The 55,543-nt window shown below is 65.6% G+C and carries 53 protein-coding genes, 2 tRNA genes, 1 other RNA gene and 1 riboswitch (2 of these 57 only partly in view); of the genes, 27 read left to right on the forward strand and 29 right to left on the reverse strand.

All coding sequences use genetic code 11. The annotated features are described in order from the left end of the window. Both F615_RS0102560 and F615_RS17630 read left to right on the forward strand, forming a co-directional pair. Positions 1 to 633, forward strand: the 3' portion of a protein-coding gene (locus tag F615_RS0102560) for an ANTAR domain-containing protein (RefSeq protein ID WP_169452407.1). Its footprint begins 594 nt before the window's first position; 633 of the gene's 1,227 nt are visible here — the last part of the coding sequence; its start codon lies off the left edge, out of view; it ends in the stop codon at positions 631 to 633. A gap of 204 nt (positions 634 to 837) precedes the next feature. Further along, complete coding sequence (locus F615_RS17630) at positions 838 to 1,854, forward strand: sensor domain-containing diguanylate cyclase (RefSeq protein WP_169452408.1); 1,017 nt, start codon at positions 838 to 840, stop codon at positions 1,852 to 1,854. A 40-nt stretch (positions 1,855 to 1,894) separates the two neighbouring features. On the opposite strand, the gene F615_RS0102570 is transcribed toward F615_RS17630, so the two are convergent. From F615_RS0102570 to F615_RS0102585, 5 genes are all read right to left on the reverse strand, one after another. Next, a complete protein-coding gene (locus F615_RS0102570; RefSeq protein WP_033370896.1) occupies positions 1,895 to 2,677 on the reverse strand; it encodes a sulfite exporter TauE/SafE family protein in 783 nt (260 codons plus the stop codon). A gap of 29 nt (positions 2,678 to 2,706) precedes the next feature. Beyond that, complete coding sequence (locus F615_RS0102575; protein WP_019559611.1) at positions 2,707 to 3,186, reverse strand: EVE domain-containing protein; 480 nt, start codon at positions 3,184 to 3,186, stop codon at positions 2,707 to 2,709. A 21-nt stretch (positions 3,187 to 3,207) separates the two neighbouring features. Next, a non-coding RNA gene (gene ssrS, locus F615_RS20760) (6S RNA) lies at positions 3,208 to 3,387 on the reverse strand. Positions 3,388 to 3,442: 55 nt separating this feature from the next. Continuing rightward, positions 3,443 to 3,784 carry a cell division protein ZapA gene (locus tag F615_RS0102580; RefSeq protein WP_019559612.1) on the reverse strand — a complete coding sequence of 114 codons (342 nt, stop codon included), beginning with the start codon at positions 3,782 to 3,784 and terminating at the stop codon, positions 3,443 to 3,445. Continuing rightward, the gene (locus F615_RS0102585; RefSeq protein WP_019559613.1) at positions 3,781 to 4,008 is read right to left on the reverse strand and encodes a hypothetical protein; all 228 of its coding nucleotides are present in this window, start codon (positions 4,006 to 4,008) and stop codon (positions 3,781 to 3,783) included. The genes F615_RS0102580 and F615_RS0102585 overlap by 4 nt, the downstream gene beginning before the upstream one ends. Before the next feature lie 125 nt (positions 4,009 to 4,133). On the opposite strand from F615_RS0102585, the gene cobU reads away from it, so the two are divergent. The 4 genes from cobU to F615_RS17635 are packed head-to-tail and all read left to right on the forward strand — an operon-like array spanning position 4,134 to position 7,103. Continuing rightward, entirely contained in the window at positions 4,134 to 4,706 is a 573-nt protein-coding gene (gene cobU / locus F615_RS0102590; protein ID WP_019559614.1) for a bifunctional adenosylcobinamide kinase/adenosylcobinamide-phosphate guanylyltransferase, read from the forward strand. Continuing rightward, positions 4,703 to 5,743, forward strand: coding sequence for a nicotinate-nucleotide--dimethylbenzimidazole phosphoribosyltransferase (gene cobT, locus F615_RS0102595; protein WP_019559615.1), 1,041 nt, complete (start codon positions 4,703 to 4,705; stop codon positions 5,741 to 5,743). Before cobU ends, cobT begins: the two co-directional genes overlap by 4 nt. Further along, positions 5,740 to 6,534 (forward strand): adenosylcobinamide-GDP ribazoletransferase, encoded by a 795-nt coding sequence (locus tag F615_RS0102600; protein WP_019559616.1) that lies wholly within the window; start codon positions 5,740 to 5,742, stop codon positions 6,532 to 6,534. The genes cobT and F615_RS0102600 overlap by 4 nt, the downstream gene beginning before the upstream one ends. Further along, positions 6,525 to 7,103, forward strand: a complete 579-nt coding sequence (locus F615_RS17635; RefSeq protein ID WP_019559617.1) for a histidine phosphatase family protein — start codon at positions 6,525 to 6,527, stop codon at positions 7,101 to 7,103. The genes F615_RS0102600 and F615_RS17635 overlap by 10 nt, the downstream gene beginning before the upstream one ends. Here F615_RS17635 and nth read toward each other — a convergent pair. The 4 genes from nth to F615_RS0102625 form a co-directional block, all read right to left on the reverse strand. Next, a complete protein-coding gene (nth, locus tag F615_RS0102610) occupies positions 7,064 to 7,705 on the reverse strand; it encodes an endonuclease III (protein WP_019559618.1) in 642 nt (213 codons plus the stop codon). The genes F615_RS17635 and nth overlap by 40 nt on opposite strands. A gap of 27 nt (positions 7,706 to 7,732) precedes the next feature. Further along, a complete protein-coding gene (gene rsxB, locus F615_RS0102615; protein WP_019559619.1) occupies positions 7,733 to 8,386 on the reverse strand; it encodes an electron transport complex subunit RsxB in 654 nt (217 codons plus the stop codon). Further along, a complete protein-coding gene (locus tag F615_RS17640) occupies positions 8,383 to 9,681 on the reverse strand; it encodes a polyhydroxyalkanoate depolymerase (protein ID WP_019559620.1) in 1,299 nt (432 codons plus the stop codon). The genes rsxB and F615_RS17640 overlap by 4 nt, the downstream gene beginning before the upstream one ends. A 228-nt stretch (positions 9,682 to 9,909) precedes the next feature. Continuing rightward, positions 9,910 to 11,109 (reverse strand): amino acid aminotransferase, encoded by a 1,200-nt coding sequence (locus F615_RS0102625; RefSeq protein ID WP_019559621.1) that lies wholly within the window; start codon positions 11,107 to 11,109, stop codon positions 9,910 to 9,912. A gap of 108 nt (positions 11,110 to 11,217) precedes the next feature. Between F615_RS0102625 and uvrB the strand changes: the two genes are divergently transcribed. The 13 genes from uvrB (at position 11,218) to F615_RS0102690 (ending at position 22,408) form a co-directional block, all read left to right on the forward strand. After that, entirely contained in the window at positions 11,218 to 13,329 is a 2,112-nt protein-coding gene (uvrB, locus tag F615_RS0102630) for an excinuclease ABC subunit UvrB (protein WP_019559622.1), read from the forward strand. Between the two features lie 14 nt (positions 13,330 to 13,343). After that, complete coding sequence (locus F615_RS0102635; RefSeq protein WP_019559623.1) at positions 13,344 to 13,853, forward strand: low molecular weight protein-tyrosine-phosphatase; 510 nt, start codon at positions 13,344 to 13,346, stop codon at positions 13,851 to 13,853. A gap of 127 nt (positions 13,854 to 13,980) precedes the next feature. Then, positions 13,981 to 14,514 carry a Fe-S cluster assembly transcriptional regulator IscR gene (gene iscR, locus F615_RS0102640; protein WP_019559624.1) on the forward strand — a complete coding sequence of 178 codons (534 nt, stop codon included), beginning with the start codon at positions 13,981 to 13,983 and terminating at the stop codon, positions 14,512 to 14,514. A 54-nt stretch (positions 14,515 to 14,568) separates the two neighbouring features. Continuing rightward, positions 14,569 to 15,789 (forward strand): IscS subfamily cysteine desulfurase, encoded by a 1,221-nt coding sequence (locus F615_RS0102645; protein ID WP_019559625.1) that lies wholly within the window; start codon positions 14,569 to 14,571, stop codon positions 15,787 to 15,789. 36 nt (positions 15,790 to 15,825) lie between these two features. Continuing rightward, positions 15,826 to 16,233, forward strand: a complete 408-nt coding sequence (gene iscU / locus F615_RS0102650) for a Fe-S cluster assembly scaffold IscU (protein WP_019559626.1) — start codon at positions 15,826 to 15,828, stop codon at positions 16,231 to 16,233. 4 nt (positions 16,234 to 16,237) lie between these two features. Then, positions 16,238 to 16,561 (forward strand): iron-sulfur cluster assembly protein IscA, encoded by a 324-nt coding sequence (iscA, locus tag F615_RS0102655; RefSeq protein ID WP_019559627.1) that lies wholly within the window; start codon positions 16,238 to 16,240, stop codon positions 16,559 to 16,561. A gap of 75 nt (positions 16,562 to 16,636) precedes the next feature. Next, the gene (gene hscB / locus F615_RS0102660; RefSeq protein WP_019559628.1) at positions 16,637 to 17,155 is read left to right on the forward strand and encodes a Fe-S protein assembly co-chaperone HscB; all 519 of its coding nucleotides are present in this window, start codon (positions 16,637 to 16,639) and stop codon (positions 17,153 to 17,155) included. Positions 17,156 to 17,219: 64 nt separating this feature from the next. After that, a complete protein-coding gene (gene hscA, locus F615_RS0102665) occupies positions 17,220 to 19,076 on the forward strand; it encodes a Fe-S protein assembly chaperone HscA (RefSeq protein ID WP_019559629.1) in 1,857 nt (618 codons plus the stop codon). A gap of 18 nt (positions 19,077 to 19,094) precedes the next feature. After that, positions 19,095 to 19,433: an ISC system 2Fe-2S type ferredoxin gene (gene fdx / locus F615_RS0102670; protein ID WP_019559630.1), complete on the forward strand. Its 339-nt coding sequence runs from the start codon at positions 19,095 to 19,097 to the stop codon at positions 19,431 to 19,433. A gap of 32 nt (positions 19,434 to 19,465) precedes the next feature. After that, positions 19,466 to 20,173 (forward strand): DNA polymerase III subunit epsilon, encoded by a 708-nt coding sequence (dnaQ, locus tag F615_RS0102675; protein ID WP_019559631.1) that lies wholly within the window; start codon positions 19,466 to 19,468, stop codon positions 20,171 to 20,173. 51 nt (positions 20,174 to 20,224) lie between these two features. Beyond that, positions 20,225 to 20,299: transfer RNA gene (locus F615_RS0102680), tRNA-Val, on the forward strand. Between the two features lie 124 nt (positions 20,300 to 20,423). Then, entirely contained in the window at positions 20,424 to 21,257 is an 834-nt protein-coding gene (locus tag F615_RS0102685; RefSeq protein ID WP_026329966.1) for an N-formylglutamate amidohydrolase, read from the forward strand. A 2-nt stretch (positions 21,258 to 21,259) separates the two neighbouring features. After that, positions 21,260 to 22,408, forward strand: a complete 1,149-nt coding sequence (locus F615_RS0102690; protein WP_051090175.1) for an NAD(P)/FAD-dependent oxidoreductase — start codon at positions 21,260 to 21,262, stop codon at positions 22,406 to 22,408. Here F615_RS0102690 and F615_RS0102695 read toward each other — a convergent pair. Then, positions 22,395 to 23,432 (reverse strand): quinone-dependent dihydroorotate dehydrogenase, encoded by a 1,038-nt coding sequence (locus F615_RS0102695; protein WP_019559634.1) that lies wholly within the window; start codon positions 23,430 to 23,432, stop codon positions 22,395 to 22,397. The genes F615_RS0102690 and F615_RS0102695 overlap by 14 nt on opposite strands. 67 nt (positions 23,433 to 23,499) lie before the next feature. Here F615_RS0102695 and rpiA point away from each other — a divergent pair, with 67 nt between their 5' ends. Next, positions 23,500 to 24,159: a ribose-5-phosphate isomerase RpiA gene (gene rpiA / locus F615_RS0102700; protein ID WP_019559635.1), complete on the forward strand. Its 660-nt coding sequence runs from the start codon at positions 23,500 to 23,502 to the stop codon at positions 24,157 to 24,159. Positions 24,160 to 24,218: 59 nt separating this feature from the next. Here the strand turns inward: rpiA and F615_RS0102705 are convergent, their stop codons facing one another. The 5 genes from F615_RS0102705 to F615_RS0102725 form a co-directional block, all read right to left on the reverse strand. Further along, positions 24,219 to 24,857 (reverse strand): glutaredoxin family protein, encoded by a 639-nt coding sequence (locus tag F615_RS0102705; protein WP_019559636.1) that lies wholly within the window; start codon positions 24,855 to 24,857, stop codon positions 24,219 to 24,221. 36 nt (positions 24,858 to 24,893) lie between these two features. Next, positions 24,894 to 26,909: a M3 family metallopeptidase gene (locus tag F615_RS0102710; RefSeq protein WP_019559637.1), complete on the reverse strand. Its 2,016-nt coding sequence runs from the start codon at positions 26,907 to 26,909 to the stop codon at positions 24,894 to 24,896. Then, complete coding sequence (gene folD, locus F615_RS0102715) at positions 26,906 to 27,763, reverse strand: bifunctional methylenetetrahydrofolate dehydrogenase/methenyltetrahydrofolate cyclohydrolase FolD (RefSeq protein WP_019559638.1); 858 nt, start codon at positions 27,761 to 27,763, stop codon at positions 26,906 to 26,908. The genes F615_RS0102710 and folD overlap by 4 nt, the downstream gene beginning before the upstream one ends. 72 nt (positions 27,764 to 27,835) lie before the next feature. Then, positions 27,836 to 28,459, reverse strand: coding sequence for a response regulator transcription factor (locus F615_RS0102720; protein WP_019559639.1), 624 nt, complete (start codon positions 28,457 to 28,459; stop codon positions 27,836 to 27,838). Positions 28,460 to 28,467: 8 nt separating this feature from the next. Then, entirely contained in the window at positions 28,468 to 31,005 is a 2,538-nt protein-coding gene (locus F615_RS0102725) for a PAS domain S-box protein (RefSeq protein ID WP_019559640.1), read from the reverse strand. A gap of 420 nt (positions 31,006 to 31,425) precedes the next feature. On the opposite strand from F615_RS0102725, the gene aceE reads away from it, so the two are divergent. Genes aceE through lpdA form a run of 3 tightly spaced genes read left to right on the forward strand, consistent with a single transcriptional unit; the run spans position 31,426 to position 37,643 of the window. Then, positions 31,426 to 34,143, forward strand: coding sequence for a pyruvate dehydrogenase (acetyl-transferring), homodimeric type (aceE, locus tag F615_RS0102730; protein ID WP_019559641.1), 2,718 nt, complete (start codon positions 31,426 to 31,428; stop codon positions 34,141 to 34,143). 23 nt (positions 34,144 to 34,166) lie between these two features. After that, entirely contained in the window at positions 34,167 to 35,846 is a 1,680-nt protein-coding gene (gene aceF, locus F615_RS0102735) for a dihydrolipoyllysine-residue acetyltransferase (RefSeq protein WP_019559642.1), read from the forward strand. A 12-nt stretch (positions 35,847 to 35,858) separates the two neighbouring features. After that, positions 35,859 to 37,643, forward strand: a complete 1,785-nt coding sequence (gene lpdA / locus F615_RS0102740) for a dihydrolipoyl dehydrogenase (protein ID WP_019559643.1) — start codon at positions 35,859 to 35,861, stop codon at positions 37,641 to 37,643. Positions 37,644 to 37,671: 28 nt separating this feature from the next. Here lpdA and F615_RS19845 read toward each other — a convergent pair whose 3' ends face one another. Further along, complete coding sequence (locus F615_RS19845) at positions 37,672 to 37,824, reverse strand: hypothetical protein (protein WP_019559644.1); 153 nt, start codon at positions 37,822 to 37,824, stop codon at positions 37,672 to 37,674. 477 nt (positions 37,825 to 38,301) lie between these two features. Then, entirely contained in the window at positions 38,302 to 40,464 is a 2,163-nt protein-coding gene (locus tag F615_RS0102750; protein ID WP_019559645.1) for a sodium-translocating pyrophosphatase, read from the reverse strand. A gap of 224 nt (positions 40,465 to 40,688) precedes the next feature. Here F615_RS0102750 and ppa point away from each other — a divergent pair, with 224 nt between their 5' ends. Then, positions 40,689 to 41,228, forward strand: coding sequence for an inorganic diphosphatase (gene ppa, locus F615_RS0102755; RefSeq protein WP_019559646.1), 540 nt, complete (start codon positions 40,689 to 40,691; stop codon positions 41,226 to 41,228). A gap of 173 nt (positions 41,229 to 41,401) precedes the next feature. Here the strand turns inward: ppa and F615_RS0102760 are convergent. The 11 genes from F615_RS0102760 to F615_RS0102810 all read right to left on the reverse strand — a co-directional run bounded on the left by F615_RS0102760 (position 41,402) and on the right by F615_RS0102810 (position 52,213). Continuing rightward, a tRNA-Asn gene (locus F615_RS0102760) sits at positions 41,402 to 41,477 on the reverse strand. Positions 41,478 to 41,514: 37 nt separating this feature from the next. After that, positions 41,515 to 43,683, reverse strand: coding sequence for a TonB-dependent siderophore receptor (locus tag F615_RS0102765; RefSeq protein ID WP_019559647.1), 2,169 nt, complete (start codon positions 43,681 to 43,683; stop codon positions 41,515 to 41,517). Between the two features lie 65 nt (positions 43,684 to 43,748). Continuing rightward, positions 43,749 to 43,849: riboswitch (TPP riboswitch) on the reverse strand. 53 nt (positions 43,850 to 43,902) lie between these two features. After that, positions 43,903 to 44,979 carry an NAD(P)/FAD-dependent oxidoreductase gene (locus tag F615_RS0102770; protein ID WP_019559648.1) on the reverse strand — a complete coding sequence of 359 codons (1,077 nt, stop codon included), beginning with the start codon at positions 44,977 to 44,979 and terminating at the stop codon, positions 43,903 to 43,905. Positions 44,980 to 44,988: 9 nt separating this feature from the next. Then, complete coding sequence (fdxA, locus tag F615_RS0102775) at positions 44,989 to 45,312, reverse strand: ferredoxin FdxA (RefSeq protein ID WP_019559649.1); 324 nt, start codon at positions 45,310 to 45,312, stop codon at positions 44,989 to 44,991. Positions 45,313 to 45,398: 86 nt separating this feature from the next. Beyond that, positions 45,399 to 46,187 carry a uroporphyrinogen-III C-methyltransferase gene (gene cobA, locus F615_RS0102780; RefSeq protein WP_019559650.1) on the reverse strand — a complete coding sequence of 263 codons (789 nt, stop codon included), beginning with the start codon at positions 46,185 to 46,187 and terminating at the stop codon, positions 45,399 to 45,401. Between the two features lie 14 nt (positions 46,188 to 46,201). After that, the gene (locus F615_RS0102785) at positions 46,202 to 47,494 is read right to left on the reverse strand and encodes a sulfate adenylyltransferase subunit 1 (protein ID WP_019559651.1); all 1,293 of its coding nucleotides are present in this window, start codon (positions 47,492 to 47,494) and stop codon (positions 46,202 to 46,204) included. After that, on the reverse strand, positions 47,494 to 48,453 hold the full coding sequence (cysD, locus tag F615_RS0102790; RefSeq protein WP_019559652.1) for a sulfate adenylyltransferase subunit CysD: 960 nt from the start codon (positions 48,451 to 48,453) through the stop codon (positions 47,494 to 47,496). The genes F615_RS0102785 and cysD overlap by 1 nt, the downstream gene beginning before the upstream one ends. Then, on the reverse strand, positions 48,450 to 49,202 hold the full coding sequence (locus tag F615_RS0102795) for a phosphoadenylyl-sulfate reductase (protein ID WP_019559653.1): 753 nt from the start codon (positions 49,200 to 49,202) through the stop codon (positions 48,450 to 48,452). Before F615_RS0102795 ends, cysD begins: the two co-directional genes overlap by 4 nt. After that, positions 49,199 to 49,696 carry a DUF934 domain-containing protein gene (locus tag F615_RS0102800; protein ID WP_019559654.1) on the reverse strand — a complete coding sequence of 166 codons (498 nt, stop codon included), beginning with the start codon at positions 49,694 to 49,696 and terminating at the stop codon, positions 49,199 to 49,201. The genes F615_RS0102795 and F615_RS0102800 overlap by 4 nt, the downstream gene beginning before the upstream one ends. Positions 49,697 to 49,710: 14 nt before the next feature. Next, positions 49,711 to 51,426, reverse strand: coding sequence for a nitrite/sulfite reductase (locus tag F615_RS0102805; RefSeq protein WP_019559655.1), 1,716 nt, complete (start codon positions 51,424 to 51,426; stop codon positions 49,711 to 49,713). A 19-nt stretch (positions 51,427 to 51,445) separates the two neighbouring features. After that, positions 51,446 to 52,213 (reverse strand): sulfite exporter TauE/SafE family protein, encoded by a 768-nt coding sequence (locus F615_RS0102810; RefSeq protein WP_019559656.1) that lies wholly within the window; start codon positions 52,211 to 52,213, stop codon positions 51,446 to 51,448. A 179-nt stretch (positions 52,214 to 52,392) separates the two neighbouring features. Between F615_RS0102810 and F615_RS0102815 the strand changes: the two genes are divergently transcribed. Then, the gene (locus F615_RS0102815) at positions 52,393 to 53,328 is read left to right on the forward strand and encodes a patatin-like phospholipase family protein (RefSeq protein ID WP_083932376.1); all 936 of its coding nucleotides are present in this window, start codon (positions 52,393 to 52,395) and stop codon (positions 53,326 to 53,328) included. Positions 53,329 to 53,488: 160 nt separating this feature from the next. On the opposite strand, the gene phaP is transcribed toward F615_RS0102815, so the two are convergent. After that, positions 53,489 to 54,043, reverse strand: coding sequence for a TIGR01841 family phasin (phaP, locus tag F615_RS0102820; RefSeq protein WP_033370902.1), 555 nt, complete (start codon positions 54,041 to 54,043; stop codon positions 53,489 to 53,491). Positions 54,044 to 54,281: 238 nt separating this feature from the next. On the opposite strand from phaP, the gene F615_RS0102825 reads away from it, so the two are divergent. After that, positions 54,282 to 55,259 (forward strand): histone deacetylase family protein, encoded by a 978-nt coding sequence (locus F615_RS0102825; RefSeq protein ID WP_019559659.1) that lies wholly within the window; start codon positions 54,282 to 54,284, stop codon positions 55,257 to 55,259. Then, on the forward strand, positions 55,240 to 55,543 hold the 5' portion of the coding sequence (locus tag F615_RS0102830; RefSeq protein ID WP_019559660.1) for an acyl-CoA thioesterase. 128 nt of this gene lie beyond the right edge of the window; 304 of the gene's 432 nt are visible here — the first part of the coding sequence; it begins with the start codon at positions 55,240 to 55,242; the stop codon falls past the right edge of the window. Before F615_RS0102825 ends, F615_RS0102830 begins: the two co-directional genes overlap by 20 nt.

Consider the following 55,543-nt stretch of genomic DNA (forward strand, 5'->3'; position numbering starts at 1 on the left):
TGCGGCGAGGACGTCGAGGAGCACCGACGAGGTCTGCACCGGTCGATGCAGCGGGTCGATGACAACCTCGCGGTGCTCCAACGTCATCTGTCGGCGGCCAGCTTCGGTGATTTGCTGGGCGGGGTGCAATCGGCCTGGGCGGCGCTCAAAGCTGCCTTGGGGGATGGCGCGGCGCAAGACCTGGGGGCGGTCGATGCCCAGGCCGAGCGCTTGCTCGAGCAGGCCGAGCGGCTGACCACGATCTTGGAGCAAGCCAGCCCAGGGTCCACGCTGCGCATCCTCAACATGGCCGGCCGCCAGCGCATGCTTTCGCAGCGCTTGGCCAAACAAGTGTTGCTGGCGTCGATGATGCCCGCACCATCGGGGCCGCAGATGCTGGTGCAGGCGCAGGCCACGCGCCAGTTGTTCGAAGACGCGCACGATCAGCTGAGCGCCCTGCCATTGTCGGATCCGTCATTGCGCGAATCGCTCCAGGCTTCGGCGCGGGCGTGGGCGGCCTTGCTCGATGGAGCCAGTCGGGCCCACGAGGTGGACGGCCGCCGGACGGTGGCGCAGGTCAGCGAAACGCTGCTGCTGGAACTCGACCGGCTGACCGAGCGTTTCGAGCTGAGCCTCGAGCAGCTGCTCGGCTGAGGCACATTTTTTGTGCGCCATGCCGCAAATAGGGGGGGCGGCGCCCGGGACGGGGCGTCCCGAAGCCGTCACAATCCCCCAAAAGGTGGAAAATTCCGCCAGCGGCCGCACATCCCCATGAATGATTTGACCGCCGGATTCGCCCGGCCCCGCCCCTCCCACGCGTCGACGGACGAGAGCGATCTCGCGCCGGCGGGCGATCCCGTGAGCCTGGTTCTGGACCAGGCGCGCCGCAGCGGGGTGAGTGTGCAGTCGTTGCTGCATTTGCTGCAAGCCGCTTGCGAGCAATTGCCCACAGGGGTGTTCGTCAAAGATGCCGCGGGGCGCTATCTGTTCGTCAATGCGGCGGCGGCCGCCGTGCTGGGCCATTCGGTGCACGACGTGATCGGACGCACCGATGCCGAGCTGCTCGATGCGGAGGCGGCCGCCGTCCTGAAAGACGGCGACGAGGCGGCGCGCGTCCGGCGCATGCCACTGCAGCGTGAGGAGAAGCTCACCTCGCGCGCCCTGGTGTGCACCCGCATGGCCGTGCCGCTGGATGATCACGGCGTGTGTTTGGCCGGGCTGTGGCTCGATTTCAGTGAGCTGCGCCGCACACAAGACAAGCTGCGGCATGCGTTGCATCTGCTGGAGCAACAACAGCGCCAGAACGAGGATCTGCGCCAGGAATTGCGTGACCAAGGCGTGCGTGATCCGCTCACCGGCGTTTACAACCAGCGCCATTTCGACGAGCAGCTTCGTCGCGAAGTCGATCTGTCGGCGCGGGAGCATCGCGAGTTCGCGCTGGTGGCCATCCAGGTCGATGATTACGACGATTTGGTGGCGCGTCACGGTCGGCAAGCGGCCGAGCGCTGCTTGCAGGCGCTCGGGCAGTTGTTGCGTGGCAACACCCGAGCGATGGATGCACCCTGCCGCATCGGCATCGACCGCTTCGCCGTGCTGCTGTCGGGCGTGGGGCTGGCCACGGCCCATGCGCGCATGGAGGGGCTGCGCCGCCAGTGCGAGGCCCAAATTGTCATGCACGAGGGTCAGGACCTGCGCTTCACCGTGTCCATGGGGGTGGCCAGCTTTCCGCACAGCAGCGATGAGCTGACCGATTTGCTGCGTCTGACCGAGCAGGCCTTGGCGCAAGCCCGCCGCCGGGGAGGCAACGGGGTGGCTTTGGCCCGCATTCCCTTCCAGCCACGGCGTCCCGAAGCGAGGCCCTCGACCGCAGCCTGAGAAACCGCGCGGCCCCCCGGGGTGGGCTTACGGGGCGGGCTTAGCTTGCCAGTGCCTTGTACAGCATGTAGGCGGCCAAGCCGTAGAGCAACAGGGCAAACGCCCGCTTGAGTTGCTTGACGTTCAAGGCATGGGCGGCGCGCGCGCCCAGTGGGGCGAACATCACGCTGGTGGCCGCGATCAGCGCCAGCGCAGGCAGGTACAAAAAGCCGATGGCCCCCGGCAGGGCCGCCGGCAGCGACCAGCCGCCGATGACATAACCGACCACGTTGGCCACCGCGATCGGAAAGCCCAGCGCGGCACTGGTGGCCACCGCTTGGTGAATGGCCACATTGCACCAGGTCATGAAAGGCACCGAGACGAAGCCGCCGCCAGCGCCCACCAGGCCCGAGAGGAACCCGATCACGCTGCCGGCGGCCACCTGCCCGGCCGCCCCAGGCATCTGCCGCGAGGGCTTGGGCTTCTTGTCCAGCAACATTTGCGTGGCCGAGAAGCCGACGAAGATCGCGAAGAACAGCGCCAGCCAACGTCCCTTGAGCAACGCAAAGACACCGGCGCCGGCCAGCAGCCCACCCAAGACGATGCCTGGGGCCAAGCCGCGCACCAGATCCCAGCGCACGGCTCCCCGCTTGTGATGCGCCCGCACACTGGATACCGAGGTGAACAGGATCGTGGCCATCGAGGTGGCAATGGCCATCTTGACGGCCAGTTGGGCTTCCACGCCGCGCTGGGCCAGCAAAAAGGTGAGAAAAGGCACCAGCAACATGCCGCCGCCGATGCCCAACAAGCCGGCCAGAAATCCGGTGAAACAGCCCAGCAGCATCAGCTGGGCGATGAATGGCAGATCGAAAGTCAAGATCGCTCCAACAAGGCCAACACGGCGCGCCACTGTGCCGGCGTCACGGGGGTGATCGACAAGCGGTTGCCGGGTTGCAGCACCCGCATCGACGCCAGTTCTGGGCAGGCGCGCATTTCCTTCAGCGACAGCAACCGGGTCTTGCGCACGAACTTCACGTCACGCAGCAGCCAGCGCGGCGCTTGAGGGCGCGAGGCCGGGTCGTAATAAGGGCTGGACGGGTCGAACTGCGTCGGGTCCGGGTACGGCTCGCTGGCCACTTCGGCCAGTCCGGCAATGCCCGGTTCGGGGCAGGACGAGTGGTAGAACAACACGCCGTCGCCGATGCGCATGGCGTCGCGCATGAAATTGCGCGCCTGATAATTGCGCACGCCGGTCCAAGGCACGGTTTGCCCGGGGGCGGCGGCCAGATCGTCGATCGAGCATTCGTCCGGCTCGCTCTTCATGAGCCAGTACTGTTGTTGTTCTGTCGGCATGGGCGAGAGGACGGCAGACGGGGTGTCCGCCACGAGCCGAGAGCCGCATTCCTGAACCCAGGGGATTCAGGTGGGCGAGGTCAGCAGGGCCTCGGGTTCGTCTGACGCGAGACGATCGCACCAGCCAAGCAATGTTCCAAGCCCTTGCTCGATGAGCATCGGTTCAAGGAAATATAGAACTCCCGCGAACGCGACGGACCTGTCGATTCTACGCCCGTTGCGGCAAGCAGTGCCCGCGCAGTCCGCGGCGGCGGCCTCAGAGCAAGCGTCCTTCCTGGCTCAAGGCCTCGTCGATGCGCGCCATCAGTGCACGCAATTTCTGGGCGTGCGCAGCCGCCGAGGCCTCGGTCGCGGCGCTGGCGGCGCTGGGAGGATGCGCCGGCGCGGGGGCCGGCGTCGGGCGCTTGGCCAGTTCGAAAGCGATGTTCAGCGCGGCCAACACGGCGATGCGCTCGCGCGCCTTGACTTTGCCGGCATCGCGGATCGCGCACATCTCCCGGTCCACGGTGTTGACGGCCTCGAGCAAGGCGGCTTCGCCACCGTCGGCGCAGCCCAGGATATAGCTCTGGCCCATGATGGTCACTTCGATCTGCTTCATGAGCCCTCCGGTCCGTTCTGCGGGGTTTGGGCGGCTTCGCTGGGCAGGTGTTCGAGCAGGGCATCGATGCGCGCGCGCGCCGTCTGGAGCCGCTGCCGCAAGCTGTCGCGTTCGGCAGACACTTGGGCGAGCTGCCGCTGCAGCAGCTCGTTGGTGCGCCGCAGCTCCTCGTGGCGCAGCAGCAATCGCTCGATGCGATCGGCAAGTTCGTCGATGGTTGACATGGGCCGGCCCGTCCTTGAGCGCGGATTGTAGGAGCCTACCAACGGTCTTGGGGGGCTGCGGTGCAAGCCGAGCGGGGCCGCCTCCTACAATGCCTCGCGCGCCTTGCGCCCGCGCATGGTCTCTCATGAAGCCCGATCTCGACCTCCATTTGATCCTCGGCGGCGCCCGTTCTGGCAAAAGCCGTCATGCCGAAGCCTTGGCCCGTCAGGCCGAGGCCGCGGGATCTTCCATCGTCTACGTCGCCACCGCCTGGGCCGGCGATGAGGAAATGCAGGCGCGCATCGCCGAGCACCGGGCGCGGAGGCCGGCGTCCTGGATCCAGCTCGAACTGCCCGACGCCGACTTCGCGTTGGCCCACGCCTTGCGTGCACAGGCGGCGGAAAATCGCTGCGTACTCGTCGATTGCTTGACACTGTGGCTGGCGCAGCATCTTTGTCCGCCGCCCGGCGTGCGCACGCGCGACGCTCAGGCCGAAGTCGATGCCCTGCTCGAAGCGCTGCCTGCGCTGAGCGGCCGGGTGATCTTCGTCTCCAACGAAATCGGCTTGGGCGTCATGCCCGTGGGGGCCGAGACGCGCCGCACCATCGATGCCTTGGGCCGCTTGCACCAGCAACTGGCCCAGCGTGCACACCGCGTCACCTTGATGGTGGCCGGTCTGCCGCTGGAACTCAAACCCTCACGAGGAAGTTGCCCATGACCCCTGCCGATCTGCCCCGTCCCCAGTCTACCGACGACGCTCGTTTGCGCGCCCGCTTGCAGCACCGGCTGGACCGCAAAACCAAGCCTTTGGGGGCCCTGGGGCGTTTGGAGGCCCTGGCCGTGCAGGTGGGCTTGGTGCAGGCGCGCGAAGACCCGCAGTTGCGAGATCCGCAGCTCGTGGTGTTCGCGGGCGACCATGGCCTGGCCCGTCAGGGCGTGTCGGCTTACCCCAGCGACGTCACCTGGCAGATGGTCGAAAACTTCTTGGCCGGCGGGGCGGCGGTGAGTGTCTTGGCGCGTCAGCACGGTCTGGCGCTCAGCGTGGTCGATGCCGGCGTGGCGCATGAGTTTGCCCCGCGCGACAGACTGCTGATCCGCAAGATCGCCCCAGGCACGGCTGACGCCAGCCTGGGCCCGGCCATGACCTCGGCGCAGTGTTGGGCCGCTTTGCAAGCCGGCATCGAGGTGGTCAAAGGCTTGCCCGGCAATGTGCTGCTGCTGGGCGAGATGGGCATTGGCAACACCTCGGCCGCTGCGCTGTTGCTGGCGCGCTTGACCGCGGCCCCCTTGGCCGAGTGCGTGGGCCGAGGCACCGGACTGGACGACGCCGGTCTGGCGCACAAGCGCGCCGTGTTGGAGCGGGCCTTGCAGGCCAATGCCGCGGCCGTTGCGCCGCTGGATGCACTGGCGGCCTTGGGCGGATTCGAAATTGCGATGATGACCGGCGCGGTGCTGCAGGCCGCGCACGAGCGGCGCTTGGTGGTCGTCGACGGCTTCATCACCGGCGCGGCCGTGTTGGTGGCCCATGCGCTGGCGCCCCAGGTGCTGGACTACTGCGTCTTCGCGCACCGTTCGGAAGAGTCCGGCCACCGTCGAATGCTGAGCCACTTGGGCGTGGAGCCCTTGGTCGATCTGCGCATGCGCTTGGGCGAGGGCTCGGGGGCGGCTCTGGTGTGGCCGATCATCGTCTCCAGCATCAAGTTGCTGGACGAGATGGCCAGCTTCGAGTCGGCCGGCGTGAGCGAGCGCACATGAAGGCCTTGGCCGATGAACTGCGGTTGTTGGCCCTGGCCTGGCAGTTCTTCACCCGCATTCCTTTGCCTCCGTCCTGGGGGGCTCGTGCCGGCTACACGCCCGAACGGCTGCAAGCCAGTGCCCGGCATTTTCCGTTGGTGGGGGCGGCCGTGGGCGGCTTCAGCGCAGCCGTGTTTGCGCTGGCCGCATGGCTGCTGCCGCCCATGCTCGCGGTGGGGCTGGCGATGGCCGCCAGCCTGTGGATGACCGGTTGCTTTCACGAAGACGGCTGGGCCGACACCTGCGATGCCCTGGGCGGGGCGGTCAGCCGCGAGCAAGCCCTGGCCATCATGAAAGACTCGCGCATCGGCACCTATGGCGCGGCGGCGCTGGTGATGATGTTGGGCCTCAAAGCCGCCAGCCTGGTGAGTTTGCCGGTGGCCTGGGTGCCGGCTGCCTTGGTGTTGTCGCATACCGTCTCGCGCACTGTGGCCGTTGGCTTGATCCGTGCGCTGCCATATGCCGGGGATCCACAGCACGCCAAGGCCAAACCCTTGGCGACGCAGCTGTCCAGAGGGGGCTGGGTGGTGGCCGTGGGCTGGGCGGTCTTGGCCAGCGTGGGCGTGGCCGCCGTCGTGCCAGCCACGACGGTGGCCGCTGCACTGCTGGCTGCGGCGCTGGCCGGCCTGTGGTGTGGCCGCTGGCTGCGCAGCCGTCTCGGCGGGTTCACCGGGGACGGGCTGGGCGCGGCCCAACAGCTGTCGGAGTTGGCCATCTACTTGACCTTGGTCGCGGGTTCGTCATGGATCTGAAGGTGTGCCTCTGGCGTCATCCCCGGCCGGCAGGGGCGGCGGGACTGTGCCTGGGCCGCACCGATCTGCCCGTCGACGGGCGCCGCGCGCGACGCTTGGCACACCGCATCCGAGCATGGGCCCGGCGCGAAAGAGGGCCGCGCGAAGTCTGGACCTCGCCCTCGCAGCGCTGTCGTGCCGTGGGCGAATGGCTGGCTTCCTGGGGCTGGCGTCATCATGTCGATGCCCGCCTGCGCGAGCTGGATTTCGGCCAGTGGGATGGACGAGCGTGGGCGCACATACCGGCGGAGGCCATCGCGGCATGGTGCGCAGACTTGCGCGGATATCGGCCGGGCGGCGGCGAATGTCTGGACGAGCTGGCCCGGCGCTGCGCTGAATTCCTGGCCGACTGCGGCGGGCAGCGGCGCTACGTCATCACCCACGGAGGCTGGATGACGACGGCATGGCATCTGGCGCTGGGCCGGCCGCTGCCGGCCACGGCGGCGCACTGGCCGGCCGCGCCGCCCTATGGCAGCGCGATCGATTTGGCTCACGCCGGTGCGGGCGTCTTGGCGGGAAATTCGCAATAGCGCGCCACTTGGCATTGCCAGCAGCGCGGCTTGCGCGCCAGGCACACATAGCGTCCATGCAGGATCAGCCAGTGGTGGGCATCGACCAGGTAGCGCGGCGGCACACGTTCGAGCAGCTTCATCTCCACGGCCAGGGGTGTGCGGCCCGGAGCCAGTCCGGTGCGATTGCTGACCCGGAAGATGTGCGTATCGACTGCGATCGTCGGTTCGCCAAAGGCCACGTTGAGCACCACGTTGGCCGTCTTGCGGCCCACGCCGGGCAGGGCTTCCAAGGCCTCGCGCGAACGCGGCACCTGGCCGCCGTGGCGCTCGATCAGCAGGCGACAAGTTTCCAGCAAATGCTTGGCTTTGCTGCGGTACAGCCCAATGGTCTTGATGTAGCTGCACAGCCCGTCATAGCCCAAGGCCAGGATTTGCTGCGGGGTGTGGGCCACGGCAAACAGCTTGCGCGTGGCCTTGTTCACGCCCACGTCCGTGGCCTGGGCCGACAGCAGCACGGCCACCAGCAGCTCGAACACGCTGGTGTATTCCAGCTCCGTGGTGGGCTGCGGGTTGGCCGCCTGGAGCGTGGCGAAAAAGGCATCGATGTCTTGCGGCGTCATGGGCCGCGATTGTGCCTTGGCAGCCGCTCAGCCGCTGCGTCGTTGTCGCGCCTTGGCCAAAGCGGCTTCGATCACGGCGCGCTTGCGCTCGATCTGCGCCGGGTCGGTCAGCCGGGTCTCGGTTTCCAAATGCTCCAGCTTGTGCCGAGCCTTGGCTTCCAGCCGGTCCTGCTGCTCGCGGGCCTCCCGCGCGCGCCGCTGCTGGTGCCAAGCGTAGCGTTCACGCGCTTGCTGCGCTTGGGCCTCGCTCCAGGCTGCCCAACCGGTGGCCGTGGTCACCGGGATGAGCGAGATGCAATCGACGGGACAGACTGGCACACACAACTCGCAGCCGGTGCAGTCCTCGTCGATCACCGTGTGCATCTGCTTGTTCGAGCCAATGATGCAGTCCACCGGACAAGCCTTGATGCACAGCGTGCAGCCGATGCACCAGTCCTCGTCGATGACGGCCAGCATGCGCGGCCCTTCCACGCCATGGGCGGGCGACAGCGGCAGCACCGGTCGGCCGGTGAGGGCGGCCAGGCGCGCCACGCCCTCGGCGCCTCCGGGCGGGCATTGATTGATCTCGGCCTCACCGGCGGCGATGGCTCGGGCATAGCCGGCACAGTCGGGATAGCCGCAGCGCGTGCATTGCGTCTGCGGCAACACGGCCTTGATGTCTTCGGCGCGAACGGTCCTCACGGCGCGGTCGACGCTTTGCGGCGCACGGCCGCGCGTGCCGGCGCGGCCAACGGGTGCCGTTCGTGCTTCGCAATGAAGTCGCGCACCACCGGATAGACCAGCTGCCGCCAGCGCTTGCCGGAAAAAATGCCGTAGTGGCCGGCGCCAGGCACGGTGAAGTGCGGCTGCTCATCCTTTGGGATGCCGGTGCACAACTCGTGAGCAGCTCGTGTTTGGCCCGCGCCGGAGATGTCGTCGAGCTCGCCCTCGATGGTCAGCAACGCGGTGGTGCGAATGTCCTGCGGACGCACCAGCTCACCGCGCACCCGCCAAGTGCCTTTGACCAGCGCGAACTCCTGGAATACCGTCTTGATGGTGTCCAGGTAGTACTCGGCCGGCATGTCCAGCACGGCGTTGTACTCGTCGTAGAACGCTCGGTGCGCCTCGGCGCTTTCGTCGTCGCCGCGGATCAGGTCCATGAAGTAGTCATAGTGCGAGCTGAGGTGGCGGTCCGGATTCATGGCCACGAAGCCCGCATGCTGCAGGAAGCCGGGGTATACCCGCCGACCGGCGCCCGGGTAGTTCGGCGGCACGCGATAGATCACGTTGTTTTCAAACCACTCGTAGCTCTTGTTCATCGCCAGATTGTTCACCGCGGTGGGGGAACGCCGGGCGTCGATCGGGCCACCCATCATCGTCATCGAACGCGGCGTGGGTTCGCCACGGCTGGCCATCAGCGAGATGGCCGCAAACACCGGCACGGTGGGCTGGCACACCGAGATCACGTGCACCTGCGGACCAATGAAGCGGATGAACTCCTGGATGTAGTCCACGTAGTCGTCCAGGTGGAACGGGCCGGCGTCCAGCGGCACCATGCGCGCGTCGATCCAGTCGGTGATATAGACCTTGTGGTCCTGCAGCAAGGTGCGCACCGTGTCGCGCAACAAGGTGGCATGGTGGCCTGACAGCGGCGCGACCACCAGCACCACCGGCTGCTGCTTCATCTTGTCCAGCAAGGCCCCTTCGTCGGTGAATCGTTTGAAGCGGATCAGCCGACAAAATGGCTTGGTCAGCGGCACCTGTTCCTGCACCGCCACATCCACGCCATCGACCTGCACCGTGTGAATGCCGAACTCCGGTTTTTCGTATTCCTTGCACAGCCGGTGCATCAAGTCCAAGCCGGCGGCGACCCGGTCGGACAGGGGCACATGGGCGAAGGGCGATAGCGGATGACTGTAGAGCTTGGCAGCGGCGCTGGCGAACTCTGAAAAGGGACTGAGCAGAGCCCGTTGGGTCTCGTAGATGTGGTACAGCATGCGACCCTCTTCGATCAGGATGGTGGCCGGTGGCCTGGAGCGTGCAGCGTGGGTTGCTGCACTGCATCATTCTAGGCGCGACCGCTCAATCCTGTGTGAAGTCGGGCCTGGGGCAAACGCGCAAAACGACGGTGAAAATGCGCGATTTCGGCGCATATCGCACGGCGGTGTCGCCAAGGCGACACCGCAGCGACCTCTGGAGGCATTGCAGCCCCCGAGCCGACGGGCTCAGATCACCTTGGCCAGGGCGGAGGCGACGTAATCGATGTTTCGGCTGTTGAGGGCGGCCACGCAAATGCGGCCGGAATCGACCCCGTAGACGCCGAACTCGCTGCGCAGGCGCTGCATTTGTGCCGCACTCAGCCCGGAATAGCTGAACATGCCGCGTTGCTGGGTGATGAAGCTCATGTCCTGTGTGACGCCAGCGGCCTCGAGGCGCTCGACCAGGGCGGTGCGCATGTCCTTGATGCGGCGACGCATGCCCGCCAGCTCCTCTTCCCACAACTGGCGCAGCTCTGGCGTGGTCAGCACCGTGGCCACCACCTGCGCACCATGGGTCGGCGGGTTGGAGTAGTTGGTGCGGATCACGCGCTTGAGCTGACTGAGCACCCGGTCGGCCTCGTCTCGGCTTTCACAGACCACGCTCAGGGCTCCGACGCGCTCGCCATAGAGCGAGAAGCTCTTGGAAAACGAAGTCGAGACGAAGAAATTCAGACCGGCGTCCATGAATTGGCCGATCACCGCCCCGTCTTCGGCGATGCCCTCGCCAAAGCCTTGGTAAGCCATGTCCAAGAACGGCACCAGACCGGCGGATTTCACGCTGGCGATCACCTCGGTCCACTGCGCCGGGCTGAGGTCATAGCCGGTCGGGTTGTGGCAGCAGGCATGCAGCACCACGATCGTGCCGGCCGGGGCGGCCTTCAGGGCGGCCACCATGCCGTCGAAGTTCACGCCCCGGCGTGCCGCGTCGTAATAGGGATAGGTGCTGACCTGGAAGCCGGCATTCTCGAACAAGGCACGATGGTTTTCCCAGCTGGGGTCGCTGATGAGCACGCGCGCGTTCGGGTTGAGCTTCTTCAGAAAGTCCGCCCCGATCTTCAGCCCGCCGGTGCCGCCCAGCGCTTGGACGGTGGCGATGCGACCGGCCTGCACGGCATCGCTGTGCTGGCCGAACACCAAACCTTGCACGGCCTTGTCATAGGCCGCGATGCCGTCGATGGGCAGGTAGCCGCGCGCTTTGGGGGCTTCCAACATTTGCTTTTCCGCCGCAGCCACACACTGCAGCAGCGGAAGCTTGCCGTGGTCGTCGTAATAGACGCCCACGCCCAAGTTCACTTTGGACGGGTTGGGGTCGGCGTTGAATTGCTCATTGAGTCCCAGAATGGGGTCGCGGGGCGCCATTTCGACGGCGGCGAACAGGGATGACATGGGCTGTCCTTGTCAGTGGAGGGAAATGTGGTTCTGGGCTACGCTTACAAATTTGGGCCCAGCGCCCAGCAGCCGGGAAAACCCGCATTTTAAGGTCGCCCCAAGCCCATGGATCCCATCAGCCCTGCCCGTCATCACAGCCCTGAGGCGGTGGACCGACCGGACGACTCCCGTTTCGTCCGCTTTCCGGATTCCCCGTTTCAGCTCTATCAGCCTTATCCGCCGGCCGGGGATCAGCCCTCGGCCATCCAGGCGCTGGTCGACGGGGTGCGCGACGGGCTGAGCTTCCAGACCTTGCTGGGCGTGACCGGTTCGGGCAAGACCTACACCATGGCCAATGTGATCGCACGCTTGGGGCGGCCGGCCATCGTGTTTGCCCACAACAAGACCCTGGCGGCGCAGCTGTACAGCGAGTTCCGTGAGTTCTTCCCCAGGAACGCGGTGGAGTACTTCGTCAGCTACTACGACTATTACCAGCCCGAAGCCTACGTTCCGCAACGCGACCTGTTCATCGAAAAAGACAGCTCGATCAACGAGCACATCGAGCAGATGCGGCTGTCGGCCACCAAGAGCCTGCTGGAGCGCCGCGACGTGGTGATCGTGGCCACCGTCTCGGCCATCTACGGCATAGGCAATCCCAGCGATTACCACCAGATGGTCATGACCTTGCGCGTGCATGACAAGCTGGGGCAGCGCGACGTGATCGCCCAGCTCGTGCGCATGCAATACCAGCGCAACGACACCGAATTCGCTCGCGGCACCTTCCGTGTGCGCGGCGACACCATCGATGTCTTTCCGGCCGAGCATTCCGAGCTGGCCTTGCGCATCGAGCTGTTCGATGACGAGGTCGAGTCGCTGCAGCTGTTCGACCCATTGACCGGGCGCATTCGTCAAAAGATCCCGCGCTTCACCGTTTACCCCAGCAGCCACTACGTCACGCCGCGGGAGCGTGTGCTGGCTGCGATCGAATCGATCAAGGCCGAACTGCGCGAACGCTTGGACGAGCTGGTCAAAGCCGGCAAGTTGGTCGAGGCGCAGCGCTTGGAGCAGCGCACCCGCTTCGACCTCGAAATGCTCCAGGAAGTGGGGCACTGCAAGGGCATCGAGAACTACTCCCGTCATCTTTCGGGGGCGCGGCCGGGCGAGCCGCCGCCCACCTTGGTGGACTATCTGCCGCCTGATGCGCTGATGTTCCTCGACGAGAGCCATGTCCTCATCGGCCAGTTGGCCGGCATGTACAACGGTGACCGTGCGCGCAAGACCACCTTGGTCGAATACGGCTTTCGCCTGCCTTCGGCGCTGGACAACCGACCGCTGAAATTCGAGGAATTCGAGGCCAAGATGCGCCAGGTCATCTTCGTCTCGGCCACCCCGGCCGACTACGAGCAGCGCATGTCGGCCCAGGTGGTCGAGCAGGTCGTGCGTCCTACCGGGCTGGTGGACCCGGTGGTCGAAGTGCGGCCGGCCACCCACCAAGTGGACGATGTGCTGGGGGAGATCCGCCAGCGCATTCAAGCCGGCGAGCGCGTGCTCATCACGACGCTGACCAAGCGCATGGCCGAACAGCTCACCGACTACTTGGCCGACAATGGCGTGAAAGTGCGCTACCTGCACTCCGACGTGGACACCATCGAGCGCGTGGAGATCATCCGCGACCTGCGCCTGGGGGCGTTCGACGTGCTGGTGGGCATCAACCTGCTGCGTGAGGGCTTGGACATCCCCGAAGTGTCGCTGGTGGCCATCCTCGATGCCGACAAAGAGGGCTTCTTGCGCTCCGAGCGGTCCCTGATCCAAACCATCGGCCGGGCCGCGCGCAACGTCAATGGCAAAGCCATCCTGTATGCCGACCAGATCACCGACTCCATGCGGCGGGCCATCGACGAGACCGAGCGACGCCGCGCCAAACAGCTCGCCCACAACCAGGCCCAAGGCATCACGCCGCGCAGCGTGGTCAAGCAGGTCAAGGAGCTCATCGATGGCGTCTATGCCGACAAGTCCGGCAAAGACGAGCTCGGCGCTGCCGAGGCGATCGCCGAAGCCCAAACGTTGTCCGAGAAGGATCTGGGCAAGCGCATCAAGCAATTGGAACGTCAGATGTTCGAATACGCTCGCAACCTCGAATTCGAAAAAGCCGCGCGTGTGCGCGACCAGCTCGCCCAACTCAAGGCCCAAGTCTTCGGTGCGGCCGTGGGCGATTCAGTCGTGCCGCCACGGGCGTGACCAGGGGCGCAGGCATGCAAAAGTTCAGCGTGCTGTTCGTGTGCACGGGCAACATCTGTCGCTCGCCCACCGCCGAGGTCGTGGTGCGCCACCACCTGCAGCGCGCCGGGCTGGTCGATCGGGTGCATCTGGACTCGGCGGGCACCCATGGCTACCACGTCGGCCATCCGCCTGACGAGCGCGCCCAGGCCCATGCGGCCCGCCGAGGATACGATCTCAGTGCCCTGCGGGCCCGCAAGGTCGACGCCGCCGATTTCCAGCGTTTCGACCTCATCTTGGCGATGGACCGCGGCCACTTGCACTGGTTGCGGGAGTCCTGTCCGACAGCCGAACACGGCAAGCTCAAACTCATGATGGACTTCGCGCCGCCGCCACGGCGCGAGGAAGTGCCCGACCCCTACTATGGCGGTCCGGCTGGCTTCGAATTGGTGCTCGATTGCCTGGAAGCAGCGGCCCATGGACTGGTGGAGCATCTGCGGGCGCGGCTCACGCCAAACCCAGGGAACTTCCGAACCCAAACTTGACCAAAAAACTAGGCTTCAGGCATAATCGAGTAAAACACTCGGATTCAACCGAGGGTTAACCCGAGCCAAAGCCGTGTTTGGGTTCAACCGCTGCCCTCTGCGGGGGGCAGCACACAAGGAGTTCGACATGCGTCTAACCACCAAAGGTCGCTTTGCCGTCACCGCCATGATCGACCTCGCGTTGCGCGAGCATCAGGGGCCGGTGGCTTTGGCCGCCATCAGCCAGCGCCAGCAGATCTCCTTGTCGTATTTGGAGCAACTGTTTGGCAAGCTGCGCCGCCACGAACTGGTCGAGAGCACTCGCGGGCCCGGTGGGGGCTACTCGCTGGGGCGCAAGGCCGAAGACATCACCGTGGCGGACATCATCGTCGCGGTGGACGAGCCGATCGATGCCACCGGCTGCGGTGGCAAAGAAAATTGCATGGGTGAAGACCAGGGCCGCTGCATGACGCACGACCTGTGGGCCAGCCTGAATGCGAAGATGATCGAGTACCTCGATTCCATCACCCTGCGCAAATTGGTCGAAGACCAGCTCGCCCGTGGCGTGTCGATCGAGGAGCAGCCGGTCAAGCGGGCCATCTCCAGCCAGCCGGTGGTCAAGCCGATCAAGGTCAACGCGCCCAACTCGGTGTTTGCCTTGGGCAACGCCTTTTCGAAGTAAACCAAACGCCAAACGCGCCAGCAGGGGCTTTGCGGCCCTGCCTTGCAAGCCGACATGGACATGACCCCACATTTCCCGATCTACATGGACTATGGCGCCACGACGCCGGTGGACCCGCGCGTGGTGGACGCGATGATCCCCTGGCTGCGCGAGCATTTCGGCAACCCGGCCTCGCGCAGCCATGCCTGGGGCTGGGAGGCCGAAGAGGCCGTCGAAAAGGCCCGCGCCCAGGTGGCCGATCTGATCGGTGCCGATCCGCGTGAGATCATCTGGACCTCTGGGGCCACCGAGTCGAACAATCTTGCGCTCAAGGGCGCGGCCCACTTCTACAAGGGCAAAGGCAAGCACCTGGTGACGGTCAAGACCGAGCACAAGGCGGTGCTGGACACCATGCGGGAACTGGAGCGCCAAGGCTTCGAGGTGACCTATCTCGACGTGCAGGAAGACGGCTTGCTCGACCTCGATCGCTTCAAGGATGCGCTGCGCCCAGACACCATCCTGGCGTCGGTGATGTTCGTCAACAACGAGATCGGCGTGATCCAGGACATCCCGACCATCGGTGCCATCTGTCGGGAGCGCGGCGTGCTCTTTCACGTCGATGCGGCACAGGCCACCGGCAAGGTCGAGATCGATCTGTCCACCTTGCCGGTCGATTTGATGAGTTTGGCCTCGCACAAAACCTACGGTCCCAAGGGCATTGGCGCGCTGTACGTGCGACGCAAGCCGCGCGTGCGCCTGGAGGCGCAGATGCATGGCGGCGGCCACGAGCGGGGGTTGCGCTCGGGCACCTTGCCGACGCACCAGATCGTTGGCATGGGCGAGGCCTACCGCATCGCCAAGCAAGAGATGGGCACCGAGATCGAGCGCATCCGCATGTTGCAGCAGCGCCTGCTCAAGGGGCTGCAAGACATCGAGCAGGTCTTCATCAACGGCCATCTCGAAAAACGTGTGCCGCACAACGTGAATGCCTCGTTCAACTTCGTCGAGGGCGAATCCCTGATCATGGGGATCAAGGGCATCGCGGTGTCCTCGGGGTCGGCCTGCACCTCGGCCAGCCTGGAGCCCAGCTATGTGCTGCGTGCGCTGGGCCGCAGCGACGAGTTGGCGCATTCGAGCCTGCGCATCACCATCGGCCGTTTCACCACCGAGGAAGAAATCGATTACGCGGTGGCCACCCTCAAAGACCGTGTGGCCAAACTGAGAGAATTGTCCCCGCTGTGGGAGATGTACCAAGAGGGTGTGGATCTGAGCACGATCCAATGGACCGCCCATTGACATCGACACAGCCCAAGCAGTAGTTGGAGAGCGACCATGGCATACAGCGACAAAGTCATCGATCATTACGAGAACCCGCGCAACGTCGGCTCCTTCCCGAAAGGGGAATCCAACGTCGGTACTGGCATGGTGGGGGCCCCGGCCTGCGGAGACGTGATGAAGCTGCAGATCAAGGTCAATCCGGCCACCGGCGTGATCGAGGACGCTCGCTTCAAGACCTATGGCTGCGGTTCGGCCATTGCCTCGAGCTCGCTGGTGACCGAATGGGTCAAGGGCAAGACCTTGGACGAGGCCATGAACCTCAAGAACACCCAGATCGCCGAAGAGCTGGCGCTGCCTCCGGTGAAGATCCATTGCTCGATCCTGGCCGAAGACGCCATCAAGGCTGCGGTGAACGATTACAAGGCCAAAGCCAGCGCGGCGGCGGCCCAGCAGGCGCATTGACACCATGGCCGTGACACTGACCGAGGCGGCTGCCCGCCATGTGGCCCGCTACCTGAGCCGTCGCGGCAAGGGGGTGGGTGTTCGCTTGGGCGTGAAGACCACCGGCTGCTCGGGCTTGGCGTACAAGCTGGAGTATGCCGACGAGGTGGCTCCCGAGGACCATGTCTTCGAGGGCCATGGTGTCAAGATTCTGGTGGACCCCAAGAGCTTGCCCTACTTGGACGGCACCCAACTCGACTTCGTGCGAGAGGGGCTGAACGAGGGCTTCAAATTCAACAATCCCAACGAGAAGGACCGCTGCGGCTGCGGGGAGTCCTTTCGCATCTGAGCCGCTCCGGAGTTCGTCGCGCGGGTTGGGCGGGCGGCTGCCCAGCCCGGCGTTCCGTCTTGCGGCCCTTCGATCATGAACCTCCAGGCCAACGACTTCGAGCTTTTCGGTTTGCCCGAGCGCTACGCGCTGGATCGGGCCGACCTGGACGCGCGCTGGAAGTCGCTCCAGGCCCGTGTGCATCCCGACCGGTTCGCCGCCGAGGGCGCGGCGGCCCAGCGTGTGGCCATGCAGTGGGCCGTGCGGATCAATGAGGCCTATCACCGCCTGAAGGATCCGCTGCGTCGTGCGGCCTATCTGTGCGAACGGCGAGGAGCCTCGATCGATGCGCACAGCAATACCGCCATGCCTGCGGACTTCCTGATGCAGCAAATGAGCTGGCGCGAAGCGCTGGAGGAGGCGGCCGACCAGGCGGCTTTGCAAGCCTTGGCGCAGGACGTGCAGGCTGAACGAGCCCGCCGGCTTGCCGCGGTGCAGGCCTTGCTCGACGATCGAGGCGACGCCCAGGCCGCGGCCGATGAGGTCAGAGCCCTTATGTTCATCGAGCGCTTTGCCGAGGAGGTCGAGCGCCGGCTCGACGGCCTGGGACAATAGACGAGCCATCACTGGCACGGCCCGCCTCGTTCGCGAGGCATTTTTCCGACACCACGCTCTTTTCATGGCACTTCTGCAGATTTCCGAACCCGGCTCGTCGCCCGATCCGCACCAGCGGCGTTTGGCCGTGGGCATCGACCTGGGCACCACGCATTCCCTCGTGGCGGCGGTGCGTCATGGTGTGCCCGAGTGTCTGCCCGATGCCCAAGGGCGGGTGATCCTGCCCTCGGCCGTGCGCTACTTGGACCAAGGGCGGCGCGCCATCGGCCACGAGGCCCTGGCGGCGCAGGCGGAGGACCCGCAAAACACCATCGTCTCGGTCAAGCGCTTCATGGGCCGGCGTCTGGCAGACATTCAAGGGCGTGAGAAGTTGCCCTACCACTTCGTCGATCACCCGGGCATGGTGGCCATCGCCACCCGTGCGGGCGAGAAGTCTCCGGTGGAAGTGTCCGCCGAGATCCTGGCGGTCTTGCGCCAGCGTGCCGAGGACAGCTTCGACGATGAGGTTTTCGGTGCGGTCATCACCGTGCCGGCCTATTTCGACGATGCCCAGCGTCAAGCCACCAAGGATGCGGCCCGTCTGGCCGGTTTGAATGTGCTGCGCCTGATCAACGAACCCACCGCCGCGGCCATCGCCTACGGGCTGGAGCATGGCTCGGAGGGCTTGTATGCGGTCTACGACCTTGGTGGGGGGACCTTCGACATTTCATTGCTGCGCCTGTCCAAGGGCGTGTTCGAGGTGGTGGCCACCGCAGGGGACACGGCACTGGGGGGCGATGACATCGATCAGGCCTTGGCCGACTGGGCGCTGGCCGAGGCGGGCTTGCAGGCGGGTACGGCGCAAGACAAGCGCGCCGTGCTGGTGGCAGCGCGCCAAGCCAAGGAAGCCCTGTCCGTCGAGGATCGCACGGTGATGCATTGTCAGGTGGGCCAGCGCCCTCTGGAGCTGGTCGTCACGCGCCAACGGCTGGAGGCGCTGGCACGTCCTTGGGTGGACCGTACGCTGGCCACGGTGCGCAAGGTGTTACGTGATGCCAAGGCGTCCACCGAAGACGTGCAAGGGGTGGTGATGGTCGGAGGCTCGACGCGCATGCCCCTGGTACGCCAGGCCGTGGGGGCCTGCTTCGGCCGCGAGCCTTTGGTCAACCTCAATCCCGATGAAGTGGTGGCCTTGGGGGCCGCCATCCAGGCCCATGCGCTGGCGGGCAATGCGGGCGCGCAGGAGCTGCTGCTGCTGGACGTGATTCCGTTGTCGCTGGGCGTGGAGACCATGGGCGGGTTGGTCGAGCGCATCATCCCGCGCAACAGCACCATTCCGACGGCCAGAGCCCAGGACTTCACGACCTTCAAAGATGGACAGACGGCCATGGCCATCCATGTGGTGCAAGGCGAGCGCGAGCAGGTCGAACATTGCCGCTCGCTGGCGCGCTTCGAGCTGCGAGGCATTCCCCCGATGGCCGCGGGCGCGGCTCGTGTCCGCGTGAGTTTCACGGTGGATGCCGACGGACTGCTGCAGGTGTCGGCCCGAGAAGAGACCTCGGGGGTGGAGGCGGCTGTCAGCGTCAAACCCAGCTATGGCTTGAGTGACGAACAAATCGCCCGCATGCTGCAAGAAAGCTTTGCCACGGCCGAGGCCGACATGAAAGACCGGGCCTTGCGCGAAGCCCGTGTCGAAGCCGAGCGCCTGTTGCTGGCCACCCAGTCGGCCGTGGACCACGATGGCGATCTGCTGTCGCCGGCCGAGCGGCAGCGCATCGATGCCCTCATGCAGCGACTGCGCGAGGTGGCCGCGGGTGAGGACCACCATGCGATCGAGTCGGCCACTGAGGCGCTGGCCAAGGGCACCGAGGCTTTTGCCGCCGAGCGCATGAACCGCAGCATCCGCGATGCGCTGTCGGGCCGACGTCTCGACGAGATTTGAACTCCCCACGAAACACCCATGCCCGTCATCAAGATCCTGCCGCACAGCGAGTACTGCCCGCAAGGCGCCGAAATCGAGGCCCCTGCTGGCACCTCCATCTGTGAGGCTTTGCTCGATCATGACATCGAGATCGAGCATGCCTGTGAAATGAGTTGTGCCTGCACGACCTGTCATGTCATCGTGCGCGAGGGCTATGAGTCGCTCAACGAGCCCGACGAGAGCGAGGAGGACATGCTCGATCGCGCCTGGGGTTTGGAGCCGCAATCGCGTTTGTCGTGCCAGGCCATCCTGTCGAACCAGAACGTGACCATCGAGATCCCCAAGTACTCGATCAATCACGCCAAGGAAAAGCACTGAGCCCGGCCGGGGCGAACCAGGATAATCGCGGCATGAGCCGCCAGATTTTCTTTGACACCGAGACCACGGGCCTGAACCCCGAGGCGGGCGACCGCATCATCGAGATTGGCTGCGTGGAGTACGTGAACCGGCGCCCCACCGGGAACAACAAGCACTTCTACATCAACCCCGAACGGCCCAATCACGAGGACGCCGTCAAGATCCACGGCTTGACCGACGAATTCCTGGCCGACAAGCCGGTGTTCGCCGCCATCGTGGACGAATTGATGGCCTACCTCGAAGGCGCGGAGGTGTTGATCCACAACGCCAGCTTCGATTTGGGCTTCATGGACGCCGAGCTGCGCCGGTTGGGCCGGCCGCGTTTCACCGAGCATCGCCTCACGGTGACCGACACGCTGCTGTTGGCGCGCGAGATGTACCCGGGTAAGTCCAATTCGCTGGACGCGTTGTGCCGCAGGCTCAATGTGGACAACTCCAACCGCACGCTGCACGGGGCGTTGCTGGATGCGGGCTTGCTGGCCGAGGTCTATATCCAGATGACGCGGGGCCAGGAGTCGCTGGTCATCGACACCGAGGATGGTGGTGCAGCGCAGGTCGAAGTGGCGCGCATCGACCTGAGCCAATTCAGCTTGCCAGTGCTGGCGGCCAGTGAGGTTGAAGTCGCCGCGCACGAGCAGGTGTTGGAAGAGCTGGACAAATCGTCCAAGGGCAAGACACTCTGGCGAAAACTTGTGGCATAATCTCAGTCTTTCGAGAGAACTGCGCAACAGCGTCTCTCACACCGGAATGCCGGGTGGTTAGCTCAGCGGTAGAGCACTGCCTTCACACGGCAGGGGTCGCAGGTTCGAACCCTGCACCACCCACCATATCTTCAAGGGCCTGGCGCACGCCAGGCCCTTGGTTCTTTCTGGCGCCCGTGTGCATCGCCTCTGCATCGACCGCGTGCTTGCCACAATCGCATCGATCGGCAAGCCGGGCCACAATCGGGTCATGCGTTACGTCACCAGCCGACCTGGCACCACCCCGCTGGTGCTCGACTCTCCTCATAGCGGCACTTGGTATCCGGATGATTTCGACCATGCCTGCGATCTGGCCGTGCTGCGTCGGGCCGAGGACACCCATGTGGACAAGCTCTATGACTTCGCTCCTGGCCTGGGGGTCGGCTGGGTCGAGGCCCATTTCCCGCGCAGCTATCTCGATGTCAACCGCAGCTTGAGCGAGTTGGACCTCACGCTGCTGGATGGGCCCTGGCCCGACCCGGTCGAAGAGGGCCCCAAAGTGCGCTTGGGCAAGGGGCTGGTGTGGCGGCTGACCGATGAGGGCGTGCCGCTGTACGACCGCAAGCTCAGCGTGCAGGAGGTGCGCCGTCGCATCGAACGCTGCTGGTACCCCTACCACGAAGCGTTGGCCCAGCAAGTGCAGGCGGCGGTGCAGCGTCATGGTTACTGCATCCACATCAATTGCCACTCCATGCCGTCCGTGGCGGCTTCCCATGCGACCGAGTACCCGGGCATGGAGCATCCGGATTTCGTGATCGGCGACCGCGATGGCACCACGGCGCATCCACGCTTGACGCGTTGGTTGGCCGAGTATCTGCGTGCGCAGGGACACCGTGTCGATATCAACCATCCCTACAAAGGCGTGGAGATCGTGCGTCGCCATGGCTTGCCCTCACAGCAGCGACATTCGCTGCAACTCGAGGTGAATCGGCGGCTGTACATGGACGAGCGCACGCTGCAGCCACACGAGGGCTTTGGGGCGCTCAAGTTGTTGTTGCTGGACATGGTGCGTGAGCTGCTCGCGCTGGACCCGAGGTGCTTGTGAGTCTGGATCGCGTCGATGCCGTGGTGGTGGGCGCGGGGGTGGTCGGTTTGGCTGCGGCTCGCGCTTTGGCCTTGCGTGGCTTGGAAACCTTGGTGCTGGAGGCCGAGACGGCCATCGGCACCGGCACCAGTTCGCGCAACAGTGAAGTCATCCATGCAGGCTTGTATTACCCCGCCGGTTCGTGGAAGGCACGGTTGTGCGTGATGGGCAAAGCCTGGCTGTACGAGTACTGCGCTGGACGGGCGGTGGATCATCGGCGTTGCGGCAAGCTGGTGGTGGCCACGTCGGTCCAGCAGCATGCGGCGTTGCAGGCACTGATGGCGCAGGCAGCCGCCCATGGTGTGCACGATCTGCGCTGGCTTTGCGCCGAGGAGGCCCGCGCTCTCGAGCCGGCCTTGGCCTGCACGGCTGCGGTCTGGTCGCCATCGACCGGTATCGTCGACAGTCACGGCCTGATGCTGGCCCTGCAGGGGGATCTGGAGGCGGCCGGCGGCGTGGTGGCCTTGAACAGCCCGGTGCGCCGGGTGCGTTGTATCGACGCAGGCTTCGACGTGGAGGCCGGGGCTGACGAGCCGATGCGGCTGGGCGCGCGCGTGCTGATCAATGCGGCCGGGCTGTGGGCCCCGGCCTTGGCCGCGCGCATCGAAGGCTTGCCGGCCGAGCAGGTGCCGCGGGCTTATTTCGCCAAAGGCAGCTACTTCGCGCTGTCCGGGCGCTGCCCCTTCTCGCGATTGATCTACCCCGTGCCCGAGGCGGCAGGCCTGGGCGTGCACCTGACCTTGGATTTGGCCGGACAGGCGCGCTTCGGGCCGGACGTGCAGTGGGTGCAGCCCGACGGCCAGGGGCGTTTCGATTATCGAGTGGATCCGGCCCGCGTGGAGTGGTTCGAAGCCGAGATTCGTCGCTACTGGCCCGAGCTGCCGGCTGGCCGCTTGCAGCCGGCCTACAGCGGCATTCGTCCCAAGCTGCAAGCGCCGGGCGAGCCGGCGTGCGATTTTCATTTGCACGGACCCAGCGATCATGGGCGGCTGGGGCTGGTCAATCTGTTCGGGATCGAGTCGCCGGGATTGACGGCGAGTCTCGCGCTCGGCGAGGTGGCCGCCGCCTTGGCCTTGGGGGAGCCGATGCCGCAGCGGCTCAGCGGCCTTTGAGGGCCAGCGCGGCCTCCCGCACCAGGGCCGGACCGCGGTAGATCAGGCCGGTGTAGATCTGCACCAAATCGGCCCCGGCCTGGATCTTGGCCAGCGCATCGGCGCCGCTCATCACGCCGCCGACGCCGATGATGGGATAGCCTGCTCCCAAGGCCGCACGCAAGGTGGCGATCACGCGGTTGCTGGCTTCGAACACGGGGCGGCCGCTGAGCCCGCCAGCTTCCTGGCCGTGGGGCAGGTGGGCGACTGCGTCCCGCGCGATGGTGGTGTTGGTGGCAATCACGCCGTCGATGCCATGGCGTTGCAAGGTCGCGGCGATCACGCCGATTTGGGCCTCGTCCAAGTCGGGGGCGATCTTCACGAACATCGGCACCGATCGGCCGTGGGTCCGAGTCAGTGACTGGCGGCGCTCCTGGAGTGCGCCCAACAGGTCGTCGAGCGCCTGGTCCGATTGCAGGGCGCGCAAGTTCTGGGTGTTGGGGGAGGAGATGTTGACGCTGACATAGTCCGCATGCGGGAAGACGCCTTCCAGGCCGAGGAGGTAGTCGTCCACGGCACGCTCGATCGGGGTGCTGGCATTCTTGCCGATGTTCAGGCCCAAGATGCCGCCTTGGCTGCGAAAGTGGCAACGGCGCACATGGGCGATGAAGGCTTCGAGCCCCTCGTTGTTGAAGCCCATCCGGTTGATCAGCGCTTGGGCTTGCGGCAGGCGGAACATGCGTGGCTTGGGGTTGCCCGGCTGCGGTTTGGGCGTGACCGTGCCCACCTCGATGAAGCCGAAACCCAGGGCGGCCAGGCCGTCGATGCAGCGACCATTTTTGTCCAGCCCGGCGGCCAGCCCCACCCGGTTGGGGAAGCGCAGGCCGGCCACGACGACGGGATCTTCCACGCGCGACTGCCGATACAGGCAGGCCAGGGGCGTGTGTTGCGTGCGCGCCAGGGCGTCCAGGGTCCATTCATGGGCCTGCTCGGGATCCAGGCCGAAGAGGAAAGGTCGGGCCAGGGTGTAGGGCAAAAGGGACATGGGAGACACGGTCCGAGATAATCGCAAGATTGTCTCAAACACAAGGGCTGAGCGGCCCTCCGATCCCATGACGCAAGACGAACTCAAGGCCCTGGTGGGGCGCGCGGCCATCGAGCATGTGGTGCCCGGCAGCATCGTGGGCGTGGGCACGGGCTCGACGGTGAACTGTTTCATCGATGAGCTGGCACGCATCAAAGACCGCATCCAGGGGGCGGTGTCCAGCTCGGTGCGCAGTACCGAACGCTTGGTGGCGCACGGCATCCCGGTCTTCGACGCCAATGAGGTCACGTCCTTGCCGGTGTACATCGACGGAGCCGACGAGATCGACCATCGGGGACACATGATCAAGGGCGGCGGGGCGGCGCTCACGCGCGAGAAGATCGTGGCCGATCTGGCACAGCGCTTCGTGTGTATCGCCGATGCATCCAAGCTGGTGCCCACACTGGGCCGCTTTCCACTGCCGGTGGAGGTGATTCCGATGGCGCGAGCCCAGGTGATGCGCCGGCTGCAGGCGTTGGGGGGGCAGCCGAAGCTGCGCGAAGGGGTGGTCACCGACAACGGCCACTTGATCATCGATGTGGCCGGGCTGCATATCGACGATCCCGTGGCGATGGAAACCGAGATCAATCAATGGCCCGGAGTGGTGACCGTGGGCATTTTCGCGCGCCACCGGGCTCATTTGTGTTTGCTGGGCACGCCCGAAGGCGTGCGTACGCTCAGCTTTTGAGCCGCTGTGCCCGATCGGGGCCGGCAAAGATGGCTAAGCGATGCGGGCCAGTCGGGCGGTCAAAAGCGGAAGCCGGGAGGCGCGTTGCCTGCCGGGGGCAGTGGCGCCGCAGGGCTGGGAGCGGTGGCTGCGGCGGGACCGTCAGGTGCCGGGGCAGGGGCGGCCGCTGGGGTCGGCGGGGCCAAAGGCTGGGCCTCGGCAAAACGATAGTGGGCCGGCAGACGCGACTGCTTGGGGTAGCCGGCGGCATCGAGGTAACTGTTCCACTCGCTGCTGGAATAGCCTTTGATTCTTTGGGCGCCAATGGCCAGCTGAGGGACTTCGCTGCTGCCGGCCTGCTTTCTCAACGCTTCGGCGTCGGCGGCGGTGCCGATGCTGTACTCGGTGTGCGGGATGCCGCGCTGGCGCAAGAGAGTGCGCCCGGCGTCGCAGGGTTGGCAATCCGCGGAGGTGTAGAGCACGACCGGGTAGCGCGCCATGACTTGACGCAGATCGAAGGGCAGTGTCGCCTCGGGGCCGGGCGGGGTGGCCCGGCCTGGGGTGCCGACGGCTTGCACCTGGCCTGCCTGTGCGGGCGGGCGGTCGGTGTAGGTGATGCGGCCGTCGGGGCCGACCACTTTGTACGTGGCTTGTGCGGCCGTGCCGGCCAGCAGACCGAACAGCAGGCCGAAGGCCGCCGGTCGAACCGTTCGCTTCATGGGCCCTCCTTGCGTGACATCGAGGCCGATGCTAGCTCAGGCCATGCCCTGATGGCGTAACAAGGCGTCGATGCGGGGCTCGCGCCCCCGGAAGGCGCGAAAGCTCTCGGCCGCCGGCCGGCTTCCCCCCACTTCGAGGATGTGCTGGCGGTAGCGCCGACCGGTATCCACGTCGAGCACACCGGCTTCTTCGAAGGCGCTGTACGCATCGGCACTGAGCACCTCGGCCCATTTGTAGCTGTAATAGCCCGCCGCATAGCCGCCGGCAAAGATGTGTGAGAAGCTGTGCTGCATGCGGTTGAAGGACGGCGGCGGGAAGACGGCCACTTCGGCGCGCACCTCGTCGATGACCTGCTGGATGCGCTCGTGGCTGCCTGGCTCGGCATGCAAGCGCATGTCCAACAGCGCGTACTCGATTTGGCGCAGCGTTTGCAGACCGCTTTGGAAGTTTTTGGCCGCCAGCATCTTGTCGTACAGCGCGCGTGGCAGCGGCTCGCCGGTGTCCACGTGGGCGGTCATGCGCCGCAGCACCTCCCATTCCCAGCAGAAGTTCTCCATGAACTGGCTGGGCAGTTCCACGGCGTCCCATTCCACGCCAGAGATGCCGGCCACGCCGAGGTCGTCCACCTGGGTGAGCAGGTGATGCAGCCCGTGGCCGAATTCATGGAAGAGGGTCAGGACGCTGTCGTGCGTGAGCAGGGCCGGCTTGCCGCCCACGCCTTCGGCAAAGTTGCACACCAGGTGGGCCACCGGCGTTTGCAGGCGGCCGTCGGGGCGGGCCCAGCGGCCGCGCACATCGTCCATCCAGGCGCCGGAGCGCTTGCCCGGGCGGGCATAGGGGTCGAGGTAGAACTGGCCCACCAACTGGCCGTTTCGCTCGATGCGGAAGAAGCGTACGCTCGGATGCCACACCGGGGCTGCATCGGGCCGGATGCTCACCTCGAACAGGGTCTCGACGATCTTGAACAGGCCTTCGAGCACTTTGGGTTCGGTGAAGTACTGCTTCACCTCCTGATCGCTGAAGGCATAGCGCTTTTCCTTCAGTTTTTCCGAGGCATAGGCCAAGTCCCAAGCGGCCAGCTCGGTCAGGCCGAGCTCGGCGCGGGCGAACTCGCGCAGCTCGGCCAAGTCGCGCTCGGCATGAGGCCGCGCCCGTCGCGCCAGGTCGCGCAGGAAGTCGAGCACTTGCTGCGGAGATTCGGCCATCTTGGGCACCAGCGACAGTTCGGCAAAGTTGCGATAGCCCAGCAGCTGCGCTTCTTCCTGGCGCAGGGCCAGCAATTCGCGCATCACGTCGGAGTTGTCATGCTCGGGCTCGCCCAGTTCGGATGCGCGGGTGACGTAGGCGGTGTACAGCCGCTCCCGCAAGGCCCGGTTTTCGCCGTACTGCATGACCGGGAAGTAGCTCGGGAACTGCAGCGTGAGCTTGTAGCCGTCGCGGCCTTCGGCCTGGGCTGCTTGGCGAGCGGCCTGCCGGGCATCGTCGGGCACGCCGGCCATCTCGGCTTCGCTGGCGTAGTAGGCGTAGCCGTCGGTGGCATCCAGCACATGCTCGGAGAACTTTTGCGCCAGTTCGGCCTGGCGCTCCTGGATCTGGGCGAAACGGGCTTTGGCCGGGCCTTGCAACTCGGCGCCGGACAGCACGAAGTCCCGGATCGCGTTGGACAGCGCCTTCTGACGGGCCGGCCGCAGGTGTTGGGCTGCGGCACTGGCGGCCACGGCCTTGTACTTGGCGTAGAGCCGCTCGTCGGCCCCCAACCGGGTGTGAAACTCGGTGATGCGTGGCAGGTTTTCGTTGTAGGCCGCGCGCAGCGCCGGGCTGTCGGCCACGGCATTGAGGTGGCTCACAGCCCCCCAAGCGCGCCCGAGGCGTTCGGTGGCCACGTCGAGCACGGCCGACAGGGCCTCGTAATCGGCCGGCACGGCATCGCTGACGGCGCGCTCCAGAGCCTCGTTGGCGGCGGCCAGCAGCTCGGTGACGGCCGGGGTGACATGTTCGGGCCGGATCGCGTCGAAGCGGGGCAGGTCGGTGAAGTCGAGCAGTGGATTCATCGCATCTGGGCTGCGCGTTCCGCAGCCTCCAGGGTGTTGACCAGCAACATTGTGATGGTCATGGGCCCAACCCCACCGGGGACGGGGGTGATGGCCGAGGCCACCTTGGACACCCCGTCGAAGTCCACGTCCCCGCACAGCTTGCCGTCGTCAGTCCGGTTCATGCCCACGTCGAGGACGACCGCACCGGGCTTGACCATGTCGGCCGTGAGCACATTGCGCCGGCCCACGGCCACCACGACGATGTCGGCCTGCCGGGTGTGGTGGGCCAGATCTGGCGTGGCGCTGTGACAGATGGTGATCGTGGCGTGCGCCTGCAGCAGCATCAGGGCCATGGGCTTGCCCACGATGTTGGAGCGGCCGATCACCACGGCATGCTTGCCCTTGGGGTCGCAGCCGATGGACTCCAACATCTTCATGCACCCGTAGGGCGTGCAGGGCTTGAACCCGCTTTGGCCGACCATCAGCGCACCGGCGCTGGCCACATGGAAGCCGTCCACGTCCTTCAGCGGCGAGATGGTTTCGATGACCTTGTGGGCGTCGATGTGCGGTGGCAGCGGCAGCTGCACCAGGATGCCGTGGATCGTCGGGTCTTGGTTGAGAGCCTGAACGCGCGAGAGCAAATCCGCTTCGGACAGGGTGGCCGGGTAGTGCTCCAACACCGAGTGCAGGCCATTGTCTTGGCAGGCTTTGACCTTGTTGCGCACATACACCTGGGAGGCCGGGTTGTCGCCCACCAGGATGACCGCCAGCCCGGGGGTGAGGCCCTGGGCGGTCAGGGCGGCGGCCCGGCGGGCCACGTCGGCGCGGATTTGCCGGGACAGGGCGTTGCCGTCGATGAGTCTTGCGGTCATGAGCGTCCTCGAGTGCGATGCCTGAAACGAAAAAAGGCCGCTGTGGCAGCGGCCTTGGGGTTGGGAGTGAGGTCAGACCTTGGCCTGCGCGCCCAACGCGATCTTGAGCAGGTCGGCCACGGTGTTGGCGTTGAGTTTTTCCATGATGTTGGCGCGGTGGGCTTCCACCGTCTTGATGCTGATGCCCAGGTCGTCGGCGATCTGCTTGTTGAGCCGTCCGGCGACGATGCGATCGAGCACCTGCGCTTCGCGGGTGGTCAGCCGCGAGAGCAGCGCGTCGCGGCTGGCGGCTTCTTGCTGCTGGGCAAACAGCGTGCGGGCCTGCTCGAGCATGCGTTCGACCAGGGCGACGAGTTCCTCTTCTTTGAAGGGCTTCTCGATGAAGTCCATCGCCCCCTTCTTCATCGTGTTGACGGCCATGGGCACGTCGCCGTGACCGGTGATGAACACGATGGGCAGCGGGGAGCGCCGCTCGATGAGGCGGTCTTGCAGTTCCAAGCCGCTCATGCCGTCCATGCGAATGTCGGCGATCAGGCAGGCGACTTCGCGCGGATCGAAGCGAGAGAGGAAGGATTCAGCGGAGTCGAAGCACTTGACGCGGTAATCCTTGCCCTCGAGCAACCACTGCAGCGAGTCGCGCACGGCTTCGTCGTCATCGACGACATACACGGTGCCTTTCTTCGGGATCAGGCTCATGGGTGCAATCAGCTAGGGTTGGAAATCTCTACCGGCAAGGTGAAGCTGAACCGGCAGCCGACGACGCTCGATCCATTGTATAAGTTCTCGGCCCGGATTCGGCCATGGTGCGACTCGATGATCGAGCGACACAGCGACAGACCGATGCCCAGGCCGTCGGATTTGGTCGAGAAGAATGCCTCGTACATCCGACCGAGCACCTCCTCCTTCAGACCGGGGCCCGAATCGGTGACGCTGAACTCGATGACCCCGCCCTCGTCGGGGGTGTGGCGTGGCACGACCCGCAGCTCGATGTTGCGCCGAGACGGCGGCAGCTTGGCCCCGTCGATGGCCTCGGCGGCGTTTTTCAGCAGGTTGAGCAGCACCTGCTCGATCAGGATGGGATCGACCATCAAGGGCGGCAGGCGTTGGGCCACATATGTGTGGATGCTCACATTGCGCCGGCGCAGCTCGATCATGGCCAGCTCCACCGCGTCATCCACGATGTCCCGGGCCTGCGAAGGCTGGCGCTGGGGTTCGCTTTTCTTCACGAAAGCGCGGATGCGGTGGATGATCTGGCCGGCCCGTTGGGCCTGCTTGGCGGTTTTTTCCAGCGCTGCCAGCAAATCGGCTTCGTTGATGTTGCCGGCCTTGACCCTGGAGATGATGCCGTTGCAGTAGTTCGAGATGGCCGTCAGCGGCTGGTTGAGCTCATGGGCGACCGACGAGGCCATCTCGCCCATCGTGATGAGGCGGCTGGTGATCTGCGCCTGATCGGCTTGGCGGGCGGCTTGTTCCTCGGCACGCACGCGGGCCGTCACATCGGTGGCGATGAGCATCTGGGCCAGGCGGCCGTCGGTCCACTGCAAGTAGCGCGATCGCACGTCGAACCAGCGTCCGAGCGACTCGACGTAGACCTCCCGGGGGTCCGACCCGGTTTCGGTCAGCTCTTGCGTCGGCAGGCCGCCGAACTGGTCCACCGATTCGTCGTCGGCGTCGGTCAACGTCGGCCCGGACTCGGCCTCCTGAGCGCCAGCCAACATGGCATGACCCTTCCCGTCGGTGCCGAACCACAGGCGGTAGGAGCGGTTGGCGAACAGCAGCTCGCCTTGCTGCACCGAAACCACCGACACCGCGGCATCCAGGCCCTCGAGCACCGTGGTGAAGCGCTCGTGCGATGCGGCGAGCTGGTCGCGAATGCGCTTGGCTTCGGTGATGTTGGTCATCGAAGTCATCCAGCCCGTTTGGTTGCCTTTGGCGTCGATCAGCGGCGAGACGTACATCCGCGCATCGAACTGTGTGCCGTCCTTGCGCATCACACGCACCTCGATGCCTCCGGGCGGACTGCGCCCCTGCAGCTCTTGCTCGAACAGCCGACGGTTCTCTTCCATGCGGTCCGGCGGCCAGTGGGGGAAGGGCGGCGTGCGCCCCACCAGTTCAGACTCGGAAAACCCCGTCATCGAGCAGTACGCGGCATTCACATAGGTGATGCGTCCTTCCATGTCCATGGCGCGCATGCCCGTGAGCATGGAGTTTTCCATCGCACGGCGGAAGTTGGTTTCGGCCACGAGTGCCTGCTGTACCTGCAAGCGCCGGCGCATGTGCCGCCAAGTACCCAGCAGCATCCACACGGTCAGCACGCTCAGCGCCGTCACCATCCAGAACAGGGTGTTGCTGATCAGCCCGACCGAGGTGCGATAGCCCACGCCGCGCAGGATCAGCCCGTTGCCTACCGGGGCCACCGGAATGTCGTGATGCAGTGTGCGGCGCCGCAGGTCGTGCCCGGGCTCGCGCGAGACGCTGCTGGCCAGCACACGGCCGTTGGCGTCGAGCAGCATCATGCCGTGCCGATTGGTCACCTCCGGCGGCACGAAGTAGCGCAGCAGCGCCTCGACCGAATATTCGGCGACCAGCGTGCCGGCGAAGGTGGCCCGATCCAGCAGCGGCACTTGGACTTGCACGACTTGCACGCCGGACTCGGTGGCATAGGGTCGGGAGTACACCGGCAGCCGCAGTTCGCGGGCGGTTTCGAAGGCCCATTCGGGCTCATTGCGAACCTCGCCTTGGCCGCCGGATGCCTCCGAGGCCGGGGCTTCGGCATAGCGGCTGCCCATGAAACTGTGGCTGGGCGAGACATGGCTGGCGCGTCGGGTGCGGTCGGCCAGCAGCCAGTTCAAACTGACCAGTTCGGGCCGCTCGCGCGCCAAGCTCGTGGCTTGGCCGATGAATTCGTCGGCGTCGATCGTGCCGGTGACGATTTCTCGCGCCAGCCGCACGAGCTGCTCTTGGTTTTCGATGAGGCGCAGCCGGATCTGCTGTTGGGCCACCTCGGTGTCGCGTTTGACCGACTCTTGCTCGCGTTCGATCTCCTCGACGCGCAGATACCAAAAGGCGGTGATGATGGCTGCCAGGAACAGCAGCACGGACACCAGGGGGCCGAGTGTGGCGAAGCGGTCCTGTCGTGCCGGTGACTGCCGACGCCACCACGCGCGCAACAGCCGACGCTTGGACGGGGGCGATCCCGTCTCATGGGTGCTCAGGCGGAACTCGGAATGAGGCATGGACATGCGCGGAATTATCGAGTGCTCGCCGGTTCGAGCGGGTGCCAGCGCTGGACGGGGGCGGCAGCGTCGCCGGCATGACCAGCGCTGCTGGCCCCTGGCGCGTACCGACAGAGGCCGAGCTGCGGCGGCTGCCCCGTGCGCCTCGTGCGGGGTGGCCCCTCTTGTGAAGCCGATAGGCCTGCGCCACAGTGGGTCATGACGCGCCGCGAGGGGCCCGCGTCAAGGATGAAAACAGAACGGTCGTTCGACAATTTTTCATAAAGTGATATTTGCTCGCACTATTTGAAAAAATGCCGATCTGTGCCACACTCGCTCCCGAACCCGGTGGCGGTCGAGGCTGCGCTGCGCGCGTTCCCTGCGTGGCGCATGGCCTGACGAATGAGGTCGACCGGGACGCCGTCAACCCCTGAGCTGGAGACAAGCATGTCTGCGATGCCCCAACCCCCCGCCGCTGCGGCGGCCAACGATGCCGACGCCCAGGAAACCCGTGAATGGCTGGACGCACTGACGGCCGTCATCGAGCGTGAAGGTCCCGAGCGTGCGCATTACCTGCTTGAGCAGCTGCTGGAGGAGGCCCGTCAACACAGTGTGGACATGCCGTTTTCGGCCACCACGGGCTATGTGAACACCATCGAGCCCTCTGAAGAGGCGCACAACCCGGGCAACTTGGAGCTGGAAGGTCGTCTGCGCGCCTACATGCGCTGGAACGCCATGGCCATGGTGGTCAAGGCCAATCGGCTCAACCCGCCCGACGGGGGGGATTTGGGCGGTCACATCAGCTCGTTCCAATCGCTGGCCCACATGTTCGCCGTGGGCTTCAATCATTTCTGGCATGCCGATGACACCGACGAGGGCGGCACCCATGGCGGAGATTTGCTCTACATCCAGGGGCACAGCGCCCCGGGCATCTACGCGCGGGCCTTCATGGAAGGGCGGCTGACCGAGGAGCAGTTGCTCCATTTCCGTCAGGAGGTCGATGGCAAGGGCATCTCCAGCTATCCCCACCCCAAGCTGATGCCGGAGTTCTGGCAGTTTCCGACGGTGTCCATGGGTTTGGGGCCGCTGATGGCGATTTATCAAGCCCGGTTCTTGAAGTATTTGCACGCGCGCGGCATTGCCGACACCTCGCAGCGCAAGGTCTGGGTGTTCTGCGGCGACGGCGAGATGGACGAACCCGAGAGCCTGGGGGCCATCGGCCTGGCCGCGCGCGAGAAGCTCGACAACCTGATCTTCGTCGTCAATTGCAATCTGCAGCGTCTGGACGGCCCGGTGCGCGGCAACGGCAAGATCATCCAGGAGCTCGAGGGGGAGTTCCGGGGGGCGGGCTGGAACGTGATCAAGCTGTTGTGGGGGCGTGAATGGGACGCCTTGCTGGCGCGCGACAAAGACGGCGCCTTGCGCAAGATCATGATGGACACGCTCGATGGCGACTACCAGGCCTTCAAGGCCAATGACGGCGCCTATGTGCGTAAGCATTTCTTCGGCCGCGACCCGCGCACGCTGGAGTTGGTGGCCAAGATGAGCGATGAGGACATCTGGGCGCTGCGCCGCGGCGGGCATGATGCGCAGAAGGTGTATGCCGCCTTCCACCGCGCCTATCACCACCAGGGGCAACCGACGGTCATTCTCGTCAAGACCGTCAAGGGCTACGGCATGGGCAAGGCCGGGGAGGGTAAGAACACCGCCCACCAGACCAAAAAGCTCTCTGACGAGGACATCCGCTATTTCCGCGATCGCTTCAACATCCCGATCCCTGACAGCGAGCTGCCGAAGATTCCTTTTTACAAGCCGGCCGACGACACGCCGGAGATGAAGTACCTGCATGCGCGCCGCAAGGCTCTGGGCGGCTATTTGCCCAAACGCCGGCCACGCAGCTCCGAGAGCTTCACCGTGCCCTCGCTGGAGACCTTCAAGGCCATCCTCGAGCCCACGGCCGAAGGGCGGGAGATCAGCACCACGCAGGCCTATGTGCGCTTCCTGACGCAGTTGCTGCGCGATCAGGCCCTGGGGCCGCGCGTGGTGCCCATCCTGGTGGACGAGGCGCGCACCTTCGGCATGGAGGGCCTGTTCCGTCAAATCGGCATTTACAACCCCGAGGGCCAGAAGTACACCCCGGTCGACAAGGACCAGGTGATGTACTACAAGGAAGACCGCGCCGGTCAGATCTTGCAGGAGGGCATCAACGAAGCCGGGGGCATGGCCAGCTGGATCGCTGCGGCCACGTCGTATTCGACGAACAACCGCATCATGATCCCTTTCTACATCTTCTACTCGATGTTCGGCTTCCAGCGCGTCGGGGACCTGGCCTGGGCGGCCGGCGACATGCAGGCCCGCGGATTTCTGCTGGGCGGCACCTCGGGGCGCACCACGCTCAACGGCGAGGGCTTGCAGCATGAAGACGGCCACAGCCACATCCTGGCCAGCACCATTCCCAACTGCGTGAGCTATGACCCCACCTTCGCTCACGAAGTGGCCGTGATCATGCAGCACGGCCTCAAGCGCATGGTCGAGAAGCAGGAAAACGTCTTCTACTACATCACCCTGCTCAACGAGAACTACGCTCACCCCGGGCTCAAGCCCGGCACCGAAGAGCAGATCATCAAGGGCATGTACCTGTTGCAAGAAGGGGCGAAGATGCCCCCGCAGGTCAACCTCTTGGGCAGCGGCTCGATCCTGCGTGAATCCATCTTTGCCAAGGAATTACTCGAGCGCGACTGGGGCGTGTCGGCCAATGTGTGGAGCTGCCCGAGCTTCAATGAATTGGCCCGCGAGGGCCAGGACTGCGAGCGCTGGAACATGCTGCATCCGGAGCAGACCCCGCGCGTGCCTTTCGTGGCGCAGCAGCTCGAACCCTATGCCGGCCCGGTCGTGGCGTCCACCGACTACATGAAGAATTACGCCGACCAGATCCGCGCCTTCTTGCCCAAAGGGCGGATCTACAAGGTCTTGGGTACCGATGGCTTTGGCCGCAGCGATTTTCGCAGCAAGCTGCGCGAGCACTTCGAGGTCAATCGCCATTACATCGTCGTGGCAGCACTCAAGGCGCTGTCTGAAGAAGGCACCGTGCCTTCGTCTCGTGTGGCCGAGGCGATCCGCAAGTACGGGATCAATCCCGACAAGATCAACCCGCTGTACGCCTGAGCCACACCAACGGGGACGACAACATGGCATTGATCGAAGTCAAAGTGCCCGACATCGGGGATTTCAAGGATGTCGAAGTCATCGAGCTGCTGGTCAAGCCCGGTGACACCATCGCGGTGGACCAAAGCTTGGTGACCGTGGAGAGCGACAAAGCCTCGATGGAGATTCCTTCCACGCATGCCGGCGTGGTGCGCGAACTCAAAGTGGGCTTGGGCAGCAAGGTGAGCGAAGGCAGTGTGCTGCTCCTCTTGGAGTCCGACGCGGCGGCCGCAACGCCGGCGTCGGTGTCCCACGCCGCGACCCCGACGCCGGCTGCGGTGCCAGCTCCCAGCCCGCAGACGCCGCCGTCTGGCGCGGCGGCCAGCGTGGTGGAGGTGGTGGTCCCGGACATCGGGGACTTCAGTGAGGTGGCGGTGATCGAGGTGCTGGTCAAGCCGGGCGATACCATCGTGCCCGAGCAAAGCCTGATCACCGTCGAGTCCGACAAAGCCTCGATGGAGATTCCCTCCTCGCATGGCGGGGTGGTCAAGGCCTTGAAAGTGGCCTTGGGCGACAAGGTGTCCAAAGGGACGCCGATCGCGCTGGTCGAAACCTCGGGCGGCACAGCGGCGCCGGCCGTCGCCGCGACGCCGCCGCTGCCGTCGCCTGCAGCGCCCCCGGCACCGACGCCCACGCCGACGCCTGCAGCGACGCCCACGCCGACGCCTGCACCGGCACCGGCGCCGGCTCCGTCGGGCGAATCGTCGGCCCCTGGCGCCGCGGGCCGGCTGCCGCATGCGTCTCCCAGCGTGCGTCGGCTGGCGCGCGAGTTGGGGGTGCCTTTGGGCGAGGTGCCCGGCTCCGGCCCCAAGGGGCGCATCACCCACGAGGATGTGCATGCCTTCGTCAAAAAGGTGATGGCCGGCGACGTTCAGACGCAGGCCCAAAAAGCCAAGGCGCCGGTGGCTGCGGCCGGGGCAGCGGGTGGGTTGCCGGGCTTGCTGCCGTGGCCGCAGGTCGATTTCGGCAAGTTCGGCCCCATCGAGCGCAAAGACCTCTCGCGCATCAAGAAGATCAGCGGCGCCAATTTGCACCGCAACTGGGTGATGATCCCGCACGTCACCAACCATGACGATGCCGACATCACCGAGCTGGAAGCCTTCCGGGTGCAGCTCAACAAGGAGCACGAGAAAAGCGGCATCAAAGTCACGATGCTGGCCTTTCTGATCAAGGCTGCCGTGGCCGCCTTGAAAAAATTCCCCGAGTTCAACGCCAGCCTGGATGGCGAGCAACTCGTGCTCAAGCAGTACTACCACATCGGCTTTGCGGCCGATACGCCCAACGGCTTGGTGGTGCCGGTGATCAAGGACGCCGACAAGAAGGGCCTGTTGCAGATCGCCAAGGAGACTGCGGAGCTGGCTGCCAAGGCGCGTGAGGGCAAGCTCAGCCCGGCCGAGATGAGCGGGGGCTGCTTTTCGATTTCTTCGCTGGGCGGCATCGGCGGGCGCTATTTCACGCCCATCATCAACGCGCCGGAGGTGGCGATCCTCGGGGTGTGCAAGAGCAGCATGGAGCCGCGCTGGGACGGCAAACAGTTCGTTCCGCGCCTGATCCTGCCGCTGTCGCTGAGCTGGGACCACCGCGTCATCGATGGAGCGGCTGCAGCCCGCTTCAATGCCTATTTGGCCTCGGTGCTGGCGGACTTCCGCCGCGTGTTGTTGTAAGAGGAGCGCGGCATGTCTGTCATCGAGATCAAGGTTCCCGACATTGGCGACTTCAAAGATGTCGGCGTCATCGAGGTGTTGGTTCAGCCGGGGGATACGGTCAAGGCCGAGCAAAGCCTCATCACCGTGGAGTCCGACAAGGCGTCGATGGAGATCCCCTGTCCGCACGCCGGCGTGGTCAAGGAGCTGCGGGTCAAAGTGGGCGACACGGTCAATGAAGGTTCGGTGATTCTGCTGTTGGAGACCGATGAAGCCGCTGCGGCGACGCCAGTGTCTGCCCCTGCTGCGCCAGCGGCGGCCCCAGCGCCAGCGCCCATTGCAGCGCCTGCATCGCCCCCCGTGGCCTCGACCCATGCCGGCGGCGCGGACTTGGAATGCGATGTGCTCGTGCTGGGGGCCGGCCCAGGGGGCTATTCGGCCGCCTTCCGTGCCGCCGACCTTGGCATGAAGGTGGTGTTGGTCGAACGCTATGCCACGCTCGGCGGGGTCTGCTTGAACGTGGGTTGCATTCCGTCCAAAGCGCTGCTGCATGTGGCGGCAGTGATGGACGAGGTCAAGCACTTCGCCGATCTGGGGGTGAGCTATGGCGAACCCACGGTGGACCGCGCCAAGCTGCTGGCGCACAAGAACAAGGTGGTGGGCAAGCTCACCGGCGGCTTGGCGGCGATGGCCAAGATGCGCAAGGTCACCCTGGTGCGCGGCTACGGCAGCTTCGTCGATCCGCACCACGTGCGGGTCGAGGAAACCACGGGAGACGGTCAGGACAAGACCGGCCACACACAAATCATCCGCTTCAAGCAGGCCATCATCGCTGCCGGCTCGCAAGCGGTGCGGCTGCCCTTCCTGCCGGAAGACCCGCGCATCGTCGACTCCACCGGTGCGTTGCAGCTACGACACGCGCCCAAGCGCATGCTCATCATTGGTGGGGGCATCATCGGCCTGGAGATGGGCACGGTCTATTCCACGCTGGGTGCACGGCTGGACGTGGTCGAGATGCTCGATGGCCTGATGCCAGGCGCCGACCGTGATTTGGTGCGCGTGTGGCAGAAGATGAACGCACACCGCTTCGACCAGATCCTGCTCAAGACGAAGACGGTCGCAGCCGAAGCGACGGCCGATGGCATTCTGGTGCGTTTCGAAGGGGAGGCCGCGCCCAAGGAGCCGCAGTTGTACGACCTGGTGCTGCAAGCCGTGGGCCGCAGTCCCAATGGCAAGAAGATCGGGGCCGAGAACGCCGGCGTGGTGGTCACCGACCGTGGCTTCATCCCGGTGGATGCGCAAATGCGCACCAACGTGCCGCACATCTTTGCCATCGGCGACATCGTCGGCCAGCCGATGCTGGCGCACAAGGCCGTGCACGAGGCCCATGTGGCGGCGGAGGCGGCTGCGGGGCTGAAAGTGGCCTTCGATGCCCGGGTCATTCCCAGCGTGGCCTACACCGACCCCGAGGTGGCCTGGGTGGGTCTCACCGAAGACCAGGCCCGGGCCGAGGGGCGCAAGGTGAAGAAGGGGCTGTTCCCGTGGACGGCCTCGGGTCGGGCGATCGCCAACGGCCGCGACGAAGGCTTCACCAAGCTTCTGTTCGACGAGGAGACCCATCGCATCGTCGGCGGCGGCATCGTCGGCACGCATGCGGGGGACATGATCGGCGAGATCGCCCTGGCCATCGAAATGGGGGCCGATGAGGTGGACATCGGCAAGACCATCCACCCGCACCCGACCCTGGGCGAGAGCATCGGCATGGCCGCCGAAGTGGCGCACGGCAGTTGTACCGACGTGCCGCCAGCGCGGCGCTGAACCCCAGGGCCGACTGCGCCGGGATCGTTCAGAACTTGAGCTTGATGCCGACCGTCAACCCCGGTTCGGGGTGACGGTCGCCGTTGTCCACGAAGCGGGCCGTCACCCACCAAAAGTCTGAGGCTGGCGCCTGCAGATTCAGGCCGCTGGCCGAGCGCCCGGGGCCGAGCGGGGCCAGCATCGTGGCGCGAGCGGGCGTTGCCGATGCTGTCAGAACGTGTGCGTCGACCCTCTGCCAATCCAGGGTGGGTGCAGGCGTGGGAGCCTGGCGGGCGGGGGCGTCCTTGGCGGGCGATTTGACCGCCGCCGCCGCAGTCAGGCGTGATGGCCGAGGCGCGGGCCGGTGGGCCGTCGGCGCGGCGGCGACGACGGGCTGTGCCACGGTCGGCGCGGCAAGGGCTGCGCCGGGCTCACGGGCCTGGGCCCCGGAGAACCCGGCGACGCCAAGCCATGCCAGCGCAAGCCTGGCGCAGAGGCTGCTCAAGCGGGGTGTCGGCACGGCTGGTGGCATGAGGCCCATTGAAGCACTTTCGAGCCGCCTGTGGACGCTCCAAGCCCCCGGCTGGCGTGAAGCAATGCCGCAAACCGGGGGCTTTGGCAAGGGCCGGGAGGCAACGCTCGCGCGAAGCGAGCGTTGCGGCGAAGGGAGCGGGTTCGTTCAGTGCACGGCAGGCTGGGGCGGCGGCACCAGGCTGCCTGCCGAGGCCACGGCCTGCACCTGGACGCTGGGCTCCATGGGTGCAGACTCGGCCTTGCCGGCCGTGCCGACCGGCAGCAACGGCACGATCAACAGCGCGACGATATTGATGATCTTGATCAAGGGGTTCACGGCCGGGCCGGCTGTGTCCTTGTAGGGGTCGCCCACGGTGTCGCCAGTGACGGCCGCTTTGTGCGCTTCGCTGCCCTTGCCGCCGTAGTGGCCCTCTTCGATGTATTTCTTGGCATTGTCCCAGGCCCCGCCGCCGGTGCACATCGAGATCGCGACGAACAGGCCGGTGACGATGGTTCCCATCAACAAGCCACCCAGGGCCTCGGGCCCGAGCAGCAGACCCACCAGGATGGGCACGACCACCGGCAGCAGCGAGGGGAGGATCATCTCCTTGATGGCCGCGCTGGTCAGCATGTCCACGGCGGTGCCGTACTCGGGCTTGCCGGTGCCTTCCATGATGCCGGGGATGGTCTTGAACTGCCGGCGCACTTCTTCCACCACGCTGCCGGCGGCCCGCCCCACGGCTTCCATGGCCATGGCGCCGAAGAGGTAGGGAATCAGCCCGCCGATGAACAGACCGACGATCACCATGTGGTTCGACAGATCGAAGCTCACGTGGTGGCCGGCGGCCTCCAGGCCGTGCGTGTAGTCGGCAAACAGCACCAAGGCGGCCAGGCCGGCCGAGCCGATCGCATAGCCCTTGGTGACGGCTTTGGTGGTGTTGCCCACGGCGTCCAACGGGTCGGTGATGTCACGCACCGACTGGGGCAGCTCGGACATCTCGGCGATGCCGCCGGCATTGTCGGTGATCGGGCCATAGGCATCCAGCGCCACGATGATGCCCGCCAGACTGAGCATCGAGGTGGCCGCGATCGCAATGCCATACAGACCGGCAAGCAGGTAGCTCGCGATGATGGCCGCGCACACGAAGATCACCGGCCAGGCCGTGGACTTCATGCTCACGCCCAGGCCAGCGATGATGTTGGTGCCATGCCCGGTGGTGGAGGCCTTGGCCACGTGCTTGACCGGCGAGTAGTCCGTGCCGGTGTAGTACTCGGTGATCCATACCATCAATGCCGTGAGCACCAAGCCCACCGCGGCGGCGCCGAACAGGCGCCATTGGGTGCCGCTGGCATAGATCGCATCGTCGGGCATCACCCACTTCACGATGAAGAAGAAGCCGATGAGTGCGATCACACCGGACACGATCAGGCCCTTGTAGAGGGCTGGCATCACGTTCTTCATGCCAGGCGAGGCTTTGACCGCGCCGCAGCCGATGATGGAGGCAATGATCGAGAACCCGCCCAGCGCCAGCGGCAGCACGGCCGCTTGCATCGGGAAGGCCGTGACCATCAAGGCGCCCAGCACCATGGTGGCGATCAGCGTCACGGCATAGGTTTCGAACAGGTCGGCGGCCATGCCGGCGCAGTCGCCCACGTTGTCGCCCACGTTGTCGGCGATCACCGCGGGGTTGCGCGGGTCATCCTCGGGGATGCCGGCTTCCACCTTACCCACCAGGTCGGCGCCCACGTCGGCTCCTTTGGTGAAGATGCCCCCGCCCAAGCGGGCGAAGATCGAAATGAGTGAGGAGCCGAAGGCCAGGCCCACCAGCGGCTTGAGCACCGAGGACAATGGCGTCACCGGGTTGACCTGCCCGTTGATGATCAGCAGCCAAAACAGCACGCCCACACCCAGCAGGCCCAGGCCCACCACCAGCAAGCCCGTGATCGCCCCGCCGCGGAAGGCCACGGCCAACGCCGTGTCGATGCCCCGGGTGGCCGCCTGGGCGGTGCGCACGTTGGCTCGCACGGACACATTCATGCCGATGAATCCGCAGGCGCCGGACAGTACCGCCCCGATCACGAAGGCCACGGCCGTGGCGCCGTCGATGAAAATGCCGATCAACACGGCCAGCACCACACCAACGAGGGCGATGGTCTTGTACTGGCGTGCCAGATAGGCAGCCGCGCCGGTCTGGATGGCCGCGGCGATCTCCTGCATGCGGGCGTTGCCCGCGTCTTGCTTCAAGATCCAACTGCGTGACACGAAGCCGTAGACGACGGCGGCCACGCCACAGGCAAGCGCAAAATACAGCGCCAAATGGGTGGACATGAAAGGGCTCCTTCCTCTGATGATCCGATGGTGATCGAAAGCCCGTGGTCTTGCTTGCCACGTTGGCCGACCCATGCTACGCAAAGCTTTGCGGCGCCGCAATGACGGCTCGCCCCGTGTTTACCAGTGGAGGCGGCGCTGATCGCACCACGCTGGGGTGTCAGCCTGTCGCAAGAGCCCTCGGTAGAATCCGGGTTTTCCCTTGCGAGAACGATCACACCGCCATGAGCCTGCATAACGTGACCCCCGGCGCCAAGGCGCCCGAAGAGTTCAACGTGATCATCGAGATTCCGATGAATGCCGACCCGATCAAGTACGAGGTCGACAAAGAGACTGGCGCCATCTTCGTCGATCGGTTCATGACCACGGCCATGCACTATCCGTGCAACTACGGTTATGTGCCGCAAACCTTGTCCGACGATGGCGACCCGGTGGACGTGTTGGTGATCACGCCGTTCCCCTTAACGCCGGGCGTGGTGGTGACCTGCCGTCCCATCGGTGTGCTCAAAATGGAAGACGAGGCCGGCGGTGATGCCAAGCTGTTGGCCGTGCCGACCACCAAGATCCTGCCCATCTACGACCACTGGAAGAAGCCCGAGGACATCAATCCGATGCGCCTGAAGGCCATCCAGCACTTCTTCGAGCACTACAAAGACCTCGAAGAGGGCAAATGGGTCAAGGTGCAGGGCTGGGAAGGCCCCGAGGCGGCCAAGGCCGAGGTGGCCAACGGCATCGCCAATTACGCCAAAGCACAGCAGCAGTAAGCCGTGCTGCCGGGCCCGGTGCCCGGACCGCAACGCAAGGGGCCGCAGGCATGCCGGCCCTTTTTTCATGGGTGTTCATGGGTGCGCCCGGCAAGGTGCACCCAAAAACGAAAGCCCTGCATGGTCATGCAGGGCTTTGTCATGGAGCTGCTGAAAGCTACTGAATTTTTTTTTGGCTCCCCGACCTGGGCTCGAACCAGGGACCTGCGGATTAACAGTCCGTCGCTCTACCGACTGAGCTATCGGGGAACAGAAGACTTAAATTATAGCCACAAAATTTCCTGGATCACAAGTCCGCTTGCAACGACAAGCGCATGCTGCGCGGGGCCAGCGGGTAGAGGAAGGCGTGGCCATATTGGAAGGGGGATTCGCGCCAGGCGCGGCGGTCGGTGAGGTTGTCGATGCCGGCGCGCCAGGTGAGTGTGGTGCCGGCCATGCGGTGCTGATGCACCAGGCCCAGATCCCAGCGTGTCCAGGAGGGGATGCGCATGCTGTTGTCGGCCAGCACCATGCGGTCGCCTTCGTGCACCAACGAGGCCGCCAGGCGCAGCCCGGGCAGCGCCGACACCCGGTATTCGATGCCCGCCTTCACGGTATGGGCCGGGACATTGACGGGGCGTTTGCCATTGAGGCTGGGATCGGCGGCGCCTTCGCGGCGGGCGTGCAGCCACATGGCGCTGCCATGGATGCGCCAGGGGCCCAGGTCCCAGGTGGTGTGGCCTTCCAGGCCGCGGTGACGGGCCTGGCCGTCGAATTGGCGGGTGCAGGTATCGCCGGTGCTGTCGTCGAAGCAATCCGAGCCGATGTCCGATACCGCCGGCCGCTGGATGTCGAACCAGGCCAAGCCCCATTGGAGCGCATCGCTGCGCCCTTTCAGACCGAGCTCCACTTGGCGGCTCTTCAAGCCCGGCAGGGCTTGCCCGGCATTGGTGTACCGGGCCCGATTGGGCACCACTTCGGATTCGACGCCGCGCCCCCAGCTGGCGTAGACCATGTGGCGCGGCCTGAACTCGTGGCTGAGTGCCAGCCAGGGCGTGGTGAAAGATTGCCGGTACGCGGTGGCTTCGGGGTCCCCGCTGGTGCGCTCGGTGGCTCGGTGCATTCGTGTATGGCGCACGCCCACCCAAGCCGTCCAGCGTGGGGCCAGCTCGACGGCATCGCGCACATAGAACTCGGTAGAGCGCTCGCTGCGGTTCGTGTTGGGGTCGGGCTGCCGGTCCGACGGCTGCACCTGGGTCTGCCCATCGACCGTGCCCGTGCCCGCCCAGCGATAGATTTGATCTTGCAGGCGCGCCGTGTAGCGGCTGAACAGCACACCGGTGGTGAGGCTGTGCTGCATCCCGCCCAGCAGGATCTTGCCGTCGGCATGGAGGTCCAGCGCGTGCGTGCGGCGGTGTTCATCGTCACTGACGTACTCGTACAGATCGAAGCTGCCATCGCTGCAATAGCGGTCGTAGTTGCCTTCGGCATCGCAGCCGTAGGGAAATGCCAGTCGATCGTCGGTCAGTAGTCGCTGGGTGCCCAGGTGGGCGGTGAGGCGCCAATCGGGGTCGAGTTGGTGGCGCACCCTCAGCGAGGCCGTCAAGGCATCCATCACGACAGGCAGCGACCAGGTTTGGTTGTTCAGGTTGATCCGCGGGTCGCCCGCAGCCGGCAGCGTGCTGCCCAGCAGGCTGAAGGCGGGCTGGCTCGGTTGGCTGCGGCGGCTGGTTTCGACCTCGGCTTCCACCACGGTGGCGGGGCTGAGGCGCCAGTCGCCTGCGGCGGCCAACAGCCGGCGATGCCCGGTGTCGCTGCGCAACGGAGAGTCGAGGTGCTCGTAGGCCGCATTGATGCGCAGCCCGAAGCGCTCGTCCGTGCCGAAGCGCTCGCCGAGGTCAGCGGCCAGCCCCACCGTTTGGCGGCTGCGCCAGCCCAGCTCGACGCTGCGCACCGGACCTTCCGGACGCTTGACGACGAGGTTGACCAGGCCCCCTGGGGCGCTGGTGCCGGCTTGGATGCCGCTGGTGCCTTTGAGCACCTCGACCGCTGCCTTGTTGTCCAGCGGGATGGACGTCTCGGCATTGATCGGCAGGCCATCGCGCCGGTAATTGAAGCGGTTGTCCAGCACGAAGCCGCGCACCGACAGAAAGTCCCAGTAGCCTTGCGCGTTGTAGCTGTCGCTGATGCTGGCCTCCAGGCTCACGGTGTCGGCGATACGGGTGGCGCCGCGGTCTTTGAGCTCGCCCTCTGAAATCACCGTGGCCGCCAGCGGCGTGCGCGCCAGCGGCATCGCGCCAAAGCCTGCGACCTCGGCGCGGGCGGTGGGCGTCTGACCCGTGACGGTGACCGCCGGCAAGGCCTCGGAAGTGGCCTGGGCGCGGGCACCGTAGGCCACGACGGCAAGGCAGGCCAAGGCCAGCGGGCGGCGGGCCGGGCGGAAGAAGAGAGAGGGGCGGCGTACAGCAGCGGCCATCGGGGAGCTTTCGTGTCTAGAGGCAGGCCGGCGGCTGAAGGAGGGGGCTGCACACCACGGGCAGCCTCGCCGTTCGGACGCTTCCCTGCGCGAGGATGATCTCAATCAGGTTCAAAGGGACTGTCTCAGCCGGGCCTGGGCAGACCCGACACCCCTAGCGAATGACCGTGCAGCAAGCCACGCGGTCGATGAGATTATCGCGCAGCCGTGCAGGCGGCCTCAGTCGTCGAAGCTGGGGGTCTCCACCCCCAGCACTTTGTGCAGCTTGGGGCTGGTGGTGGTGTACTGCAGGTGGATGCGCTTGTCCGGGAAGATGTAGGGGGCCGCGCCGAAGGCGGCCAGTGCGGCTTCGTGGAAGCCCGAGAGGATGAGCTTCTTCTTGCCTGGGTAGGTATTGATGTCACCCACGGCAAAGATGCCCGGGACGCTGGTTTCGAACTTCTCGGTGTCGACGACGATTTGCTTGTGCTCCAAGGCCAAGCCCCAGTGCGCGATCGGTCCCAGCTTGGGGCTCAGACCGAAGAAGACCAGCAGCGCATCCAGGGGCACGACGCGCGTGACGCCGTCATGGCCCGTGACCTTCACGCCGGTGAGGCGTTCATCGGCTTCCTCGATGCCGGTGATCTGTCCGACCACGAACTGCATCTGCATCGCATCGCACAGCTCTCTCATGCGCGCCACGGACGCTGGTGCCGCACGAAAGCCATCACGGCGGTGGATGAGGATGACACTTTCGGCCCGGTGGGGGCCGTCCTGCGCGAAGTTGAGCGTCCAATCCAGGGCGGAATCCCCCCCGCCGACGATGACGACGTTCTGGCCCGCGAACTGGGCAGGGTTCTTCACACGATAGAACACCTGGCGCTCGAGGTATTTTTCCAGGCCATCGACTTTCAGCTGCCGGGGCTGGAAGGCGCCGACGCCGGCGGCGATGAAGACGGTCTTGGTGATGAAGCGCGTGCCCTTGGAGGTGGCCACGTGAAAGCGTCCATCGTCGCGGCGTTGCACTTCGCTGACTTCTTGCCCCAGATGGAACGTGGCTCCGAAAGGCTCGATCTGCTTGAGCAGGTTGTCCGTGAGTTCGCGTCCCGTGCACACAGGCACGGCCGGAATGTCGTAAATCGGCTTGTCGGGATAGAGCTCGATGCACTGGCCACCGGGGTAGGGCAGTGAATCGATGACATGGGCCTTGACTTCGAGCAGGCCCAATTCGAACACCTGGAACAAGCCCACCGGCCCGGCGCCGACGATGACGGCATCGGTCTCGATGAGGGGCGCGATGTTCTCAGGTGCGTCCATGACGGGCGATCAACGCTTGAGCTCGGAGAGCTTGCCGGTGCGGTCTTTCCATTCGTCCGCATCGGGCAGAGGCGCTTTGCGCTTGGTGATGCTCGGCCAAATCTTCGCCAGCTCGGCATTGAGGGCGATGAAGTGTTGCTGATCGCCAGGCACGTCTTCCTCCGGCATGATGGCATTGACCGGGCATTCGGGGATGCATACCGCACAGTCGATGCATTCGTCGGGGTCGATGGCCAGGAAATTGGGGCCTTCGCGGAAGCAGTCCACCGGGCACACGTCCACGCAGTCGGTGTACTTGCAGCGGATGCAGGCTTCGGTCACGACGTGGGTCATAGGGGGATCTCGAGGAATAGAAGAAACTGTGGAGTCAGGCCGGGGCCTTACGAGGCATCGGCCTTTGGGCAGCATTGGCCGAGATTCTAAGGCCGAGGGCCGGGGCAGGCTCCTTGCGCCAGGACAAGATCCCCGGTGCCGGGATCGTCTTTGAGCATGTCTGGGTGCTGGCGAGCCGCCGCACGCAGGGGGCGGGCGCCGCTGCCTACGATGACCACGGTCGGGCGCCCGGCGTGCAGCACGCTGGCTTGGGCCAGGCTGACCACGGTGTGGTCGCTCTGCAATTCGTCGGGCCAACCGGCACGCGAGACCACGCTGGCCGGCGTGTCCTCAGGCCAGCCGGCTTCACGCAGCCGGCGCGACAGCGCGCCGAGCTGGCGTCCGGCCATGTAGAACACTTCGGTGTCGGCGCTGCGGCTGGCGTGCAGCTGGCCCGAGCGCGTCATGGCCGTCGTCAGGCTCACGCTGCGGCCCGTGCCGCGTCGGGTCAAGGGGCGTTGGCTGGCGGCGGCAGCCGCCAGCGCGGCCGTCACGCCGGGCACGACCTCGGTGGTCAGGCCCGCGGCCGCGGCGGCTTCGAGTTCTTCCTCCAGGCGCCCGAAGACACTGGGGTCCCCTCCTTTGAGTCGCACCACCAGATCCACTTGGCGCGCGTAGCGCACCAGCAGCGCATTGATGGCGGCCTGGCCGGTCGAATCACAGAACCCCCGCTTGCCCACATGGATCCAGCGGGCCTGGGGAGCGAATTCGCGCAGGGCAGGGTCGGTCAGGGCGTCGTACAGCACGACATCGGCCTGAGCCAAGCGCCGGGCGCCGCGCAGGGTGATGAGGTCGGCCGCGCCCGGGCCGGCTCCAATGAAGACGATCCTGCCCATGTGGCCAGCCCTCTTCAGTTCACCGACTTCACCAGCAGGGCACCGCTGGTGCGGTGGCTGCTCGGATCGACGACGATGAGCGCGCCGCCGACCCGGTTGTCGGCGTACGGTTCCACCGGCAAGGCTTGCTGCGTCTCGACCGTGACATGACCGATGTCGTTGACCGCCAGTTCATGCGCTTCGGTGGGTTGCAGACTGTGAATGTCCAGCCGGCTGTCGATGCTCGTGATGCGGGCTTGCACCCAGCGGTTGCCATGGCGCACCCAGTACTTGCGACCCACCACGGCCGGTTCGGTGTCCAGCCAAGCCAGCGTGGCCGCAAAGCGCTGGGTGGTGCGCACGGTGCCCGGCGTGGCGATCCAGTCGCCGCGGGAGACATCGAGCTGGCGGTCCAGCACGATGCCTGCCGATTCACCGGCCACGCAGGAGGCCACCACGCTGCCGGCGCGGCGCACCTGTGCCACCACCGCGGTCTCGCCGCTGGGCAGGATTTGCACGGCATCGCCGGCTTTGACCTGGCCGTGGGCGATGCGGCCCCACAGCGTGCGCGGCTGATTGCCCGTGCCTTCGCCTTCGCGCGCCACGTACTGCACCGGGATGAGCAGATGGCCGCTGATGCGTTCTTGCACCGTGGGCAGGGTTTCGAGCAGTTGCAGCAGCGACGGGCCGTCGTACCAGGGCGCATCCAGCGGTTGCGTGACATTGTCCCCGCGCAGGGCCGACACCGGCACGATGCCGGCGACGGCGATGCCGGCTTGCTCGGCGAAATCGAGCAGGGCGTTGCGCACGGCGGTGTAAGCCGGGGCCGGATCGCTCACCGCATCGAGCTTGTTGACGGCAAACACGATGCTGGGCACGCGCAGCAGGTGCGCCAGCAAGGCGTGCCGGCGAGTCTGCGGGAGCAAGGCCACTGGCTGCTGCTTCAGGTCGAGCTTGGTGATGTCCACCAGCACCACGGCGGCATCGCTGCCGGCAGCGGCCGTCACCATGTTGCGGGTGTATTGCTCATGGCCCGGCGCATCGGCGATGATGAACTTGCGCTGCTTGGTGGCGAAGTAACGATACGCCACATCGATCGTGATGCCTTGCTCGCGCTCGGCTTCCAAACCGTCGGTGAGCAATGACAAGTCCAGCGGCTGGCCGGCGGCCTTTCTCTGCAACATGTCGAGCTGGTCGGCCAGGATGGCGCGGCTGTCGTACAGCAGGCGGCCGATCAGCGTGCTCTTGCCATCGTCGACGCTGCCGGCGGTGAGGAAGCGCAAGGCGCGATGATCGGTGATCTGGGTAGAGGCAACGGAGGCGATCATTAGAAGTACCCCTCTTTCTTGCGGCGCTCCATCGAAGCGTCGGAGGTGCGGTCGTCCATGCGGGTGGCGCCGCGCTCGCTCACGGTGGCCTTGAGCGTTTCGGCCACGATTTCGGCGGCATTGATCGCCGTACTCTCGACTGGGCACGTGCAGGTCATGTCACCGACGGTGCGGAAGCGCACCTGCACGGTTTCGACCTCCTCGCCGGGCTGGGGCGGCGTGAGTTCGGTCACTGGCACCAGCAGGCCTTTGCGACGCACGACCTGACGCTCGTGCGCGTAGTACAGGCTGGGCAGCGGGATGTTCTCGCGCGCGATGTACAGCCACACGTCCAGCTCGGTCCAGTTGCTGATCGGAAAGGCCCGCATGTGCTCGCCGGGACGGATGCGCGTGTTGAACAGCGTCCACAGCTCTGGACGCTGCTCTTTGGGTTGCCACTGACCGAAGCTGTCTCGGTGGCTGAAGATGCGCTCTTTGGCGCGAGCTTTTTCCTCGTCGCGGCGGGCTCCACCGATCAACAGGTCGAAGCGGTGCTCTTCGATGGTTTCGAGCAGCGTGACGGTTTGGTGCCCGTTGCGCGACTCCAAAGGATGGGCCAGCCGCACCGTGCCCCGTCGGATGGAGTCTTCCACATGGCCGACCACGAGGCGCTCGCCCATCTCGGCCACACGTCGGTCACGGAACTCGATCACCTCGGGGAAATTGTGGCCAGTGTCGACATGCACCAGCGGGAAAGGCAGTCGGCCCTTGAAGACACCGTTGCCGAGGTGGTTCTTGAAAGCCTTTTCGGCCAGGCGCAGCACCACGCAGGAATCCTTCCCGCCGGAGAAGAGCAAGGCCGGACGCTCGAAAGCGGCCGCGGCCTCACGCAGAATGAAGATGGCTTCTTCTTCGAGCCAGTCGAGGTGCCGGTGATCCAGTTCCGGCAACAGTTGGTCGATGCTTACGGGCGCGTTCACGAGCGGGCTCCGATCAGAGAAACGGCAGAAGAGTTGTCTTTTCGAACGTGCAGACCGCATTCTTTGGCGGCTTCGTCCTCCCACCACCAACGGCCGGCGCGGAAGTCCTCGCCCACCGCGATGGCACGTGTGCATGGCGCACAGCCGATGCTGGGGTAGAACTGGTCATGCAGCGGGTTGTATGGCACGTCGTGGGTGGCGATGTAGTGCCAGACGTCGTTCCACGACCAGTCCGCCAGCGGGTTGAGCTTGGTGCGGCGTTGATCGTCGAGGTCGCGGAAGGGCACTTCAGCGCGGTGGCTGGACTGCTCGCGGCGCAGGCCCGTGATCCAGGCTTGCCGGCCTTGCAGCATGCGCGACAGCGGCTCGAGTTTCCGGATCGAGCAGCAGCGCTTGCGCAACTCGATGCTTTCGTACATGGCCTTTTCACCGTGTCGCTGCACGAAATGCACCACGGCCTCATGCTGCGGCTCGTAGACCTCGACCCGCACGCCATAGCGCTCTTCGATGCGCGGAATCAAGGCCAGCGTCTCGGGATGCAGTGCGCCGGTTTGCAGTGTGCCGATCGCAATGTCCAGCCCGTGGCGGGCGATCATGTCCGTCAAGACCATGTCCTCGGCCCCCAGGCTCGTGGCTTGCACGATGCGGCCACGAAACTCTGCAGCAGCCGACTGCAACACCGCCAGCGCATGCGCATGGCGTGCAGCGTAGTCCGGCGAGGGGCGCGCGTAGAGTTCGATGGCTGTCATGACACGGCCTCCTTGTGGACTTTGCGGCGCGCAAACAAGGGGCGGTTGTCATGCACGTCGCCCTGGTAGTAGCCGCTGAAGAAGTCGAGCGCCCGACGGGCGACGGCTTCATCCTGATCGGCGCGCAACAGCACCGCATTGACGCCGGTGCGATCCAGCAGTGGCAGCATGTCGACCAGCACCTCACCGACGGCCCGGATTTCGCCGGCGAAGCGGTAGCGGCTGCGCAGCAGCCGGGCCTGGCTGTAGGCGCGACCATCGGTCCATTTCGGGAAGTGCAGCACCACCAAAGCCAGTCGGGGCAGATCGGCCTCGAGCGCTTCGACATCGAAATCATTGGCGATGCGTACGCCCACGGGCAAATGGTTGGGCCACGTGGTGCGCACGGCTTGCCATTGGGGCCAGCTCAGCACGCGATGCGCCGCAGGTCCGGGCGCGGCTTCGTCTTCGGGGGCGTGCTGCCAAATGTCATCGTGGGGATGAATGAACTTCATGGGAAGGTCCTTGCTCAAGCAGCCAGCGCCTTGCTGGTGGTCCGACGTACCGCGTTGGCGGCCGTTTTGAACGGCTCCAGGCCCACGCGCTTGACCGTATCGATGAAGCGCTCGTTGGCCGCGCGCTGTTGGCGATAGGTTTCGATCACGGCTTCGATCACGTCCACCACTTCATCGGCGGCGAACGAGGGCCCGATCACTTTTCCCGGACCGGCCGGACCGCTTTGCGTGGAGCCATCCGATCCTCCCAGCGTGATCTGGTACCACTCGGCACCGTCCTTGTCGACGCCGAGGATGCCGATATGACCGCTGTGGTGGTGGCCGCAGGAATTCATGCAACCGCTCATGTGCACATCGATGTCGCCGATGTCGTACAGCTCGTCCAGGTCTTGGTAGCGCTGCGCCACTTGTTCGGCGATCGGGATCGAACGCGCATTGGCCAGTGCACAAAAATCCCCCCCGGGGCAGGCGATCATGTCGGTGAGCAGGCCGATGTTGGGGGTGGCAAAACCGGCGTCTTTGGCCTCTAGCCAGAGGGCAAAGAGCTCGGACTGCCGCACCCAGGGCAGCACGAGATTCTGGTCGTGCGTGACGCGGGCCTCGCCGGCACTGTAGCGATCGGCCATGTCGGCGGCGCGTTCGAGCTGCGCGTCGGTGACATCGCCAGGCGCTTGGCCGACGCGCTTGAGCGAAAGCGTGACCGCGCGATAACCCGGGAAGCGATGGGCGTGCACATTGCGCTGCAGCCAACGGCGATAGGCCGGCGGGGCATCGGCAGGGGCGGGCTCCAGCGCGTCGTTGGCGGCAGGGAGGTCATCGCGCACGCCGGCCGGCGCGGTGAAGTGCCGGGCCACGCGGTCGAGCTCTTCCTGCGGAATGATGTGAGCCGCGCCATCGACGTCGCGTTCGAGGATCTGGGCGAACTCATGCTCGACCGCGTCGATGAACCTCTGGCCTTCGGCCTTCACGAGGATCTTGATGCGCGCCTTGTACAGATTGTCGCGCCGGCCGTAGCGGTTGTAGACGCGCACGATCGCCTCGAGATACACGAGGATCTGCTGCCAGGGCAGAAACTCGCGCACCACCGTGCCGATGAGGGGGGTGCGGCCCATGCCACCGCCGACCAGCACTCTGAAGCCGACTTCGCCGGCGTCATTGCGCAACAACTGCAAGCCGATGTCATGCCATCCGATGGCGGCGCGATCCTCGGCGGCGCCGCTGACGGCGATCTTGAACTTGCGCGGCAGGAAGGCAAACTCGGGATGCAGGGTGGACCATTGGCGCAGCACTTCGCAATAAGGGCGCGGGTCGACGATCTCGTCGGGGGCGATGCCTGCGAAGGCGTCGGTCGTGATGTTGCGAATGCAGTTGCCCGAGGTTTGGATGCCGTGCATGTCCACGGCCGCCAGTTCGTCCATCACGTCGGCAGCGCGTGCCAGAGGAATCCAGTTGAATTGGATGTTCTGGCGCGTGGTGAAGTGACCGTAGCCACGGTCGTACTCCCGGGCGATGCGCGCCAGGGTGCGCAGCTGGGTGCTGCTGATTTCGCCATAGGGGATGGCCACCCGCAGCATGGGCGCATGGCGTTGGATGTACCAGCCGTTTTGCAGACGCAGGGCTTTGAACTCCTCGTCGCCGAGCTGTCCGGCCAGATGACGTTGCAACTGGTCGCGGAACTGGGCAGCGCGCTGGCGAACGAAGTGGCGATCGAACTCGTTGTATCGATACATCTCGGGGGCTCGTGAAGACTCAGTGAATGACCTTGAGGCCGGCGGTGATCAGCGCGGCGCACAGCAAGCCGCGCACGAGACGGTCTGGCAGATTGCGGGTCAGGCGCGCGCCGATCCAGATGCCGGGGATCGATCCCACCAGAAGCGCAACCAGCAATGCCCAGTCGACATGGCCCAAGCTGGCATGGCCGATGCCGGCCACCAGCGTCAGCGGCACTGCGTGGGCGATGTCGGTGCCCACCAGGCGGCGGGCTTCGATGTGTGGATACAGGAACAAAATAAGCGTGGCCCCGATGGCGCCTGCACCGATGGAGCTGAGCGACACCAGCACTCCCAACGCCGCCCCGGCGGCCACGGTGTAGGCCGGCTTGCGGTGTTCGGGCAGCCAGCGCTGCAGCTTCAAGGCCACCCGGTGCCAGGCCTGCCGGTAGGCCACCGTGATGGCGGTGAGCAGCAAGGCGATGCCCAGCGAGAACGTCAAGGCACTGGCCCAGCCCTTGGTGACACCGGTGTAATGCATCAACCCGATCATCAGGATCGAGGCGGGCACACTGCCGGCCAGCAGCAGCCCGGTGATGCGGTAATCCACATTGCCTTGCCGGTGGTGGGCCACCGACCCCGACACCTTGGTCAGCCCGGCGAACCACAGGTCGGTGCCGATGGCCACGGCAGGATGGAGCTTGAAGACCGACAGCAGCAAAGGCGTCATCAGTGAGCCACCGCCCACGCCGGTCAGGCCGACGATGACGCCGACCCCGAAACCGCTGACCACTGCAATCCAGTCCATGTCGCTCCCTGTGTCACTCGAACGGCGCATGCCTGTAGGGCAGGCGCAGCCCGCACGATGAGGCCGACTGTAAGGAGGTCCCATATAAATGGGAACTACAAATTCATTTGATAGTTATATCTAGATGTTATTTTCGACCGGGAGGGGGCCTGGGGACGAGCTCGCTAACATTTCGCACCATGTCTTCAAATCCGTTCTCGACCGCAGCAGACTTGCACGTTTACCGGCTGCGCCGGCGCAGCTTGTTGTTGACCCCCTTGGCCCTGGCCGCCTGCCAGACGGCGCCGCCCGTGCCCCAGGCCTCGGCGCCGGTGCCAGCGCCCGAGCCGCCGCGGCCGGTGCGTATCGGTCTGGCGCTGGGCGGCGGCGCGGCCCGGGGCTTTGCCCATATCGGGGTGATCCAGGTCCTGGAGGAACAGGGCATACAGCCCGACCTGGTCGTGGGTACGTCGGCCGGCAGCCTGGTGGCTGCGCTGTACGCCGCGGGCAAATCGCGCACGGAACTGCGCGCCCTGGCCGAGACCATGGACGAGACGGCCATCACCGACTGGTCTTTCCCCTTGCGCGGGGTGATCCGAGGGGAGGCTCTGGCGCGCTATGTGAATCAACAAGTCGGGGGGGTGACCATCGAGCGCATGAAGCGGCCCCTGGGCATCGTGGCGACCGACCTGGCCACAGGCGAGCCGGTGCTGTTCCGGCGCGGAGACACCGGCATGGCCGTGCGGGCATCCAGCGCGGTGCCGGCAGTGTTTCAACCGGTGCGCATCGGCGACCGGGAATACGTGGACGGCGGTCTGGTCTCGCCGGTGCCGGTGCGTTTCGCTCGCCAGATGGGGGCCGACTTCGTCATTGCCGTGGACATTTCTTCGCCACCGCAGGACGGTCCGGTGGGCGATGCCATGCGCATGTTGCTGCAGACCTTTGCCATCATGGGACGCAGCATCAATCATTTCGAGCTGCGAGAGGCCGACGTGGTGATCCGGCCGGCGCTCAACGGGTTGGCCGGCACCGACTTCCGATCCCGCCGGTTGGCGATGGACGCCGGTCGTGACGCCGCGCTGGCGGCTCTGCCTCAGCTGCGTGAGCGCCTGGCCGCCAAGAGGCGCCAAGGCTGACGGGAAAAAAAAGCCCGGTGGGAGACCACCGGGCCGAAGGTACCTTGGGAGGTACCGAGGAGACAACCTTTCAGGGAGACCGTGGAGCCAAGCTGCACGGCTCTCCTCAGAGTCGGGGCGCAGCGGAAAAGTTCAAGCCCCGACGCAACAAATTTTGGGCTCAGGCGCTGCGCTTGGGGCGGGGCGCCTGTTGGGCCGCCTTGACCGCCGAGTTGGTCACCGCCTGGATGTTCGCTTCGGCCACTTCGGCCGCTTGCTTGGCCGCTTTGTGAACCGTTTCGAACGCATTGTTGGCAGCGGCCACGGCCGACTTCACCAAGGCCACCGCACTTTCGGTGCCGGCGGGCGCATTTTTCACGGCGTTGTCGACCACGGCCAGAAACTTCTTCTGGACATCGGCGATTTGCGCTTCCGCGATTTTATTGATTTCTGCGTTGGTGTGCGAGGCGATGTCATAGACATGGCGGCTGTAGGCCGCGGCCTTCTCGGCGCTGGGCTGCAGCAGCGACGCTTGCAGGGCCAGCAGCTCTTGGGCATCCTTGACCGACAGGGCGGCCTGGGCGTGCTCGGCGGCTTCGGCCAGCGAGGCTTTGGCAACCTGCAGGTTCAGCTCGACGAGTTTTTCAACGCCTTCGAAAGCTTTCTGAGTGAGCCCAAACAGGGTCTCGACATTGGCTTTGTGGGCAGCAACCAGTTGTTCGGCGGTCATCATGATCGAAGACTCCTTTGGTGGGTGGGCACGAAATTGTTGCACTGCAACATGACTGAAGTATAGAGGTCTCGAGTGGCATTGCAAGTGGGTTTGCTGCGCTGCAGCATCGTTTAGAGGCTTGGCTCTAAATCTCCCGGCGTCGCCGATGAGACTCCCAGTCTCGGGCAGGGACATGTCGCTGTCGTGACGGGTCGGCCGGGCCTGGGGGATCCACAATCGGGCCAACCCATGCCGTGCCGCCATGCTGGCCTTTTACTCCGACCGTTTCGTGTTGCCGCTGCCGCCGGGGCATCGCTTTCCGATGGCGAAATACCGCATGTTGCGCGACCGCGTGGCCGCCGAACTGCCGGCCGTGCGCTTGGAGGAGGCGCCAGTGGCCAGTGAAGGGGAGCTGGCCTTGGTGCATACCCCGGCCTACATCGACGCCGTGTTGCAAGGCACGTTGAGCGCAGCGGCGCAGCGCGAGATCGGTTTTCCCTGGTCGCCGGCGATGGCCGAGCGTGCACGACGCTCGGTGGGCGCCACGGTGGCCGCGGCGCGGGCGGCGTTGACCGAGGGGCTGGCGGCCAACCTCGCCGGCGGCACGCACCATGCCTACGCCGACAAAGGCAGCGGCTACTGTGTGTTCAATGATGTGGCGGTGGCGGCCCGGCTGATGCAAGCCGAGTGGCATCGTCGCTGCCGGCGCCTGTTGCGCGTGGCCGTGATCGATCTGGACGTGCACCAGGGCAATGGCACGGCAGCCATTTTTCGAGACGATCCCACGGTCTTCACCCTGTCGCTGCATGGGGCGCGCAATTTCCCGTTTCGCAAAGAAGTCAGCGACCTCGATGTGGAGCTGCCCGATGGCTGCACCGACGGGCCGTATCTCGACGCACTGGAGCAAGCCTTGGCGGCTTTGTGGGCCGCACACGCGGACCATGCCCCGGGCCTGATCTTTTACCTCGCCGGCGCCGATCCCCACGAAGGCGACCGTCTGGGCCGGCTGAAGGTGTCGGCACAGGCCTTGGCCGAGCGCGATGCCCGTGTGCTGCGTGCGGCCGCCGAGCGGGGCATTCCGGTGGTCATCACCATGGCCGGCGGTTATGGCCACGATCTGGCCCAGACCGTGGCCATCCAATGGCGCACCTTGCAATTGGCCTGTGAGTACTGGCGGCGTTGGCCGCGTGCCCAGGCCCCATCCGAGGAGGACTTTCGGCATGAGCCGACCCCAGGCTGAACCCCGCCATGCGTATCGTCATTTCCTGCCCATCACCACCCGCTGGATGGACAATGACGTGTATGGTCATGTCAACAATGTCGTCTACTACAGCTACTTCGACACGGTGGTGAACGAGTACCTCATATCGAGAGGTGCTTTGGACATTCACGCCGGCGAGGTGATCGGCCTGGTGGTCGAGACCCAGTGCAATTACTTTGCCCCGTTGGCGTTTCCGCAGGGGGTGGATGCCGGGCTGCGTGTGGCTCATCTGGGCACGTCCAGCGTGCGCTACGAGGTGGGGC

Source organism: Caldimonas manganoxidans ATCC BAA-369 (assembly GCF_000381125.1).
Classification (GTDB): Bacteria; Pseudomonadota; Gammaproteobacteria; order Burkholderiales; family Burkholderiaceae_C; genus Caldimonas; species Caldimonas manganoxidans.

Bases quoted from the DNA above. Each gene is read 5' to 3' on its own strand.
- F615_RS0102625 (WP_019559621.1), bottom strand. From the start codon at position 11,109: ATGTCATCCCTGTTCGCCGCCGTCGAAATGGCGCCCCGCGACCCCATT.
- F615_RS0102720 (WP_019559639.1), bottom strand. From the start codon at position 28,459: ATGAGCCTGATCCCGAAGAAAGGCACCGTGTATGTCGTCGATGACGAC.
- F615_RS0102810 (WP_019559656.1), bottom strand. From the start codon at position 52,213: ATGGACTGGATTGCAGTGGTCAGCGGTTTCGGGGTCGGCGTCATCGTC.
- lpdA (WP_019559643.1), top strand. From the start codon at position 35,859: ATGTCTGTCATCGAGATCAAGGTTCCCGACATTGGCGACTTCAAAGAT.
- F615_RS0102710 (WP_019559637.1), bottom strand. From the start codon at position 26,909: ATGAATCCACTGCTCGACTTCACCGACCTGCCCCGCTTCGACGCGATC.
- hscA (WP_019559629.1), top strand. From the start codon at position 17,220: ATGGCACTTCTGCAGATTTCCGAACCCGGCTCGTCGCCCGATCCGCAC.
- cobU (WP_019559614.1), top strand. From the start codon at position 4,134: ATGAAGCCCGATCTCGACCTCCATTTGATCCTCGGCGGCGCCCGTTCT.
- folD (WP_019559638.1), bottom strand. From the start codon at position 27,763: ATGACCGCAAGACTCATCGACGGCAACGCCCTGTCCCGGCAAATCCGC.
- F615_RS0102765 (WP_019559647.1), bottom strand. From the start codon at position 43,683: ATGGCCGCTGCTGTACGCCGCCCCTCTCTCTTCTTCCGCCCGGCCCGC.
- F615_RS0102825 (WP_019559659.1), top strand. From the start codon at position 54,282: ATGCTGGCCTTTTACTCCGACCGTTTCGTGTTGCCGCTGCCGCCGGGG.
- F615_RS0102805 (WP_019559655.1), bottom strand. From the start codon at position 51,426: ATGTATCGATACAACGAGTTCGATCGCCACTTCGTTCGCCAGCGCGCT.
- fdxA (WP_019559649.1), bottom strand. From the start codon at position 45,312: ATGACCCACGTCGTGACCGAAGCCTGCATCCGCTGCAAGTACACCGAC.
- F615_RS0102685 (WP_026329966.1), top strand. From the start codon at position 20,424: ATGCGTTACGTCACCAGCCGACCTGGCACCACCCCGCTGGTGCTCGAC.
- ppa (WP_019559646.1), top strand. From the start codon at position 40,689: ATGAGCCTGCATAACGTGACCCCCGGCGCCAAGGCGCCCGAAGAGTTC.
- iscR (WP_019559624.1), top strand. From the start codon at position 13,981: ATGCGTCTAACCACCAAAGGTCGCTTTGCCGTCACCGCCATGATCGAC.
- iscA (WP_019559627.1), top strand. From the start codon at position 16,238: ATGGCCGTGACACTGACCGAGGCGGCTGCCCGCCATGTGGCCCGCTAC.
- F615_RS17635 (WP_019559617.1), top strand. From the start codon at position 6,525: ATGGATCTGAAGGTGTGCCTCTGGCGTCATCCCCGGCCGGCAGGGGCG.
- dnaQ (WP_019559631.1), top strand. From the start codon at position 19,466: ATGAGCCGCCAGATTTTCTTTGACACCGAGACCACGGGCCTGAACCCC.
- aceF (WP_019559642.1), top strand. From the start codon at position 34,167: ATGGCATTGATCGAAGTCAAAGTGCCCGACATCGGGGATTTCAAGGAT.
- F615_RS0102770 (WP_019559648.1), bottom strand. From the start codon at position 44,979: ATGGACGCACCTGAGAACATCGCGCCCCTCATCGAGACCGATGCCGTC.
- F615_RS0102795 (WP_019559653.1), bottom strand. From the start codon at position 49,202: ATGACAGCCATCGAACTCTACGCGCGCCCCTCGCCGGACTACGCTGCA.
- F615_RS0102575 (WP_019559611.1), bottom strand. From the start codon at position 3,186: ATGCCGACAGAACAACAACAGTACTGGCTCATGAAGAGCGAGCCGGAC.
- F615_RS0102635 (WP_019559623.1), top strand. From the start codon at position 13,344: ATGCAAAAGTTCAGCGTGCTGTTCGTGTGCACGGGCAACATCTGTCGC.
- F615_RS17640 (WP_019559620.1), bottom strand. From the start codon at position 9,681: ATGCTGTACCACATCTACGAGACCCAACGGGCTCTGCTCAGTCCCTTT.
- aceE (WP_019559641.1), top strand. From the start codon at position 31,426: ATGTCTGCGATGCCCCAACCCCCCGCCGCTGCGGCGGCCAACGATGCC.
- F615_RS0102570 (WP_033370896.1), bottom strand. From the start codon at position 2,677: ATGCTGCTGGGCTGTTTCACCGGATTTCTGGCCGGCTTGTTGGGCATC.
- F615_RS0102705 (WP_019559636.1), bottom strand. From the start codon at position 24,857: ATGAAGCGAACGGTTCGACCGGCGGCCTTCGGCCTGCTGTTCGGTCTG.
- cobT (WP_019559615.1), top strand. From the start codon at position 4,703: ATGACCCCTGCCGATCTGCCCCGTCCCCAGTCTACCGACGACGCTCGT.
- iscU (WP_019559626.1), top strand. From the start codon at position 15,826: ATGGCATACAGCGACAAAGTCATCGATCATTACGAGAACCCGCGCAAC.
- rpiA (WP_019559635.1), top strand. From the start codon at position 23,500: ATGACGCAAGACGAACTCAAGGCCCTGGTGGGGCGCGCGGCCATCGAG.
- F615_RS0102695 (WP_019559634.1), bottom strand. From the start codon at position 23,432: ATGTCCCTTTTGCCCTACACCCTGGCCCGACCTTTCCTCTTCGGCCTG.
- F615_RS0102750 (WP_019559645.1), bottom strand. From the start codon at position 40,464: ATGTCCACCCATTTGGCGCTGTATTTTGCGCTTGCCTGTGGCGTGGCC.
- cobA (WP_019559650.1), bottom strand. From the start codon at position 46,187: ATGGGCAGGATCGTCTTCATTGGAGCCGGCCCGGGCGCGGCCGACCTC.
- uvrB (WP_019559622.1), top strand. From the start codon at position 11,218: ATGGATCCCATCAGCCCTGCCCGTCATCACAGCCCTGAGGCGGTGGAC.
- F615_RS0102800 (WP_019559654.1), bottom strand. From the start codon at position 49,696: ATGAAGTTCATTCATCCCCACGATGACATTTGGCAGCACGCCCCCGAA.
- hscB (WP_019559628.1), top strand. From the start codon at position 16,637: ATGAACCTCCAGGCCAACGACTTCGAGCTTTTCGGTTTGCCCGAGCGC.
- F615_RS0102725 (WP_019559640.1), bottom strand. From the start codon at position 31,005: ATGTCCATGCCTCATTCCGAGTTCCGCCTGAGCACCCATGAGACGGGA.
- nth (WP_019559618.1), bottom strand. From the start codon at position 7,705: ATGACGCCGCAAGACATCGATGCCTTTTTCGCCACGCTCCAGGCGGCC.
- F615_RS0102815 (WP_083932376.1), top strand. From the start codon at position 52,393: ATGTCTTCAAATCCGTTCTCGACCGCAGCAGACTTGCACGTTTACCGG.
- F615_RS0102600 (WP_019559616.1), top strand. From the start codon at position 5,740: ATGAAGGCCTTGGCCGATGAACTGCGGTTGTTGGCCCTGGCCTGGCAG.
- F615_RS0102585 (WP_019559613.1), bottom strand. From the start codon at position 4,008: ATGTCAACCATCGACGAACTTGCCGATCGCATCGAGCGATTGCTGCTG.
- F615_RS0102785 (WP_019559651.1), bottom strand. From the start codon at position 47,494: ATGATCGCCTCCGTTGCCTCTACCCAGATCACCGATCATCGCGCCTTG.
- fdx (WP_019559630.1), top strand. From the start codon at position 19,095: ATGCCCGTCATCAAGATCCTGCCGCACAGCGAGTACTGCCCGCAAGGC.
- F615_RS19845 (WP_019559644.1), bottom strand. From the start codon at position 37,824: ATGCTGGCCCCGCTCGGCCCCGGGCGCTCGGCCAGCGGCCTGAATCTG.
- F615_RS0102645 (WP_019559625.1), top strand. From the start codon at position 14,569: ATGGACATGACCCCACATTTCCCGATCTACATGGACTATGGCGCCACG.
- F615_RS0102580 (WP_019559612.1), bottom strand. From the start codon at position 3,784: ATGAAGCAGATCGAAGTGACCATCATGGGCCAGAGCTATATCCTGGGC.